The following is a 53,966-nucleotide window of genomic DNA, read 5'->3' on the forward strand; positions in this document are numbered from 1 at the left end:
TTAGCGAGGACATCAGTGAAGCTCACCCGTCCTGGCCGTTTTTTTATATGTGCCTGGTTTATATCAAAGCTATATGCTCCTATTACAAAAGAATTCTCAACGATTTCATCCAACGTTAGTGTGAGCTGTTCTGTCATGGCCATCACCTGCCGACGCTAGTGTAATAGATATTTCTTTTTCAAAAATCGCGCTAATCATTGCATTTACCCATAAGCTGCTACTAATTTTCTTTTTTAGAAATTTGATGATAAACAATAATTCATCTGTAGATAATGAAATAAATTCACCCATTTTTTCCTGGTTAAATGCTCCACCACGCTTTTCAATATCAAGCGATATACCTTTTGCTTTCACAAGCTTTTCAGCTTCATTTAGGTTAAAGCGGCGTAATTCACTACGACCGAATTGTTCTAATAAAGCTTTCATCATATCCTGCAGAATAAGCGGATTTACAATTTTCATTTTCTTTTCTGTAGTACCCTTACAGCTTTCACAAAGCGTTTTTTCACTGCCTTCGATATACATCTTGTGCATGGCAGTACCTTTTATTTCTTCACCGCAAATATCACACCATTCACCAACATCGAACAACCAATGACTCATAATCACAGCTCCATTTCTGTATGTTTTTTAATCTATTAAATTTTTAAATTCCTAGCACACAATAGTTTGGCCGCCCGTGTACCAGAATCGTATATTTCATAATTTTTCCTTATATGTTATACTTGCAAATGAAATTGTCCCTTGATGGCCCGTTCACTAGACGGGTCTTTTTTTATGGTTTTAAAATCTTTCTAATTACCTCTTCCTTAATACCTATTTCACGCATACGGAGTACAACTTTATGAACTTCTGTCCATTCGCGCTCTTGCTTTTCAAAATACATATTAGAAAGCTCCTGCTCCGCTTCTTTTGCTTGTTTTTCTTGCTGTTGGAATAACGCTATTAATTCCAGGTACACTTTCTCTTCACCGTTTCGGTTTGCTTGCTCCAACTGTTTGCGAAGCAGCTGCATGTTCATCTTGCATTCCCTTATAATTTTCGAAAGTTCTTTTGCTTTGGATAAATGCTCCGGAAGAACTTGATCGGCTAAACCCATGTGTTTCACCTTCACTTTATGCGCAGCTGCATCGATAAATCGAAACGATGCAGCTACATGTATATAGATTGCTAGTTTTTACGCGATAATAAATACTTTCTTACTCTCAATTTCTGTAGCTAATTTCTCAATTAAGTACTTTTTAATATTTTCAATTGCTTGCAGCTTCCATGCGCCGCCATCTGCTTCAAACAATCCGCAAGTTGGCCCGGATTTCATACGGAAGACAAAATCACTTTCCGGTTGATCTACTTCAACAAAAGTACGGAATGGTTTTAATGCAACAGGATTTGGAACTAATACATCCCCGACAGTCGCAACGCCTGTTCTTGCCACAACACTTTGAGAAACACCATTATCACCAACTTGATTTACTGATTCTTCTTTAATGTTCCCGACAACTTTAAGCATTACGTCACGATCGTCATTTTTTACAAATGCAGATTGAAGGCTAATATTAAAACTCTCTGCATCATGGAATCGTTCAAAGCTAAAGTGTGGAAGTAATGCCTCTGCTTGTACAAAAGTACTGCGGTTATAGTCATAATTAATTTGTGTAAAGCAGGATACGCTTGTAGGACTTTTTACATGAATCATTAGCTGATGATCGCCATCAAATTCGGATTTAATGTAATCTACTAATCCAGAAAGACTGTTAATTGTAAGACTTCTTACAGTAGGCTGCTCTACTACATGCAATGGCTGTGTTGAAAATTGCTGTCCGTTTAATTCCTCGATACGTGTATTTCCTAATCCAACAATGTACTGAATTGCCTCTTTAATCATTTTTCATTTCCCCTTTTCTTTTAGTTAGCATTTTGTTTACGGAAGTCGACAACACCACTATTTGTAGGCGCTTCTGCTTCCTCTACTGGTACTTTCTCTCCTATGTCATTTGCAACATCACCATCTGTATCGATGTAATATTGCCCTTTTACTCCAGAAGAAAGTTCTTGCCCAATAACCTTCCCATTCTCATCGCGTCCCATAATGAAAGTAGACTCAACCTCTTTTGCTGGCGCTAGTTTCGATGATGTTTTTACTGTACAATCCCATATTTCACGTTTTTTATTCCCTTTGAATGTAAGAGTTAATGTAATTGAGCGAGCTTTTGTAGGATCAGTATTAGGATCTGCCATGTTCTTTAGAACACTTTCAAACTCAGCATCCATTTTTTCTGCAACTGCTCCTTCTGCTAAACTGTTTAAATCGATTGGCATATATAAAACCTCCTCTATGTATTTATGAAACTTTATCGACCTGGTATTTAATGGCCATCTCTTTAACGACAGCAAGATAAATCTCAATAAGTCGTTTATCTTCTGCGATTACATCAAGCTTTGATACTTTATTGATTTGTGTTTTTGTTGCTCCAGCCACAGCCATATTCTTTTGTTTGTTAGAAAGACGGACACCTAAATTTGCTCCGGCGCGTCTTTCTAATAGTTCGTAGCTTTCATTTCGAATAATGCTGTACATATCATATCCGCCTTGTTTTACGGCGATTTTGTTAATGATTTTGTGTACATCTCGTCGCCAGTCCACTGTATTTAATGCGATAATCTGACTCATGTTATCTACACGAGTATTTGTTTCCACTACTTGAGTTTCTAACATCATCATTCTTTGTTCGGCTGCTACAAGTTGATTGATTGCACCTTGTAAGATTTGCAGCTCTGTTCTTGGTGTTTGCTGACGAAATCGTTTTTCTACTTCGATAAAGTATTTGCGGATTGCCCGACCCATTTCATTGTTCTGTACCATTGCAATTTCTTTTGCTGTATCTAATGTGAGCCAGTATTCATGTTTTGTTACATTTTGACGTTTTCCAGTTTTGGAAACCGTTAAGAAATAATCTTCATTGTTGATGAATCCATACTTTTCAATTCGTTCTTGCATCCATGCTGCAAATACTTTGCCGACTAACATTTGTTCGTGAAGTTCTCTTGCATTAACAAACTTTTCGCCAGTTTGATTTTCATAAACTGAAAGCATTTCATTAGCTACTACTTGAAGTTGTTTCACTTCATGACACCTCCTTTTATTATTCCTTTACTAAAAGTCGCCTTAATTAAGTAGCCCTACAGGCGACTTAATGGGTAAAAAAAATTAGCCTTTTTTAATAATTCTTTCAATCGGAACTCCGTATAGTTCTGAGAGCTTTTGAATCTTTTGTATAGATAGGCCTCTTTCTCCATTTTCAACATTAGCATAGGATCGTTTATACCTTAAACCTATATAATTAGCTACGAACGCTAATGAATGACCATTTTCTTCACGAAGTAATTTAATCTCTTCTGTATTAATTGCAGACATTTATTTCACCATCCTTGTTTCTGATTTTATTATACATAAAAGTAGCCTTATGGGCAACTTTTAATTTTTATATTTATAAATTAAACATTTTGCGTTGCCTAAAAGGCTACTAATTGATAAATTTAAGTTATAAGTTTCTTGAAGTTAACCGAAAGGATGATATAAAATGAATGTTTTAGGAGAAAGGGTATTTGAATTAAGAAAGAAAAAAAGACTCACTCAAGAGCAGCTAGGAAAAGAGATCGGAATAGGCAAACAAATAATCTCCAAATACGAAAAAGGTACAAAAACACCGTCATTAGAGACGATAGAAAAATTAGCAGATTTCTTTAGCGTTTCAATAGATTACTTATTAGGTAAAACTGATAACCCTATAGGAAATACAAATAATATTAAAGAACTATTCGATAGTGATAATTTACACTGGGACGGAAAAGAATTATCACAATATGAACTAGAAACTTTAAAGGCATTGTTAGACGTAGCTGTGCAACGAATGATTGAGAAACAGGACTAAGAAACTAGCCCTGTTTTTTTATGTACTAATTCATTCATATAGTTAAGTTCCTCCTCTGTAATTAATCCATTTTTATGTAAATCATGTAAAATTAATTTCACATTTGTACTTTGGTTATCACTTTTTAATAATACTGCAATTGTTTTCTTCAATTGTTGTTGTAAATATGCATTATTCATTTTAAATCCCCCACAGCTATAAAATTGTAAATTTTTGTAATAAATTTCCCTTTTGTGTTTTTTCTCAAAAAGGAAAAAACCCTTAAACGCACGAAATGACACCGCCTATAAAGACGATGCCATTTCGTATAAATAAACTATATATATTCAATTAATTTCACGGTATATATTACCATCCTCCACCAGGATCTAGATCCATACACACCACAATATTCGCTTGCGCTTCTTGTTTTGGTTCTTCCTTAACGCAATCATAACCAAAGAATGCTAATCCCATAATAGCAAGCATAGGTAAAATAGCTAATAATTTTTTCATCGAATTCACCTCGCTCAACGACAATTCCAACTTAATTATACCATTTTTTTAAATTAATCCCAAATATATTTTAGGTAATTGTGCATAAAATATGTTCCCAGATGCTTCGCACATCTCAAGAGATTTCTTAATAAGTTCTTTATCATTTCGTGCAAGTCCTAAATAAAAGGTTTGAATATCAGTTAATTCAGCATTCCTTTTTTGTAACTTTAATAAAAGTCTTTCAGCATCAGCACACTTCCCTTGTTTTATTTTCAAGAATGCTGCCTCAGCAGGATGTAACTTTCCTAGAGTATCTAAATCTCTCCAGTGATATATTTTTAAAAATGCAAGTGTACATTGTACAAGCCACTTCTTTTCTTTTAATCCTTGGTACTTAGGATCTCCTAATACTTCTAAAGTTTTTTCTAAATATTTTTTAGCGAGCTCATACTTCCCTTCTTCAAAAATATAAGATTCCCCAATTTTTAAATATGCATTTACCTTTAATAACGAAAATGCCTCATCTTCCTTTAAATTATCTAATATTTCAAGGCAAACTGATCTTGTATTATTTATTAAACATCTTTGCAAAGATATAACCGCAATAGCTTCTTTTAATCTCATTTTTAAACTATTTTTAATTTGTTTATTTTTTACTTCTAATATCTTTTCTTCAATAGCTGCAAGTCTTTGATGTAATACCCGATAATCACCAGATTGATACATAGCTTGACATAATAGTATTTCTGTTAAAATTTCCATCTCTAAAGTTTTTACTTTTTTACTCTTTGTGATGATTTGATTATAGTAAGTTTTTGGAGTTAGTTTTGTAGTATAACGTTTACGAATAACATCATATACAAATGCATACTCTCTATTTTCTGATCGTGAAGATTTTTTTTCTTTATCAATGAAAACTTTCAATACATCAAATTCACCTACTAGAGTTAAATACTCCATAGATTCTCTCATTTTTTGATGTTTCGCATATCCTATATACTTAACAATAGCCTCTTCAATTGACTTCTTACCTTTATTTAGTAAAATAAGTATTTTCATCAAACATGATAAACTAATTTGTCTATCACCTTTAAAAATTTTTGTAACAACACTAGGATCTACATCTAAACAATTCGCTAATTCTGTTTTTTTAATACCTTTTGCATCCAGTTCATTCCGAAGGTTTACCAATAAATTTTGCATTTTGTCCCCCTTGCTGGAGCCAAAAAGACACGTTAACCCTAGTGAACTATTACAAATAAAGGAAAACGCGCCACTATTTTTTCTAGGTTGTGTTATAATGTATGTATAAGATCCGCGACAATGTTTCCCTAGGTGCTTAGGGAGGTAGTGTGAAAGTGCTGCTAACACTATTCACACCGTGGGTCTTTTTGCGTCCGATTTTTTGATTATTTCAATAATAGCACAAATCCCCCGAATTTCTGCAAGAGAATTGTCAGATAATTATTAAGGAAGGTATTTTTCTACATAAAACGCAGTAAATATGCGGTTTTAAGACAATATGTAATTTTGCATATTGAAGACCTCACATCTATATTTTACCACATTAAACACAAATAGAACACTTGTTCTTAAAATTAATTCGCGAAAAAAGAATCCTTATGGGCCAATAATACATTAAAGGTAGATATCAACAGACATAAATATCTTGATTTCACTCACCTCTTTTTTCAGATCCAGGACTGGCTACTTGAAAAAATAAACATGTAGAACCTACCGTTGTGGATAAATGAACTTATCCACAGAAAAAGACCGCCATTTATTGACGGTCTTTTCTTTTACTCTTCTTTTTTCCACAATCTTCTGCTATGATAGGTTTGTAGATATATAAATTGCAAATGTAAATATTTCAAAACTTTATATAAAAAAATAAAAACCCCGATAGAATTTTCAAAGGTTTAGTGGTTTGGTCGCCTCACAACTTTTGAAAATTAGAACACGAGGTTTGTTATAACATATTTAAAAAAGCTATTTATTTCTGTCTCTATAATAGCATAAAAAAATATGAATAACAATCCTCTAATTTCCTATACTCTTTTTTCAAGAGCGGGGTGGAAAATGGAGGATTTTTTATTATGTCAATTGTTAGAAGAAAGAAAACATCAGAATACTCACCACTACATAATGGTTTATTACAAGACAAAAAATTAAGTTACAGCGCTAGAGGTTTAGCTAGTTATCTTCTATCTCTTCCTGAAAATTGGACTATTGTGAAAGAGCAATTGTACAACCACTCAGAAAAAGATGGTCGTAAAGTAGTAGATAGATGTTTTCAAGAACTACTTCAATATGGATACATGATTGCGGGATACGGATACGGTATGAAAAAGGGTTCCCGATCTAAGCGTCCAGTAAAACAGTACGAATATATAATTTCAGATATTCCTTTCACACCAGAAGAAATAGATGAATTTTACTTAGAATTATGCCAAAAATGGAAGAGTGTAGATATAAATCCTTGCAACTACAGTAATTTAAGTAATGTCCAAAAAGTACAGTACAAAAAGAACAGTACAAAAAGTACACCTACAAAGAAAGATTTTAAAAAGAAAGATTTACAAAAAGATCTTGAAGAAGAAGAAATTATAACTAACCCTGTTACTGAATCTATAATTCTTGATTTAATGAATCAAAAGATTAAAGAACGAGAGATTACAAACACAAAAACTATTAAAGCTATACATGATGTTGCAAGCAAATGTAAAGCAATTGGAACAACGGATCTAACTGCAGCTGAGAATTATGTCATCAAAGTTGTGGAAGAAAAAATGTCCAAATTGGGCCAAAAACAGAAAGTAAGACAAGGTAAAGCGAAAGCTCCAGATTCTAAACCTGTACGTAGTGAAATGGTTCCAGAGTGGGTACGCAAACAAAAAGAAAAAGAAGCAGCTGCACTTCATGGTGATGAAAATCCTATTCCAGAAGAAAAAACCGAATTACGTAGATGGAATGATCTATCAGATTCTTTTAAAGATGCTATCTTTCCTTCAATTTTAAAAGCAATCAATGAGGGAAAAACAGATGGGGAAATATCATTTGTATATGATATTGTTGTTCAAGATATCACCGTGTTACGTAAAACAGAAGAAGATCGCAAAGCTTTAGAAGAAGTATTACAAAAATACAAAAGAAATTAAGGATTCAGGAGGAATAATAGATGCGAAAACTATTAACTGTACAAACAGATGAACAGAAATGGTTTGCAGAATTTCGAAAAACTGATGAATTTGCAGCAGCATTAGCATTTGTATGGCGAAATGGCCATGAAAGTTCTGGTAGCTTTATTTTGTCTGATGATTCTTATGAGTATATTAATGAATTTTGCATTTTAATTAACGGTGTAGTTCGCTCTAATAAAAATAATAATTTACATATAGGAGATTGGTATTGCACATTAGGTATGAAGCATCCATTTGTTATAGAAATGGTTAAAATGGGATGGAAATCGGGTTCTCGCTATGATCGTGAATATCCACAAGGAGAATTTAATGATGAGGTTTTTATAAAAACTTACATTTGGTTAAGACATGATTTAAATAGAAAAAAATCTAAACGTAGACGTGGAATCTACTTTTCACCACGTTTAAGGATTTATGGATCCGGTCATGTATTGCAACGTATTAATCAGCATTTACATAAAGAATTGGGTATAAGCACAAAAACTATACAATTAGAAAGTAAAAAGAAAAATATAAAAACAATTAATTACCAATCGGTAGAAGAAGTTCCACGGATCTTGGAATATATAGGCGCTACAGAGTCATTGGAAAGATTCTATTCTTTTGATTTAGGTTATCAAGATTAAAGAAAAAATACAGGAGAATACTTTGGAAATGTGCTTTTCCGTGCAACTGGTGCAAAAAAAGCTAGAATACAAAAATAGTTATATGCTATACAAGGAGGCAGATATATTGATTTTTTTATTTCGAGTTGACATAAAAGATAATGGAATGGACTTTATCTTGAACGAAAAAATAGCGGAAGATGTAAGTCCTTATTATGATGAAATGCTTAGACCATTGGCTGCTTCTTTGTGTCAAACTTTAAACTTTTATCGAACTTTTAGCAAACATTCTACCATTTTATCTTGTCAAATTTTAGATAAAAATGAACTGGAAATTATGTTGAGTAAAGGATTGGGACAATATATAGATGTATACACTAAAAATCAAATTATTTTTGAAAATGGAAAGTTAATAGCAGATATCTTAATGGAAGTTATGAGTCGCCACACCATTAGTAACTAAATTTTGTTTTAAACCATAGCATGTGGCAGGAAAAGACCTTGACCGCTTCCATGCATGGCCAGATGCTCTCGTCCCCCTCTAAAAGAAAGGAGAGTTACTGTGTTTATCCTGGTTTGACCGAAAAATAAAGATATGGTATATTTTCTGTAGATTTAATATTGTATATTGAATATGTATTCTGTATACAATAAGTATGTCACTTAACTTATTTGCATAAAATAAAAGAAGAGATGCGCTCACATCTCTTCTAGTAACTGCTGCCGTAAGGTGGTAGGCTACTAAATTTTATTTTCTTCTTTTAGAGCCACCCAGCTTCCTACGGCGATGGGTGGCTCTTTTACGTTTTTTGCTAAAATCATTAGCTAACTTATTTCCATAAGCTGTAACGAGGATTGTCAAAAATACTTTCAACAAATCCTGTAGCAAAGACAGTAAATATTCCATCATATTGGGTCCACCTCCTTTCTCCCTTATATCAAGAGAAAGGAAAGCAACCAGCCACCCTACATACATATACAGTTGTTTTTATTCTATCACAATGTTCCTAGCCTACCAATATAAAACTGTATATACAATGTGTACTCTATCTCTAATTAAGGTTTCTTAAGGCTTTTCTGTGTGTCCGCAATATAAAATTTCACGCACTGTAAATTAGTTATAAAAATAATTTATGTTTTTTAGGGAAGATTAGCATGTTTTGACGAAGACAAGGAAACGCCGCCCTCCTGCTAGAAAGTAGTTACAGGAGGTGATAACGGTGCATGTCGTCCACACAGAGGCGCGGCAAGAGAGGACATATTCCACTGCTGAAATTGCAAAGAAGTTAAATATAGCCCCAGAAACAATACGAAAATACAATACCCTCTTTTATGCGCACAATATTCGTTTTACTAAGGTAAAAGGTAAAATCAGATATTCGGATAAAGATCTACAACTTATGAAACAGTTACAAGAGTTACATTCCTTATCTGGCAAGGCTTTGACTGAATGCGTTGCAGAAGTTGTAAAACAAACAACACATGATATATCTGTGATACAACTACCATCAACACAGCCATCTCAACCAACGGTAGAGTTGCAACAGCTGCAACAACATATAGAACGTATAAGCGCAAAGCAGCAACAGTTCCAGGAGGAAATACAGGAGCTCAAAACGTATATTGATGAGAAATTAGAAAAAAGAGATAGTGAGTTAATGAATCTTATACGCGAAATACAAGACCAGAAACGTATAATACTAGAAACGAAGAATAAAAAGAAGTGGTGGCAGTTTTGGAGGAAGTAGCCTAGCTGCTCCCTTCTTTTTTTGTTTTATTGGTAGAAAAATAGATAATCTTAAAATCAAGTCACATTCAAGTGTCACTTGTCGAGCGATTTTTATTGATAAACTATTATTTTATGGTAGAATGGAATTACAAGTATGGTTTGAATCATACTTGTTAAAAGGAGGACAATAAAACATGATAATTTCACGCTTAAATCAAGATTTCGGGAACAGTGTTAATAATGTTCTTGCTGATCGTTACTACTTTGAGTTCCCAACAGTTGTTGTAGAACTAACAAAAGAAAGAGCAGAGAAGGTTTTTGTAGATGCTATTGAGAATCCACATGCTTTATTAAAAAACCTGTTAATTTCTACAACGATCAATGATGAGGAAAAATATTATCTTGTTGGGGAAGCAGCTGCAAAACATCCGTTAGCCAATATGCATGTGGATAGTATGCACAACAAAATCACAAGTCACATCCCTTATGTTTCGTTTTTAGGCGCTGTTGCTTATTATCACGCTTTAAAAACGAACCAAAAGGATGAAGAAAGTACTGAAAATATTGTGATGGAAATTGTATCTGATATCACTGATAATGAAGTGGAAATTGAGTACATGAGTATGATGCTTCCGATTTGGGTATTACAAAAAGAAGCGAAATTTAGTATTGCTCAGCGCTTAATGGAAGAAAGATTCACAAGAACAGAACATACTGTTTCTATACATACACCAGGAATGAAACGAGAATTAAAAATTAAAGTAAATCAAGCTGATTGTCGCATTGAATCAGAAGTTGCTCGTTATGCTATTAAATATAGATTAGTTAAAAAAGATGATGCTATCGTGTTGGAAAAACGAAAAATAGCGGAAAGGTTCGAAAATTCTATAGTGAATTTAATTGATATTGGTGGAGGCTCTACTGATGTGGTTACATTAGGACCAGGTTTGACAGCGCCACGAAGTAGAGATGCATTTAAAGTAATAGACATTGAACCATTCCTAGGGTATTTAGAACAATTTAGAAAAGAAAAGTTATTAGATGTATTTGATAGCCTTCGCTTATTGGAAAGTTTCATTGTTGCAAATTACAAAAATGATGAATACAAGCTTGTAAATGCTAACACAGGAGCAACAAAAGATTTCACTGCTCTAATAAAAGAAATGTTAAATGATTATGCTGAACTGTTTGTTAATCAATTAATTCGTGAATTAAGTAAGAGTACAGAGTTGATGAATAATGTTTATTTTGGTGGAGAAGCAGATATATTAGAACCGTATATTAAAAGTAATTTATTAAACCACATGTCAAAAGAAATTGCAGAATCAAATCATTTCTTCTTAAGTGATATCATCAAAAATGAAGAAAATGAGTTAGATGCTCCTACATCACGCACAATAAACCTAAATGCATTAGAATTATTGAGCATTGAAAAAACGAAAACAGTAAAATCTTAAGGTGTGCTTGCAATGGAAGATAAACGAAAACGAATGACACTATCTCCTAGGAATATGCCAGACCATATCTATAAAGTTTTGAATGAGAAATCTCAAAAAAGAGTTCTTACTGAATATGTTGTAGAGTTGATGGAATATAAGAATCGTGAGAATGAGCTGCTTCAACTTTTATTAAAAAAAATTGATAAGTTAGAGGCTAAGTTAGAACAAAGTTCTGTTGTTAAAAAAGAACAATTTCCGCCAACAGAAGAAACACAATCGACCCCTCCAATTATGAAAGAAGGATCTAGGGAAACATTAGACACACTTCGTGGCGGAATGGATACGAACGATTTAGAAGACGAAATGGATTTTTAATCTATACCATAAAATTTAAAACTAAAAAGAGCAAGCTCTCTCCGGCTTGGCGGCACGAAAGAGCTTGCTCTTACAAAACTATCATAATAATGAAAGGGTGATTTCGATGGCGAATACACTAATCAAAATTACGACAGGTGAGACTATTTTAACACAACGTACAGGTAAAAAGAAATTGTTCGAAACATTCTGTGAAAACCTGAAAAATAAATATAAAAAGGTAAATGAGTTCTTTGGGATTGAGGAACACGCCTCCGATCGTCTCTGGTACTATGGAACTCTTTCTCTTATGGTTCTGCTCCCTGCTTTAACGTATTTAATAGCAGGTGTATTATACGGATTTTAAATATAAAAGCTTGCTCTTATGAGTGAGCTTTTTTAATAGGCAGAAGAAAAACTACCCCAATTCCCTCCCTATAAATTTGTCATATATATATCGTACTACTGATCTAACATCTATACAAAGTGAGAAAATTTAATTTTATTAAATTATTTTTTTCCACAACTGTTATAAAACTCATAATAAGTTGAAATAAATTGATTGCGAATTTTACTTAAATGGTCATTTACTTCCTGCTGTATTTTACTTCCTGTTCGACTTTCAAAACTTTTATCTAAGGCTGTAGATTTATCTGCTAAACCTTTACATACATCATGAAATAAATCTTGATTTTTTCGAATCATGTATTGCTGCTCATGTACCATTTCACTTACTTTAAATGACACTTCTGTTTTTAAAAGCATTCGTTCCATATCTGTTTCTAGTCGTTTTTTAGCAGCTTGTAATTCATCAACAACATGACTTGCAACATCTTTAGCTGCATTTTCAATTTCTTTTTCAATTTTTTTAATTTCTCCAATAAAATCAACCATATTATCGACTCCCTAGCCAATTGAAATTTTCTTCTGCTAACTGACCATCTTTAGCTCGGAATGATTTTGCTGCATGGGCAATTCTTTCTCCAAAGTTATCCAAATTCTTTTGTTCTTTTTGTAAGAGATGGATTAATTCTTCGGCTAAATCAACATCATAAAAATACTCTTGTCCATTTCTTCTTACTTTAGCAATCTCCGCAATGGCTTCATCTACATCATGTTCACTCAACAAATGATATCTTCCACCAGAACCTGTCTCACGCTTTAATTGTCTTTTCAATTCAGCGATGGCTTCTTCTTCTTTTCTTTGAAATTCTTCTATGTTTTTTGCAATGCGTAGTAGTGTATGACTAATTGTTTGAAGTCCCTCTGCTTCTTTAATAATTTCGTCCGGTTCTAATTGTAAGCGAGCACTTCCATTGGCATGAAACATGCCTTTAAATGTTTCTGTTGGATGTTCTCCCATAAGAAACAAAGCAAGCAAATTATCTGTTTTCCCATTACTTTTGACAGTATATTGCCTTCCAACTAATGTTGCTCCAAATTGCAAAAAGTTTCCCACTGCATCTTTTATGTGTGTATAATCAACAATTTTATTATCCATTTCTCCAGAATCTACACGTTTTTTCGCTTTTGAACTTAACAATCGATATATATTAGGTGCGGCATATGTAGTTGCATAAAAATTTCGCTCTGCAGCCACATAGTGAGCTTCTGCAGCACCCTTACTATGCCCTGTAGCGTGAACATAAGTTGGATGATATTTTCCATTAACCATATCAACAAACTCTAAGGAACTATCAAATGATGTAGGAATATTACTCTCAACTTCCTGTTTTGCAATGTTAAGTTCAGTGTTTTTTTTCAATCCAAATGTAATTTGATTAACATCTGTTTCAATATCACCATCACCCTTGCCAAATTCCGTTCCACGAAATGCAAAGATAATAGTTTTATATTCCCTTTTATTCTCTTCAAACTTTTCTTGCTCTTTATATTCTTTTTCTGGCACAACAGCAATGGCTTGTAATCCATTTTTTACTCTTTGACAATCTGCATCTACAGATTCTATCACTTTCCAAACCTTACCATCAATACCTTCTATTTCTTCTCCTTTGTGTAAATAATTATCTTTATAAACTTTACTTGATAATCTAAAATAGTCTTCATCTGTCGCAATGGTATTCTTTTGAAATTCACTCATATGTCTCAACTCATTTCATGGTATATTTTAACTATGATTATAATATAAGGAGATTTTCAATGAATAGGAAAATAATTGTTATATTATCCATTATTTTCATTATATCAGGAGGTTATTTTACAATGAAATACTTAAAACACAAAGAAAAAGAAGAACAGTTTTGGAAGATACAAGAAGCACGAGTAGAAAAGTATATTCACTATAATGTCAAAGATGTGAAATCTATTACGTTTACTAAACGTGATGTAAATCCAATGGGGATTCCTTCTGTAGAAGGATATATAAATAATAATAAAGAACTATGGTTTGATGCTAGCATTAGTACCACGAAAGATTTTGAAGATGATTTTGGACGTTCTGGAGAACTTGGTGAACTTATAAAAAAACCAACAAAATCTGTATCTGAAATTGAAAAAGAAGAAAAGGAAAAGAAACAGGAGTAGTCGATGAAGACTGCTCTTATTTTCTACACTACATTAAAAAAACGATTAATTGGCTTGTAAGGTAAAAGGAGTTTCAATGAAAAAAGTAGCGATATTGATTATATCTGCTGTGGTAATCATAGCAGGAGGGTATTTTATAATGGAATACTTAAAACAAAAAGAAAAAGAAGAACAGTTTTGGAAGACACAAGAAGCTCGAGTAGAAAAATATATTCGTTATAATATTAAAGATGTACAATCTATTACATTTACAAAACATGAAGTAAATCCGATGGGTGTTCCTTATGTAAAAGGCTATATAAATAAAAATGAAAAATTAAATTTCCTCGCTGGTGTTAGTACTACAGAAAACTTTGAAGATAAATTTTCATGTTCTGAAGAACTAGATGAATTGAGGAAACATCCAGTAAAATCTGTATCAGAAATTGAAAAAGAAGAAAAAGAGAAAAAATAAGAGTAGTCAGGAAGACTGCTCTTGTTTTCTACACTACATTAAATAAATAACAAGAGGACATTGGCTGCTAATTGCTAATGTCCTTTTGTTTAATTTAATGATGAAGAGGGTGATAGAAGCTATGTGTATAACTTTTCCCTAATTCCCCCTTTTCGGGGGGATGGGCAAAGTTATACAAATCCATTTTAGTCTCGTGCCATTCATCTTTCTCCCTAAATACAGCATCTCCACTTTGTACCTTGATTCATTAAAATGGATACAAATCAACTTTGGATAATTCTCCTAGTTTATGTAGTGGTTATGTTTTTGTTTACGAATGGATAAAGTCCATTCGATAATTAAATTAAGGATAAAAAAGATCAGAATTATAGAGCACCAAAACATTAAACCACTAGGATCTAAAAACTCGCCGAAAATTCTGAATAAAACTTTACTTATAAGAATGGATAATATTAATAACATACTGTTTATCGCAGATTTAAAAATAAACATTCTAATCACCCTTTCTTAGTAATAGTGAGATTGGTATTTTCTAACCTAATAATTGTATCAGCATATTTGTGTATGTCTGAATCATGAGATGCACAAATAACTGTTTTACCTGATTGTTGTATACTTTTTAACAATTTAAAGATACTTTCTTTATTTTTATCATCTAAATTTCCAGTAGGTTCATCTGCTAAAATTACCTTAAATGGTTTTAGTAAAACTCTAGCTATAGCAATTCTTTGTTGTTCCCCACCACTTAATTGATTAATTTTTAAATTTAATATGGTTCTATCAAGTCCTACCCTATTTAATGCTTGATTTAATTGTTCATCTATGTTTTTATTGTTTTTTTTATTTTCAAATACAAGCATAAGATTATTCTCTACACTTTCATTATCTACCAGAGCATAGTTTTGAAAAACATAACCAAAGTAATTCTTACGTAACTCTTGAACCTCTTTTTTGCTTTTAAATCTTTTACCATCTATTTCAATTAAACCATTACTGACCTTTTCTAAATGGCCAATTATATTTATTAGTGTAGTTTTTCCGCTACCACTCAATCCATTTATTACTACAAATTCACCTTCATCAATTTTTAAATTGATGTTTTTGAGGATTGTTTTTTGATAAAAATTCTTTTCAATATCAATCAAATCTATCAATTATCGTCCCTCCTTTAGTAAATGTGATATATTTTTCTTTAACAAATAATTATCCATTATTTTTAAAATTATCCATTCACTTATAATAAGTATAGATCCAAAGAATACAATTAAAATATCTTTGTAAATAATATAGAAAACGATGATATTGAATATCAGTATTAAATTATTAAATAGCAGAACAGGTTTATTAATTTCATAAAAACCTTTCCCTAATAAATACATTACTTGAATTTTTTGTTTGTTTATCTTATGGAATAGGAAAGCAGTATTACTTAATAAAGTAAAGGACAATAAAGCAAGTGTTAGTAGTATTGTTAATGTAGTTTTCACTTCATTTTCAAGATAAACAATTTTAGTATTAGCGGTACTAAATACTGAAGTAACAAAAGCAACATGACCCTTTGTTTTGCTTTCGTTTAATAACGGTTCAATATTTTTATACGGTTTGTTTGAGCTGTCTTTAAAGTAGATACTCTTAGTAGCATATGCCTTAATAAAAGACGTATCAATAGAGTCATTAAAGAGAATAGCGATAGGATCAGTAATTTTATAATTTTCTGTCGGAGATCCGAACCTGACGGAATAGGTAAAATATTTCTGGTTATTTTTAACATAAATTATATTGACTTTCAAATCATCTTTCGATATTTTTTCTAATTCTTGATTTGCATCTTTATTATATATATCTTTAACCTTAACCTTTTGAAAATAAAAACCCTTAACTAATTCCTCTTTTATGATGGCTTCCTTGTCTTTAAGTTTTTCTGGTACTAAAACATTCAATGTATTACTATCCTTTTCAATATTATCTAATGGATTTTCAGATAAAACACCGTAGATTGGATTTACCTTTAAATAATTTGTATCTATTACTACACTTTTACCGTAAATACCGAATAAATCTTGCTCGTTTTTAATATTTGTTTGATAGAAATACTTTGGTTCACCTTTAAAATCTACTACAGTAAAGTTTTCAGCATTTATCATGAAAGCTTGTTTTTCTATAGTTAACTTATGATATAGTTCCAGAAAGTGATCATTTATCTTTCTATCTAATTGCAAGTCATCCGAGGGCAAGTTTGTTAAGGATAGAGAATATATATTTTTTGTATTTTTCCAGAATTTTAATTGTTCTAATTCAACGTTTAACGTTTTAATATTTGTTAATGATTTTCCTACAAAAAAGAAAACTAAAATAGTTATTACTATTTTACTTGTATTATTAACAATATTTAGATTTCTGGTGTTCTCTTTTCCTTTTAATATATTATTAAGTTGCATATTGAATAGCCTTATATAAAACAAACTTATTATCAATAAGAAGATTAGCAATAATATAATTATTGTTAACACCAGTGATGTAGTAAAGAATTGGAGTACATGAAACAATGCCCCTTTACCATATTGATACACTAGTATCAAAAAAAAGCTAATAAAACTTGTACATGAAATAGATAGTAATATTTTTTTTGCGAAATAACTTACTATGCTTTTCTCGTTCCATCCTAGTAATTTCATAATACCTATTTTTTTAACATGTAATTCTAAATAATAAACAATTGAAAGTAATAATAAAACAAAAGCGATGCCGACTGCGATAAGTTGTTTCGTATCAGTTAAAGAAAATGTAGAATCCAATTTATCCATGACACGTACTTTTCCATAATTAGATAAAAATTTAATAGTTTCCTCTTCAAAGTCTTTTGTATTACTGGAAATATACATTATATTACTTATACCGCTATTCTCTATACTGTTAAAGGAGTATAATGAAATATTTAATATGGAGTCTGGTATATTAAGTGTTCCAATTCGATCTTTATCACTCATATATAATTTTTGATTTGAGATAAATTCCTTACTATCCATTTTTGGTAAACGGCCATTTTTTAATAGATTTTTGTCAAATGTATTAAAGTTTGATCGATAGATATTTACACTCCTATCGTCTAAATAGGTATATTGTTCAATGGATACTTTATGATTAGATGAAAATGAGTATAAACTATTAATAAATTCTGTATAATCTATATCTTGCTTATAATCTATGTATAGCGAGGTTTTATTATCATATAATAGTTTGTTGATTTCATTTTGTAACTGAATAGAATTAATTAAGGAAAAGGTTAAGCAGAAAAATAAAAAAGATATAATAAACAAAAATTTTTTCACTTTCAAGCTCCTTTTCTAAAAAATACGATTCGTTAAAATAACGAATCGTATTTTTTATTACTATTTTGTATTCCATTTTGCTATATTTCCAGATAACGCTGGTTTACAAGATGCGATTGCTTCATATCCTGCATCTACCCAACCACTACTATCACTTGTCCAACCACTCTTCACATAAGTGCTATGTGTTAATTTGTCATGCTCGTATTTTGAGTAATTAGTGTACATTCCATCTATATAATGTGTCCATTTACCACCACCAACATAATCTACCACTCCATATATTGGGTGTAGGTCATAATTAAATTCTCCATGTTGTGAATTTCCAGTTGAAGCAAAAGCACTTACTCCACCTACCGATAACATTAACACCAATGAAAATATAGAAGCAACTTTTTTCATTTTTTCCTCCTTGTTATTAAAGGTATTTTAGTACTTGCATGCTTATGAAACTATAAAATGCAAGTTTTAGTTATGTTTTTTTAGTAGTAGATAGTATAAGCTGGAAAAATATTGTGATGTATACGAAAAAGAAAGTATCTTATAGAAGTTTTGTTTTAACAGCTAGTTTAACTTTAATATGTTTGACTTTAGGTGAATGCTGTAAATTATTTAGACAAAGCTACACATTTGAGAAATATTAGTAATATTATTTATAAATTTTATGGAGGGTATATAAGAAAATGTGATGATTATATTGTTAGGCCTTCTTTCTTTCACTCCTTTCACTTAATTTTAATCATCATTTTTTCTTAATAAAAATGTGTAAATCCGCCTAAATTAAACAAATAATACCAAATATTCTCAAAAAATGTAATATTTTTTGAGAAATCCGAATATCAGAATTCACCATGTTGCTCAAGAAATTTAAGGCCTCCTTTTCAGGGATTTGGGCAAAAACACCCAATCTAAAAAGATAAAAAAACGGAATATTCTATTTATTTTTGAAAAAATATTAATTCTTTTATTTTATTTATCCAAATTATGTTAATATTTAATCAATAATATGTGGATGGGGAGGATATTATGAACGTATCAATAAAAGGGAATGAGCGGGTTACAAAGTTGCTAAATGATTGGTATCAAGCTATGTTGCAACAACAAATATTAAAAGCAACTAATTTAAAACAAGAAATTGAGGAACAAATTAATATTTTAAAAACAGAGGAAAATGAAAAATATCAAGATCAAAATTTATTATTATATTATTCCTTACTAGATTTTAGATACAAGGTATTGACTGACGGTTTAAGCATTACCAAAAACAGCTTTGACATAATAGAAACACATAACGCACCCTCTGACGATTTTCTTTCTTACTACTACAATTTTTTCAAAGCAATACATGCTACTTTAATAACAAATTATAATGAAGCTAGTGAATATTATGAGAAAGCAGAAAAATTATTAAAATACGTACCTGATGAAATAGAACGTGCTGAGTTTTACTATCGTATTTCAACATTTTATAACTACACATATCAACCACTTAAAGTTATTAACTACTCAAATAAAGCGTTAGATATTTTCAATCAACATATAGGCTACGAAACTAACATAGCACTATGTAAAAACCTATTGGGTGGCGTCTGTATTCACCTTAAACAATACGAACAAGCGGAAGAATACTTCACATCAGCTATTGATATATTACGAACGCAAGGCGAAGAAACATTGATTTTACGTGTTCGTAACAACATTGGTTGGTTATACGCAAGCCAAAATCTTTCTACATTAGCTATTCGTCATCTTTCCGAGATTGTTGAGAAACTTCCTAATCACTACAAAGCTATTTTACTGTTAGGTCGTGAGTATTTCAAATTAGGGGAGACAGAAAAAGCGGCTGAACTCGCTAGACAAGGTTCAATTATTTGTAACACCCTAGATGATAAAGTATACAAGCATCACTTTGCTATCCTATGCGAGATGAACCATAACTCTTCGACCGAAAAAATTGAGGAAGTAATTCTTGAAGGAATTGCATATTTTGATAAAGAACAATTATATGAATATACACAAGAATACGCAGAAAAGTTAGCACTTCGCTTTTATGAAGAAGATAATCACCTAAAGGCAAGTAAGTACTTCCATCTATACCACCAAGCTAAGCAAAAAACTTTTGAAAAGGGAGCGTTAAAGTGATGAAGAAACTTGGATTAATTGCGTTAGGGTTAAGTTGTGTCGGAATTTTATCTTTTGGAGTAAGTAATGATTCATCGCAATTATATGCTTATGGGGATTATCCAGCACCACAAAAAACGAATTCAGCTTATAGTCACGCCGATTTACCTATCTCTGCACATGGAGATACACCTGCACCTGCTGATAATAGAGGAGACGGCGGTATTATAAATAATGAAGCGCATGGAGATCACGGTGGTTCTCCTTCTTACGGTCATGCTGATCTTCCTACACCGCAAGCGTAACACTTTAATAGAGTTAAAGAACAAGCCGCCCATCTAAAAATGAGCGGCTTTCTTCATTATCTAAGCCAATGAATATAATCAGCAAAATACACCCAACCGTCATTGATTTGGCTACCATCTTCTTTCCATACACATAACCAATCGCCGTGACGGAAATTGACATATAGGCTCATGGGCTCATTAATTTTAGCTTTTACCGCATCCCCTGTTGATGCTCCATAACGAACATTTATATTAGAAGCGTTAACCCAAATTTGTCCGGCGCTTTTACCGTCTCTATTGATACTAACTGTGTCGTCACGTAACCAGTCATCTTTAGCTACTTCAAACCAAAAATGCTGACCGTCCCAATGCCAATTGTAGTAAGTATGTCCGTCACCTTTAACAACTTGCCGTTTAATCTGTGCGTTTGTGTTTGGTTCACTACGAATGTTAGCAACGTCCGCCGTTGTTGTAAGGTATCCTAAAACTTCCTCTTGTGGAGGAGCAAGTTGAGAATCACTTCCTATAAACCATTCTAGTGACTTATCGCCAATAAGTTTATTTACATCACAGTTTCCGATACCTTCTACATAACCGCCTGTTGCATTATCTGCATATTGCCAAATATCACAAGGATATGCAGGTTTTTTGCCGTAGCGTGGAATCCAAAGGAAATCAGCTTGTACGTTTTGTAGTCCGTATGATCCGTACATATGATGAGATACATAAAATCCTACTTTCCACCCTGCTGCTTTTAACGTGTCTATGAACGCTTGTGACGCTTTTGCTAGGTTAGTAGCACCACAACTATCTAAAGTGTCGTCCTCAACATCTAGGACTAAAAATTTAGCGTTAGGACTAACGCGAGTCATAAAGTCTCTTGCTTCTATAATTGCATCTTCTACAGATACAAAGCATCCGTAAGCATATGCCGCATGTGGGATTCCTCTTTCTTCTAAGTCCTTAACATGATCGTTGTATAAATAATCCGCTTTATTTGAACCATATTGCACACGGCAGATTGCTAAATCAATATTTTGTGCAGCTATGTCCCAATTGATATTATCATTGTATTTTGAAATGTCTACGATATTTTTAGTCATTATTCACTATCTCCTTTTAATTTAGTAAAAATAAAAAAGAGCAATGTCTTTTGACAGTGCTCTTAGCTTCATGTAGCGTTTTTATTGTTCTTTCGTATCATTTGTGTCAGCAAACCATTTACCAGCAGTAGGATTAGAAATAACCCCTGCTGCAACTAAGATTACTAGAATGATATCTACATATTCTTGATATCGTCCTGCATTAAAGTGAGGAATAGTATCCATAAGAACCATTCCTGCCAGCGCAAACAAAGCAACCCATAACCCACGGTTTTTAATTTTTTCTTTCATAGTTATCTTCCTCTTTCTTTGTTCTTTTTTCTGAACGTCTTATTTTTGCTTCAATTTCAGAAGAAACACTTTCTAATAACCAGGTAGGAATCCATTTATCCCAACCGATACGCGCACAATTTGCTGTAAAACTATTAAAAATGTGATAGATTAAGCCACCCGTGACCATGAAAAAGAAAAAGTCCGGCAGTTTAAAGCCCATATCAAACCAATGTGCTAAAGAAGGCAATAAAAAAAGCACGACAGTTCGTGCGATACCTTCAATGCCATATTGTGAGGAATATGTTCCATCTAATTTTGAAGCTCTGCTTCCGGTTATCCAATCCAATGCAATAACCATGCATAAGATAGTGATCCAAACTAAATTAGTTTTTCCATAACATAATTCTATGATGGTCCCAATACCTCCACCGATGAACGCTGCAACCTTGAATTGTGTGCTGCAGATAATATCTGTAATGTCTACTGCGTTCGCTAAATCGCTAATTCGTTCCAAGTCCTCACCTCCTTTCAAGTGAAAATAAAAAAGAGCAGCAATTATTGCTTCCCTGCTTATTTTGGTTGAAATAAGCTTGCACAATTTGGGCACAGTTCTTTTGCGACGCCATTTGGCAACTTTACTAACTGTAACTCTGTCTTGGTTCCGCAGAAGTTACATGGCCGATCGATTGAACTGATAAACATACATTCATTATTTGCAAGGATTTCTACACGTCTACCTACTTGTACACCGATAGCCTCGACGTATTGTTTTGGAATGGTAATAATAACACTACCATCTCCCTTACCAGAGTCTTGTACTTCGGATAAGCTACCTAAATATTGACTTCCTATTTGTTCTGGCATTCTATCACTACTCCTTTTTTATCCATTCGCAAACTTCCACCATTGGTTATTACCGCGGCCATAAAAGCCCCATCCTTGTTCACCAGTCCCCCACCACATCACGCCATTATCCACCATGTAGGGATTACCACCCGAAAATTTTATGCAATTTGTTGTAACAATCTTTGTTTCAAGACCTCTGTTACGAAGTGCATATAATGAATTTTCTGGATTGTACACAATAGGCTTATCATAAGGGACAAGCTGCACGCCATCGGCCCATGCCCAGGCTTGTAAAGATTCAATAATACAGCGTAAAAATACAGTTCCTTCCGGTAGATCTGTATTTGTTGTAACAGAATATCTTTTCCACTTCTTCACCATCGTAACGGGGATATCTACATCTCTTTGTCCTACATGAGATATATATTTAAAACTTTTGTCGTACGCTAGTATCCGCAGTCGTATTTTCGCAGCACCATCCCAATCTACGTCACCATGACACAATGCTGCCGACATGGTATATCGCTTTTTAAGCGAATTATCGAAGTTTAAATATGTGTATTGGCTCCACTGAGCTTTTGTATTAACTTCTACAAACATGTCTCCATACGCTGCGAAATTTATCCCCTCAATGCCTGGTGTATATCCAACCCATTGTACAGTTGGGTCTCCCTCACAGTACCAAACTCCTGGCCTTGCTCCATACTGTGTATCTATTTCATGGCGGGGTCCCGTATACTTATATAATTTTCCTCGAAGATTTTGACGAGGATCGAACTGTAACATTTCAAATGAATGGTCATAGATCATATTGGTATCAGATCGTACAATTTCCTCATTCCCTGTTTCTGGATCAATAAGGCGGAAGTTACCTTGATCTAGTAAACAACCATTTTCATCTAAAGTCATATGAGCGTTTTTAATTTTATTTTTATCTGGATTAATATCACCATTTAAAGATGTTGTTGGTAATGGAACCTTACCATTTTGTACATCATTTTTCGCATTTTGAGTAGCAGCAGTTGCTTTAGTACTAGCATCAAGAGCAGCTGCATCTTGTGTCTCTTTAGCTTTTTGGGTGATATCTTCTTGAATATCTGCCGGTGATACGGAGTATTCATACACCTTGTTTCCAGGTACAACTTGCAATTCATAAATACGAATCCATGCATAACCGTTTGAACCGTTCAGTTCCCTAGCTGTAACACCACCAATGAGTAGATGTACGTTATTATCATCGCGATCAGCTTTAAAGGTAAAGTTGATTTTATAGTAGTAGGTTGTTGCTCCTACATAAATCGGCTCAGTTTTAGTAAAGTCTGTTATTTTAATCTCTTGCAATCGCCTGTTACCGCCTGTAACACTATACATTAAGTGGGTATAACTTAGCTTATCGCCCAGTTCACTAGTTGCTATTTGCATAGATAGTGTGTATTCTTGTCCGGCTTTAACAGAGAAAGTATGACCATCGCCTTGCAATCCAATGGCTGTCCCCTGAGGAACCGTTAAATTTGTTTTGCCGTCAGCTGATTTTGTTTCAATGTATAAACATTGTTTTGCCGTTCCTATTGGTCCGTAAACACCAACACGGCCAATATTCCCCCAAGACTTCCAACCATTTGCATTTTTATTTTGTGTACCCGTAATTAAGTTATTGGCACCAAATGTTAACCCATCGATTTTTGTATTTGTGGCATTATTTGCGGCAGTTTCAGCTTCTTTTGCTTTTTGTTCAGCATATTTTTTCGCGTCTGATACTTTTTGTTCTGCTTGATCTAAAACAGCTTTTTCACTTGCTGTAACGACTCCATCTGCGTATGCAGCTGCTTCTTTTTGAGCAAGTTCCGTTTGTGCTTTCGCATAAGCAGTAGCCGCTTCTTGTGCCTCTTTCGCTTTCTGTTGTGCTTCTGCTTTTGCGATTTCAATAGCATTCTGCTTTGCTACATCTGTATAGGAATTTGCAGAAGAAAGAGCATTATCAGCAAGATCTTTCGCTTTTGTTTCTAATTCATTTTTTGTTTTCAGCAGTTGCTCATACTGTGATTTTTCCGCCTCATCAAATTTTCCATCCAGAGTAGCAGTGGTTACAAAGTTCATGATTTTCATGTTAATTTCTTTGATCTGTTTCATCAGTAAATCTAAATCGAATTTTTCTTCATTTTTGTTTGCGTTACGGTCAATAACATCTTCTCTTTTATTACTAAACTCGTATTCATTTGATTTATTAGAATATGGATGCTCTCGTATTTTAATAATACGAAGATCAAAATCTAATTTCATTTTGTAATGACGTACTAGAGCGCGGTCGCCGATTCCAGGAACACGTTCTTTTTCATTTGGTAATTCTTCATGCGCTACCATAATAGTAATTATAGGAGTATCTTGTACGGCTGCTATTCCCCGTTCACGAGCTGTTTCTACATGTTTAATCTTGTCATCTTCTATCTCGGGCGCTTCCCAATCTTGAATCTCTCTAGGCATGTGATACTTAAGAGGTGATTCATAATAATACATGAATTGATCTCCGCCGCCTTCTTCTTCGGTTGGCTTATGTCCTAAAACACGCACAGAGAAATTACAATCTGTGACATCTACTTTTTTATTAAGCGCTTTGATGTTATACCCGAAGCGAAATTGATAATCTGTTTCCGTGCCGACCTTATCAAAAATGTATACTGTGTACTTACTAAAATAGCATTCTACATCAAAGCGTTTTAAAAGATGCTGCAGCATGGATAAACGATCGTCTTTTCCGAAATTCTCAAACTGTAGTTTCATATTTTTTGTAGAGCAGTTAATAAAAGTGAATCCACTTCCATCCAGTGAAATTTTAAGTACATCATTTAAATTGTAAAGGCCAGTATATTCATCATGAACACGCTTCTTCTTTAAAAGCGATGAAATGTGGATAGCAACACCATCTTTGATGTTGCTGCTATCTTCTTCATGTAAGTATGTTAAGTAATACTCATTGTTATAAATGATAAAGTTATACTCTTTTAACATTGGAAAAGCGAATTTGTTTCGCTCTGTATCGAAAATACGAAAATCTATTACAGAAGGTTCGTTTAATGCATGGTTTACTTCGAAACTGCCAATATCAACAATTTTAAATTGCTCGCCTGTATGAATATCTTCAACTCTTGGTCTTTGTATTTTCTTCATGTTCATCACCAACCGACTTTTAAGTTACGATCAATCTCACAATTGTGATTAGTACCAATTTGTACAACACCGGTCGGACCAACCACATTATCAACAACTTTAGTATCTTGAACATTTTCTATACGCATTGTTCTTGAATGTGCGTTCTGTACAACTGCTCTAAATGTTGTGAAGCTGTACTCGCCAATGTGAACATCCGCTCTGGAATCCCAGTTATTACGATTATTTTCTTTGAAATACCCACCGTTTAAAGTGAAATCTAGTGTTCCATAGCACCACAGACCATCTTCCCAGCACCGTGTGATATCTGGAGCAACAACCGTAATTCGCTGCCCCCAATCGGTTATAATACCTGCCCCGAAATCATCAATCTTCGGTCTTTCAATGTTTACTGCTTGGAATTGTGGAGCAGTATCCCCACGTTTGGACTGAATCCAAATCGCACGAGAAGTTTTTGATTTCCCTCGTATTGCTCGGACACCATAAATTTCAATACCGTATATGGAATCGTTCGCAATAATGCAATGTATACCGTGGCCCACATCTTCCATGTCTATGGCATTTGTTCGTAAACGTTCGATATTTGTAAATAGACCGACATGTTCTACACAGTTTTTAATATCACAGTCGTAATTGAGTTTGCTGTGTTTTACTCCATCAACAACTTTATTCTCACCGCAGCCACGTTTGATATTATTTGCTTTAATAAACACAGTGCCATTGATGCAAGGTGTTTTATCGAAAGGTTTTGCAACAGGGTTGTTAAAGTCTGTATCTGCAGTAGCTATGGTTAACGCGACAACATAGTTTGGATCAGTAGCAGAAGAAAATCCTTCTGCTTGAATTCTAATATCATAATCTTTTACACCATTAAGCAGCACACCATTTTTATCTTTAACATTAATAATCTTTGTATCTATTGTTAAATCAGTCATATGCGAAAAACCAAATGCATAAGCACTAGCATTTTGCATATCAAAAATACCGCCTTTTACGGTGATATTACGAGATTTATCATATCCACCTGTAGTTGGATTGTTGTTTTTGTTAGTAAACATAAACATGCCGGGCAATCCGGCCCATATAAATTTCGCACGTGGATGGACACTTATTGTGCATCCATTCGGAATATAAAGAGTTGATGAAATTTTATATGTACCTTTCCCATATGGAATGTCTAACTTCTTATTTTCTGCTGCATCTAATGCTCTTTGCATTGCTTCTGTTTGGTCTGTACCATCGCCAGTTGCTCCAAAGTAGGCACTAGATACAATTGGGTTAGCAGCAATAATAGCGGCTTCTAAAGAAGAATACTTACCTTTAGCAACCGTTACTTCATTGCGAATATCATCGTATGCACCTTCAAAAGCTAGTGCTTTCCATGCTCCTGGGGCGTTCGTTCCATTCTTTTTAGACATCCACACTTTTTGGTTATCAAAATCGTATAGGATACCTATAGAAGAATTGTTTTTTGCAAACAATAACGGGAATAAAATACCATTCCCACACTTTGCAGGTGCATTAAGAATAGGATTGGTAGTTGTTCCACCCATAAACTGATAAATTTTAAACTCTTTGCTAAAATAGTCGAATAAATCCGTTGGTTTATCAGCGGTTGCAGTCTCATTTAAACGTTCAAATATTCCTGCATCCGTTGTAATCTTGGTTTTTTGGAATAAATCTGTACCATCTAATTTATTTTTTAATTCTTGAAGCAGATCACGCAAGTTTGCTTTTCCTAGTCGCGCTGCCACAACTTCATCAAAATTTGATGGTTTAGCAGCAAGGAAATCACGGATCATTTGTTCTACTACATCCTGTACAGATTTATCACCTTTTTTAATTGCATCGATTAAATTAGCATTATCAGCGTAATATCGACTTTGGAATGCGGTGAATAACCTCAATACATCCCGATAAAGACCTTCTAGTTCTATATCATTGCTATATAAATTGTCGATTTCTTCATTCAAATTCATACGCTCATTTGCACTAATGTCAGAATGTACATAGTTTTTTCTAAGAGATACCATTTTTTCACCTCACTCTATGCATAATAAAAACGAGTGATGATCTTACACCACTCGTACTCTAGAGCATCTATTTCTATTCGATTCTTTCCTGTAGCTAACCAAATTTCACCTTCATCTGCAAATCGTACAAGACTTATTCCGTTCTGATCTGTAATGTGAATTCCATCTAAAACAAATACGCCTGGTTCATCCCTACCAGCATTGTAATAGATAAGCTGATCGCCAGTTGTGACATTTTTAATTTTAATTCGGCTTAAGTTTGCTTTGATGAGCCACTTAATTTCATGTTGTGCAGGATTGATGTCTATAGTTCCTATATTGAGTACATCAAATTTTCTTTCGTCGTACACATAGGACATGTCCTCATCCCACTTTATGCCCATGCCCCACTGCAATAATCCCTTGTCCCATTCTTTTGTATTATCAGTTGTAAAAAGGCTCTCAGCGTAGCCGGTAGGCACGTTAAAATTGACGATACATTCAAACTTAACCTGCCCAGCCTTTCGATTTTCTTGCATATCTTCGTACTGAACTGGCCAACGAATGCCAGGCATATCAGAATACACTAGATAGTAATCTTGTAATCGAGCGAAAAACCCCCTCAATTCCAGTAGTTTTTCTTGTACACCTTGTGTATCTTTACATTCAATCCAAATACGAAGTGAAACAGGAAACTCAGTATACGTACTTGATGTTGTACGTATACCGTAGCTCCCCGGTATTTTTTCTTTCTGCCGTTCCACCTTTGGAGCAGAAGGAGTAAATCCTAGTGTTTTAACTCTTAACTGCTCTTTAAGAGAGATGCTGTTCCCATCTGGAAATAAAAATCTAGTGTCTAACCCTTTATCCATCATAGTTCATCATTTCCCCTGTACTTTCTTAATTTTTTCGTTGCGGATTCGGTATTTTTCCACTATTTCAAAGATTGATTTTCCGTCAAGATATACGTTAACTGGCTGTGTAAGGTCAATATTTACTGGTTGCCCATCGATAGATTGTTGCGCTTGCTGTGCAGTCGGATCTGCTCCAGTAAATTGTGATAAATATCGCGGATCTATATTAGGGGAAAACTGTTGTACATTAAAACTATTCATGGCGCTTTGTAATGATCCAGAAATAGCATCTGACATTTTCCCTAACATGGCAGAAGAATCTACATTTCCAACGCTATTTAATTGATTTATGATTTTATCGAAAAATATTTTCATTCGAGCCGCTAAACGATTAAATACAGCATCGGCAAATGGATCCATTGCATTACCAACTAGAGGTAATGCAGCCTCTTTTCCGGCTTCCCCTAATCCAATGACAGTAGCCTTATTGAAAATACCACCTTTTCTATGCCATTCAATACTTGGGACAGATGGGGGCATCAAACTAAAGTCACCAACAATTTTCGGTTGTGGAAGTCTAGGTAGTTCGGGGAGTTCAATCTTTGGTAACTTTAAATTAAAGTCGAACAAACTTTTGATTTTATCAATCCATCCACTAATAGTGTCTCGAACACTACCAAAAGTATCCTCAATACCATTGCCAAATTCCCGTATTATTTTAACAGCTGCGCTAAATAAGTTAATATTTTCAAAGATTCCTAGGACAGCCTTACCGATTGTATCAGCCGTAATTTCTGCATTTTTTTGTTCGCCAGCCAAACCGTTAATGAATCGTTGTAACAATTCTTTACCGACAGCTAATGCAATAATACCTGCGCCTTCTAAAATGGCGATAAATGCATCTACAATGACCTCGCCTAACTTATCAATGATTTCCGGTTTCTTCTCTTCATAACCTTTTTTCATTTCATCCATTGATTGAGTAGCAGCGCCTTTTATTTCCGGCTTTGTAGCCAAACCACTAAACCAATTTTTAATTTCAGTCCACCATGTTTCTAAAGAAGACTGCCAATTTGATGCAGTTTCAGAAAACCAATTAGAAATACTAGACCACCATGTCCCTAGTTGTTCCTTTATTCTCGATGGAGCATTAGAAAACCAGTCTGTGATGGAAGACCACCATTTTTCGAGGTTTTCTGCCCATCTCGATGTAGTTTCATCAAACCAGGAAGAAATTGAACTCCACCAATTTTCTAGTTGTTCCTTCATGCGGTCTGGTAAAGTAGTCCACCATGTTACTATTGAGCTCCACCATTTTTCAAGCTGCTCTCCCCAACGAGATGTCGTCTCATCAAACCATGAAACGAGTCCATTCCACCATTTTTCGAGGTTGTCTCCCCACAGAGAAACAGTTTCATCAAACCAGGAGGAAATGGCTGTTCCCCATTCACTCAGTTGAGATTTAAGTTTGTCTGGAATAGAAGAAAACCACTCAGACATAGAATTCCATAGTTGCTCATAGAATTTAATGTTTTCATCGTTCTGTTCTTTGAACCATTGAGTTATAGCTTCTTTCCAGCTGACTAGCTTGGCTGATATTTTACTGGGAATAGAATCAAACCAATTCCCCATTTCAACCCACCAAGTCTCAAGATCTTTCTTGATGTCACTAGCTTTATCAGAAAACCAATTAGAAATATCTGTTTTCCATGTATCTAGTTTATTTCTCGCTTTGCCTGGCAGCTCATTAAAGAACGTCTCTATATTGTTGCCCCATTCGTTCAGCTTCGCTTTTGTATTACCAGGTAAGTCCTCAAAAAACTTAATAGTATCGTTGTACCACTGTTGTATTTTTTGAACTGCTTTTTCGATTGGATCAGTCATGCTATCTGGTAAGAGAGCCCATAAATTTTTAAACAGCAGTTTTAAAAGTGATCCTAAAAGTTCGGTGTTTAATTTTACGGCCTGTGAAAACGCTGAGAACATGGTTTTTACACCTTCAACAACACCGTTCCAATCTCCGGAAAGTAACGCAGTTAAAAATTGTGCGAATCCTCCAATAAACTGAAAAAGTACTCCTAACAAATCTCCTACGATTCTAGAAAAATCTTTAAAGAACGAGAGGAAATTAGGGAGTATTTCATTTTTAAGAAATGTTATAAATTCTTTAAAAGCTTTTTTGACATTTTCAATTGCTTTTAAGAATGATTGTATTTCTTGATCGGATAGACCCAAAGATTCAAGTAATTTAACAGTTTGTGTTGTATCACCTTTAAACGCAGCAAATAACGCATCGACATATTTTTTTGCCGTTTCTGCTCCTTGCTGCAATTTCTCATACAAACCAAATACATTTTTCTTAATATCATTGATACTATTGATAATATCTTTTGTGGCTTCTGGAGAAAAACCTAACCGTTCTAGTATAGATGTTGCTTTACCATCATTACCGCTCCAAATAGCAGAAATGGCAGATGAAAACTCCTTCACCTTATCAATCACATAAGTCAGCGCTTTTAAAACAGCAGTGATTCCATCAATGACTAATGAAATTTCGGTAGTCCAAATTTTCATTAAAAATTTAATGACTGGAATTAGACCTTGGACAAGTAAATTTATAACTTTACCTATTGCGTCCCCTAGTCCTTTCCAGAAACTTTCTGTACTACTAGTACCCTCGTTACCTACAAGAGCATTAATGAACGTAAGGAACGCCTGTAAAAGTTCTTGAAACTTAGAAGTCAAAGGGTCTATTGCATCTAAAACCGTGGATTTTATCTGCTCCCAGCCGTTTACAATGGAATTACGGAATAACTCAGAGTGTTTCCATAATTTCATTATTGTTCCACCTAGAATAACAAGTGCAGCTGATACTAGGGATGCCATACCAGCTATTCTAAGGAATCCTAGTACAAGAGGACTGATTGTAGTCCACAGTAAAGTAAAAGCAGCTCTCATTCCCTGGGCTCGTCCAATACCAATGGCCATTGGTGCTAAAATTACCGTAAAAGCAGTGAATAAGTAAGCAAACATCCCAATAAGCTTAACGATATCCGGATTTAATTCATTGAGCTTATTAATAAATTCACCAACTTTTGTACCTGCATCCACTACAACAGCTGCAAGCTCACCCCAAATTTCAACAAATGGTGCAAGTGCCTCAGCCCAGGTAGACTTGAATTTCTCCCATGCAATTCCAAGCGGCTTTAAGCTATCTTCCAACTCTTTGATCTTTTGTTTTGTTTCCTCACGTAATCTACCTAATTCATCTAATGCAGCTTCTCTTGCTAACTTATGTTTTTCTTTCCATAATTCAACGTAATGAGCAAGTTCCGGCTCTGACATGTCACGTAAAGCTTTTATCTCACCGGCTGCTTCTGGCCCCATTTTATAGAGTTCTTCTTTCATCTCGACAGGTATTCGGCCAGATAGATTTTTCATATTATCTACCCACCGTTTATAAATACCAACTTGTTCATCAAGATTTTTCGTTAAAAACTCCGATTTAACAGGCTCTATTTTCATTTCTTTAAATATATTTGAAGCATTATAAATTGCATCAGTCCGCTTTTGTAATTCGTCTTCATATATCTTTGTAATATCCGCTTGTTGTTTACGAATTTCTGCGGGATCTGGCCCAATAGAAGCTTTCGCCATAACAGCTGTAAATCCAGCCAATGCAACACCAGCAACCATTGCTACTTGTTGCATACGCATTAAACCCGTATTAATTAGACGTATACGATCCATTAAATCTTTCATGCTTGCGTTTGGCCCAAGTTGTCGCAAAGCAATATTTGCAGCTGTACCACTTCTGGCCATGCGTTCGAGTCTATCGCCAACCTGCAAAAATGCCCTATCAATACGTTGTATACGACTTGTATCACCAAGAGCATCCATCATCTTTTGAGATTGTGTTTTCATTGCATTCATATGTTCAACAGAACGCATAAAACTTTCGCGATACGCTTCCATTGCAATAGTTGCCCTGTTCGCTGCATCTTGCGTATGAACACCTAGCTGATTAATCATGCTGTTATATGCATGTCCGCCTTGTGCAGCTGCTCTCATCGCTCTATCAACTTGCGCCATTTGATGTTCTAATACACGCATACCAGATTCATATGAAGAAAAATCGCCAGCATCACGTAATTCCTCTAAACGCCTACGTGTATTAGCAACTTCTGATTGGAATCGTCTTAATTGTGCTTGCGCTTGTTCTGTACTAATACGAGCAGTTCCATTGTGATTTAGACCCATCACAGCTAATTGTGTTTCTCTTACATGAGCTGTTAATTCTTGAATAGATCTTGCTGCACTTTTCCCACTGCTATTCGCTGACATCATTCTGTCCAGGCTCACACGATTTCTCACTGCTGCATTTGCTAGTTCATCAAATGAACGAACGCCTTCTCGTGCAGTTTCTCTTAAACCGATACGCGTTGCATTTAAAGCTGCATCAAATCCACGTAAATGATCTGGAAGATTACGTATTGGTCTTCCAATATTTTGTGAGGAACGTTGCACTTCTCGCTCAATTGCGCCAATAGGATTAAAGTTTCGCATCCGTTGTTCTACTCTACGACCTGCTCGTTCTATATAATCGAAAAAATTACTGTATGTCCGTCTTGCCTGCCTATCATCTGCAGTTATATCAATTGTAGAACGCCCTGCATTTCCCATTCATCTTCCTCCTTTCCTCAAAAATAAAAAGAAGCCTAAACATTTTCTTGTTCAGGCTTCTTAATCCACCATTGATCTTTTCTATATTGGTCCTGGTCGTTATTTGTTGGTGTATTTGTTTTTCTTTCTTCTTGCTGCTTTATGGCTTCTTCTAAAGTAGGAGGAAGAATATCGTTTGTATTTCGCCCTGCATTAAAAATAGAGTCAAATAATAACATGTACCCCTGCATTTGTTGCTGTACAGTATGCACATGTTTATCGTACTTATCTTTTAATGCTTGTTTATTCTTTCTTATAAGCCATTCTGGAGTATGATCCAATACATACTCTTCTGTATATCCGTAATACGCTGAAACAAATTCTATTGTTGAGATAATTCCTTGGATAAATTTGTTCCAGGCATGTTCAATGGAATGTCCTCCATCGGCATTGCTGGGAAGAATTTGTCCATTAGATTTTTGAAGTCCGGTAGCTCTTTCTTGAACAGCTTCTTGTACAACTCCCGGACTTGAGTAAAAGTTTTTCCAAGGTTCGTTTTATCAGCATACTCAATTAAAATGTCTAACATTTCATTTAAATCTAATTGCAGCGCTTCTTGATCTGAGATATCAAGAGTGATAGAAAAAATACGAATTAATTGTTCTTCCTTTAAAGATTCTAAGATTACTACATAACGTTCAAATCCCTCTAAATTAGGATCAATAAGAGTTTCGCGGATATTATCATACATACGAATCCCATCAATACCAATGAACTTTACAATCATTATCAGTTTTTTAAGTGAAAGTTTAGGAATCGGTAAGATTTGCCCGTTAGACAATGTAATTTCCCCTATGTTTTCACCGAAATCAATTGCATTTAAAATATTCTTCATTTATATTTCCTCCCTATTAAATAACTGGTTCCTTAACGTACAGGGAACCGATTAAAATGTGTCAAAATCGTGTCTAAGCGTACAATTTTCTTTTTTTGATAAGGTGACCACTATTATGAAATTACTTGTTCTACCTCGTAATAAATGTTTTCTTTCACATTTACGCCGCCCTGTGCGTAGGCATTTAATGCGAATGGCAATGTACGTTTCGCTTTGCTGTACACTTGCTCTTTTGATTCACCACTTACTTTTGTTTTATAGAAAACGGCCATTACTAATGTTCCGTCTTTCTTCTGACTAATTAAAAGTAAAGAAATAAATGGAACCTCAGTCGGTGTACCATAAGCAATAGACTTTGTTCCCAATTCTTTTACAGGGATAACATCAGTAGCAGCTGCATATGCATTAGTAACACCTTTTTCGAGTGTAACTATGTTTCCTTGGACAGCTGCAATACGGATTGTTTCAGTACCAATTTTCACATATGCGTTTGGCTTAAAATCTGCACCTGGAGCAGCATCAAATGAAAGAATAGTTCCCCCAACTGCTAAGGCGCCTTTTATTTTCACTGCTGTACCTAATGTTGGTGGTGTCTCAATAATTGGACTACCAACCAATGCTAGTTGGCGATTTTCCATATTGTTTTCTGCCAATTGAGTAGAAAGTGTATTAACCCAGTTAGTAATAGATGATTCTACATCACCTTGCACTTGATCCACTTGCGTTCCTTCTTCTTCATAACTACGTGCAAGAGTGATGCCCTCCATAGTAGAACCTAAGTCTTTCCAAGGCCCAAGTAAATCATATGTTGATAAATCCATAGCATCACTGATTTTCTTAGGAAGTTCTACACCATATGGTGCCCAAGCTAAACGGCCTGCTCCACCGATAATGTCATTTGCATTTACTTTAAATAAATCTTTACTCATTATTCAGTCACCTCACTAAAATTCCAAGTCGAAACAGACAGCAGCTGCTCCGCTTCTTCTTGTGTAATCATATTTTCGTCTGTACCAATTTCTAAGATTTGTCCAGGATAAATGTCTAGATTATCTCTTAATCGGTATAAAATGGCCCCGTTTCTCTCAACGGGACCATTACATATAATCTTTTTCTTTTGTTTTGTTTTTGTGGCCATGTAATCCCCTCCTATGCTTCTAAATGTTCTAATCGCATATAGCACCACGCTTGCGGTTTATTTGCTTCTGTATCAAATGAAGGAGTTGGAGTTCCTTCTTTTTCACACCACTGCACTTTTAATCCTGTAATAGATGATGTATGTCGTTCCAAGATATTAATTGCATTGATTAATACTTGCATGGCTTCAATATCATCTTTTTCAGAACGTGAAGTGACTTGTAATCTAGTAAATCCTCTACCGCCAGCCGACTTCACACAAATGCATGGATATTTCACATTAATAGGGAAACTATTCCCGTAGCAAGTGACACCAAATATTTTAAAGAAGCGTACAACATGAGGGATTGGATCAATATAATCAATCAAACTGTATCACTCCTATTCTAAAATTAATCGAACTTGCGTTTCAGCTACTTGCTGCATACGAGGCTCTGCACGATCTAACGCACGAGCCATGATGTTATACCTTGCTTCCAAAGGAGCAGCATAAGTCACATCGGATCCAGTTTCTAGCTTTGTACTTGTTGTAGATTCTGTTAATTCATGAACTACATCCGCTTCCGTAGCAACACGCTCACCCTTACCACTTTTATTTGTATAAGGAATGGTAGTCAAATAACCAATAGAATTAATGTAAAGAGAAGTATCAATATGATCGTCCTCTTGTGTTATTACTTTTGCTTCATCAGCCCAAACCCTTCCAGCTGCTTCCACTGCATTTTTTCGTGCTTCTTTCAGCTTTCCTGGTATTTGCTGTGCGAATTGGCGTGCTTGTGGATCCAAACATACTTTAATGTTAATTGCCATTTAATCACGCTCCTTTTGCAGCTCTACCTCATAGTGATGAAGTCGTTTTCTTGTATATTTCGGCCCTAATTCTTTAACTTCGTATACACCAGATAAAATAGAGGTGTCGTTCACATCTCTTATATCCTTTATTTTGATTGTTTCGCTTATTTCTTGCGGAGCAGCTATATAAAGAATAGGTTGAATAATAACATCAATAGCATTATCGTTCTTTTGGATTTTCTTCTTCATTTCATCAAATCGGCAAGGAATATCTTTTATTTCTTCTTCACCATAAATATCACGACCATATTCATCCTGGCCAATAACAGCATTTTGTTTTATGAAAGTGCATCGATGAATAAGTAGTCTTTTAAATGCTCTGCTGCTCATGATTAAATACTCCTCATACGCAATTGAGTTGTTCCACTGCGTTTTTTATCCTTAATCCATTTACTGAGTAATCTTGAGACATTCGGCTTTACATAACCAGTTGTTTGCTCCGAATAGTTTCCGATCCGCTGCGATTGCACTTGCTCATGTGCTGCTTCATCAGAATTTGTAAGAGCATAGTATTGAGCCAATTTCAAACATGCAATTTCTACAACTTCCGGAATGGTTGGATACTTCTCTTTATCATCAAAGTCTACCGATGTATCCTCAAAAATATCATTCTGCGCTTCTACAATATCCATTTGAAGAAGCTTAGGATCTCTTTCCTTTACTTCATCAAACATCGTGTAATCAATAAGTTGAGCAGGGGTAATAAGTGGCATAACTATTACTCCTGTACTTGGTTTTGTAGCTCAAGAATCAATGCAATACGCTCTTGTTCATTTTTTGTTTCTTGAATGAAGTCACCTTTTGTAAGAGAACGAATGATTGATTCTTGTTCATTTTTCTTTAATGCTTTGAGGTCCTGCTCCGTGTATTTTTCACCATCAGATTTTAAAAGGGAGGCATGTGTATTATCATCTGCCTCCCATAATTCGAACTGCTTATTTTGTTTTAAGTAATCGTATACTTCTTCATTTACTTTTTGCTCTACACCATCAACAAACCTATGATCTAGCACATCATAGGTTTTACCTTTAACTAATTTTGCATAATACATAAGAACCCTCCTTATTCTTTAACTTTAATAACTTTCGCTACTGCATCTTCTTCTTCAAATTTCGTATCGATTTTTGCTGTTAAAACAATAATAAATTTACGTTCACGAATATCTTTATCTACTTCAATGCTAATATTACGGCTCATTCCTACTAGGATATTCTTTGGATGTGTCAATATAATATCTGAAACAGTGTTTGTAGTATCTGTATATGGTTGCAGCATAGAAATACCTTGAACACCAACACCATAAGCATTAGCTAATCCACCTTCTAAAGCTGCATCCCCTAAATTCGTTTGTCTATTGGCTACTTGGTCTTTCCACTCAAGCTCTAAACCAGTCGATGTATAATATCTCCATTCACGTGGATTTCTTAAATATTTTGCAGGAACGGCTTTGTAAGCTCTTTTGAAAACATCTTTTGAGAAAGCACCAGATGCAAAATCAACAACATGTGATGTAGATTGTTTGCGTAGTCCATCTAAAAGTGCTAGATATGGATCAGTTGAAGACTTATCACCGTTAATAATTAACTCTTCAATATCAAGTGCAGCACGTTCAGCGATCATTTGCATAATTGAATCTTGAAGTTTATCTTTTTCGATGTTATTTTCCAGTGTATCGTAAGTAATATTTACTTCTGCAATAACTTCTTTTGCGTTTAATTTAACGGTACTTGTTGTTGGTACAGCACGATCTTTATCTGCTAGTGCAACACCTTCTGCACCTGGTCGTAAAATACGAGAACCAAATCCGATTTTTTCTACTTTACGAGAATCAGAGGACATTGGAACAAAACGAGAATCTTTAATAATAGTAGGTGCATTTTGTACCATTCTTAAAAATTGATTTGACTGCTCTGTATTCATTAATCCCCCAGCAGAGAGTGAAGCAAGCGTTACTGCTGCTTTTTCGATGATAGATTTATTTGATAACATTGTCATAATTTATTTCCTCCTCCTAGTGACTTATAAAAGGCCTTCCCAGACAGATTTTTGTACTGGTTGTGGCTCTTCATGTTTCTCTTCCTGTTTACTGATACCACGAGCGGACTCAACTTTATCTAAACGCTCTGATAATTGTCCTAAAGCAGATTTAACAACTTCTTCTACTTGTTTTACAATTTCATTTCCTTCTTCCCCACCAGTACCTGGATCTTCTCCTTTTTCCAATTTCTCCAAACGTTCATTAATAGGTGCAGTAGCAGCTTTAACTGCTTCTTCTACTGTTTTTGTAATATCTTCTAGTTTCAATTCAGTTTCCTCCTCATCGCTTACGCGGTCTTTAATATTTTGTAATGCTGTGAATGCAGCTTCAATATCTTCCATGTTTACACCACTTATTTTCTTACCAGCTTTTTCAATTTCTGCTGCAAGAGATATATTTGGTTTAATTTCTAATGCTTTCGCAATAGCAACATCTCCGCCTTCACGGATTTCTTGGATAATTTCCGAAAAATCTTGTATTGCAACTAACAGACGATCAAAATCAACTGCTTCTGACGTATAATTATCCCATTTAGAACCATAATAAGCGTTTTCTAAGCTATCCCAAGCAGCCCATACATTACGATATTGCTGATTCTTTGCATAATTATCGCGCACTTCACCTTTCATGATTGAAGCGCCATTAAAAAAAGCCCCCATATGTTTCATAAAGGACTTAAACATTCCATCTTCTGTTTTCGAAATTTCTTCTTTTTCTTCTACCTCAGCAAGCCCGGCCATGCTATAACCAGTAATTTCACCTTTTTGGATTTGCTCCCAAATTTCATCAGTAGCTTTGGTAACGATAACCCATGATCCCTTTTGAACTGTTTGGCCATTTACTTCAAAGTCAGCAGGTGCGATGTAACTTTCAACTACTTCACCTGCTCCCGCTTCAAAATCATGCTGTGTATCAATATTACGGGCATCTGCAATAAACTTATGAGCAGCTTTTTCAATCTCTTCTGCAGTCATAAAATCATTATGAGCATCAGCTACACCTGGTTCATATACAACGCCATATACAAGCTTCTGCGGATCATCTGACTTAACAAGCAGCTTCACTTCTTTCTGAAATGTAGGCTTTTCGGCAGCTTTTGTTAAAAAGAACTTACGTTTGTTTGCTGCTTTATCAACATAAGAAACATGTGTGATTTCTGCATTTTTCAATTCTCGTACTGTCAACTTAATTCACCTCCTCCCAATGAACAAATAAACATGCCTATTACAACGTTTTTACTTTTAGGCATTATTAATTCTCCTTTCAGCGAGATATTGTTCTCTTATAGCTTCTTTATCTTCTTTACTTAAACGCAATGTCTTACCATCAACAACTGGGAAAATGACACAATTACAGTTAATACGTTCCGCAGCAGACAACTTAGGTTCACGTGGGTACATGCATGTTTCGGTAGAATCTGCAATCTCAAATTCTTCATCAACTGTTGCTTCCACGCTGTCCATTTTCACATGATTTGCACGCGGATCACCTTCCTGCCTGTCAGTATGCACCCACATCTTCCCTGTTACAGCAGGACTTTGACTATAACTTTCTTGTTGTGCCATGCTTAGCGCCGTTAAAACCTCATTTTGTGCAATACTAGACGCCCTGCTTCGATTGAATACAGATAGATCTTTAATAAGAGTAGCAAGTGCAGAAAGTGTTAAATTCGATGTTATAGCACTTGCAATCGTACTTATAATTCCATTTCTAGTTGTAAGAAATAGAAAAGCCGCTAATTGTAGCGACCAATTACTTACTTCTGTTTGAATTGTTCCCGATAGTTCTTCAAATAAAATGTCTGGATCAACTGCCTCCATGATAATTGCACATAATACTGCTATTATGACCATGAATGTTTCTTCGGTAAGAGTGGACATGTCTGCTTCAAAAATATCATTTATAAATAATTCCTCTTCGAAATAAGTAAGCAGTGCATCTGTTACGACTTCATCGGCTTCTCCATATTGATTAATAGCATCATAGTAGTATTTCATTTGTTTTCTAAGCAATTTGGCTATTTTCTTTTCATATTCATTCATAAAGGTCTGTAAGTTGTCTGCCCCTGGCATATCTTCAGGAAGTTCCTGCGCTATATCATCTTCAGCTGCTTTTACAATACGATTTATAGAAAGGAGCAGCTTTTTTAATTTGTTCATTTCGCATGCAACTCCTCTAAATAATCCTGTAAGTTTTTAAGAACGTTGATGATATCTTTATCATAAGATTTCGCCACAGGAGTAGCTGCTCCATCTATAACTGCAGGTGAATTTATAACCGGTGACTTATTTGCAGCAACGAGTAATTGGAATGGCTTATCATCAGCTCCCTCATATGTTAAAGGTTCCAGATCCTTCCCAAGAATTTCAGCTGCTAAATCCCTTAAATCATTTGGAACTATACCGCCACCATTTAATAATGGAATAATCGCTTTCGCTTTTTCAATTGGATCACTTGTATTTGGTCCTTTTAGCGTGATAGATACATAATGCAGTTGCAACGATTGGCAAAACATTGTTGTCAATTTGCCAGATAGTGCATTCCTTTGAGGGACGAATACCTGTTCTTCTGTTACTTGCTTTGCAGTTTGTGCCGTTGCCTTATTATAATCCTGTGACTCACCTGTATATAGAGGTGGTAAGCGAAAAGCAGAACGTAGCTTATCTCTTGTTTTCGTATCATACTCCAAGAACAATGCATCTTGTTGCAGCATTTCTGCTAAAGATTTAATTTGCACTTTAACAGGAGTTATATCTTCTTCCCCCTTAAAGTTCTTGGATTCTATCCCTTCTGCTTCAAGCAATAAGAATTTATGAGCATTATCAACACCCTCGACACTCTTCATATACTCTTGAATCTCATTGAATGAGGAATCTGTTAATTGACCATTTTCTACAATTACTGCAGCAGGAACATGTCGCCCTTGTTTAAAATAATAATAGTTTAATTCTTCTGCTTTTCTAGCACCATACAAAGAAATAATATTACCCAAATATCTAGGTTTCCCGTAAGCTTCTGGACCAATCTTGAAGTGAATAACCTCTGTTGCAATATCCTCTTCTCCAATAGAAGTAGCATCTACCACAAATTCACCAGTATTTTTATTTAAAATACGTGGATCTCCATATTCTTTAAAGAATACCTTTTTATTCCCTCGTATTTGCACAAACCTTCTAAAACGCTTTGGAACAGTAATACTTTTCGGTACATTATTTTCCATTACAACAAAATCTACATTTACAGGAGAAGTATATTTAGTAACTCGAACATCTGTACAATCCATATATTCAATGCTGCAGGGCTCTCCTCTTCCATTACGCAATACTTCTAAGTAACCACTTCCCGTTTTCTCTCTATCAGCTAAAGCCCAGGATAATATTGTTTCTGGGATTTCATCGAAGTTAAGGTATTTTAAAAAGAAACGTAATCTTTCCCATTCTACATCTGCCTTACTTTTTGTTATTTCATCCGCAGCTCTATAATCGAATGCATACTGTGGAGTTAAACCAAATTGCACAATATTAGTAATATATGCTTCTATACATTGCTGTAAGATAGTAGAATACTCTGCAATCTGCTTTAATTCTCGTATGCTATATGGCGGTTGTATAATATCATCACTCTCATACATTCCCTGAAAAGGATCTTCATATATTTGTTGAGTAGTAGCAGATGCACCTTCTGTTTTCACTACTTTTACGCGTACTGTATTAGACAATGTTTATACCTCCCTTCTCTTTCTGCTTCGATTTGGACGTACAGAACGATCACGTTTTCTTGGATAGAATGGAGCGAATGCCATTACAACTGCTTCAGCCCTATCCGGTGACTTTAGTCCACGGTCTTTCATAGCTTTTTTTGGTTCAATTTTTATACGGCCATCACTAGTAATTTGATACTTCCGTACAGATAATTGTGCAATTAAATCTTCATCATCTGGCAATGAAACTTCTTCCAAGCAGTTATCTTTGAAATGACCATACATAACACTTACAATACACGCATATTCAGCATTCCCGCCTGCTGCAAAGTTAATAGGTATTACATCAATGGGATAATCATTCTCTGCAACAACTTCTTTCAAACGGTCTGTAACGCCTCCACCAACACCCGTATCATCAATACGTATTGGTATGCGCTTTTCATGACGTTCACACCAGGAGAAGTACTGTTTCGCTTCTTTTATGAGCAAACCAGTGACATACATTGTATCTCTTTGGTGATGGACTTGTAGCGGCAGCAACTTCCATCCACGCCTTGTCGCTATAATTGTTTCATCTGAACCAAAACGAGCAACGTCGCAGCCAATTTCTACAACCGCTGTATCCGGAATAATTTCTTTTACTGTCGCTTCTTCCGTTTCATCACCTATAATTTCAACTTTGTATACTTCTCTCATGCGTGCTGCTTCTGCACTTTCTAATGAAATAAATGCATCTGCTTCGCCTCGTGGAAACTCACCTTCAACACGAACACGATATACGTCTGATCCTTCACCATATTTCTTTTTGAGCATTTCAATATTTTCTTTGCTTGTTCGTGGTGAATCCATACTTGAAACCTTATGCGACTTATACATAGCACGGTCTTTATTATGAGAATCAAAAAAGACCCCACTAGTTTTAGTAGGGTTCCCACACATAAATAATTTATTTTCTGCACCAGATAAGGTACCTAGTATAGCTTCCATGATGTCGTCAGCAATACCAGATGCTTCATCACAAATAAACAACATATAATCTTCGTGGAAACCTTGCATATTCTCTGGGCGGGTTGCTGTTTTAGCAGTCGCAAACCAACGATCTTCGAAGCCTTTCATGTATATCTTCGTTTTGGTCCACTTTAATAACTCGCTAACTTTAGAAGTATTAAGCCATTTGGCTATCTCTGCCCAAAGTACATCGTACAGCTGCTGCTTTGTAGGTGCAGTACAAATAACCTTTGGATATGGCCGACAACAAAGGAACCAAATAACAACCCATGATTCCATTGCCGTTTTCCCTACACCTTGCCCAGAACGAACAGAAACACGAGGATGATTTGCTATATCATACAAAACATTCCGCTGCCATTCATCGGGTTCTGCTTCTAGAATATCCTCTACAAATGCAACTGGATCATCTACATATATTTCAAGTAACTGTGTCATCATTTCTTGAATGACTTCTTCATCTGCTGCTACATTATACGGAATCGTCATCCTTACACCTCATTAACACTTTTCTAGGCATACAAGTTTCATAAGAATCAATTATTCCTTCCGCTTCAAGACGATCGATTATGCGTGCAGCTGTTACATATCCTACTTGAAATTTCATTTGTATTTCATAAAGAGATACTATTTGTGAGTTCATCACAAAATGTTTTATCTCTTCATAATAACGATTTGCTAAAAAATTAGATGAACCCTCCAAAAGTAATCCCTCTCTTTCAAAAATAATAATTGCGTGTAATTTATATTACACGCTATAATGTAAGTAATACGAAACGCAACAATGCAGGTTCATGGGATATAGGCCTGCATTTATCTAATAAAAAATATTGCGTGTAATTAAAAGGAGTGTGTTTCATGCATATCTTAAATGAATTTATCGATCACGAAATTGATAGAGGAAAGAGTCCTCAAACAACTCGTAGTTATAAATACAAATTAACTCAGTTTGAAAAATGGTTAGATACTGCCGGAGCAGATTTGTATTCCTTCTCTCGTTCCGATGTTCAGCAATACATAGATAGTCTCACAGCAAAAAAGAAAAGTGCTGCAACGATCAATGCACACTATGCAGCTCTAAGAGCCTTTGCTAGATTCACCAAGAAAGAAGAATGTATAAACGATATTCGTATTGTCAAAGCACCTAACTTATATCGCGAAGCACCAATTGCCCTGGAACGAAAAGAAGTACTGCGTATAATGCGTGAGGTAGATCGCAGCCATAATAAACGTGACATGGCCATAATCCTTACTCTCATATATACAGGGATACGTGTTTCGGAACTTACTGCATTAGATAGAGATGATATAGAAATATCCGATCGAAAAGGAATCCTTACTGTTCGGCAAGGTAAAGGGAACAAAGAACGAAAAATACCACTTCATAAAGAAGCGCGTCGTGCAATTGAACTTTACCTAAAATCAAGAGAAAGTACAGCAGATCCTTTATTCCTTAGTAACCGACAAAAACGCATAAGCGTTCGCTCTGTCCAAAAAATTTGTAATGACTATGGTGTGAATGTTCATAAGTTTCGCCATACATTTGTGACAGACTTAGTAGACAATGGATATGATGATAAAACAATTCAAACAATGACAGGACATGAAAGCCCGGCCATGATTACCAGATATCGAAGTGTTCGTGAAGAAGATAAAATAAATGCAATTGAGTCTTTATATATGGATAAAGATTAAATAGCGATTAGGATTCGTTCCTTTTCGCTTTTCTTTTTGCAAAAACCTCTTCCAAACTGCCCACCCATGTTTTTGACTGGTTGTTTTTGTTGTTGTCTGCACCTTTTTCTTTTTCCCACTTCTCTTCTAAGATAGCAAGCTTTCTTTCCTCTATTTCTTGCTTACGAGGAATTGTATTTGTTAATTGATGAAGCAGCTCTACTGCTTTTTGTTTTTTACTTTGTATCCTAGTCAGCGCTTCTTCATGAGCCAGTACAGCTGAAATCCTATCTACTTCTAATTCTTCTATGCTCTGCTCTATCATTTCATGCTCGACTTTTGTCATACTTTTATATCCGCCTTGCAGCGGGTCTTCAACTTGTATGACTTTTTTAACTGGCGTGCGTGCCTTTACAATCCGCCTCTGTACGGGCGTTAACCCCTCACGTAATGCTCTAATGCGTTTCATAATGAACATTTCACGATACGTATATAATTGAATGGCATCCATACACTCTTTGACAGGATCTATTTCATCGATTTGCAGTAATTCTCGTTCCTCTTCATCTAGAGCATCTTGCCATAAACTTCGGTATTCACCTGTTTTAACAGCATTCCCATTTCGCAGCGGAGCAGCACCGCCCTTATTTCCTACCGCATTTTTATTTCCGGTAGGGGCAGCGCCACCTTTATTTCCTACTGCGTTTTTATTACCAGGTTGCCCACCTTTTTGTTTAGGAGCGTTCCCTTTACTAATAAGAGCGCTCTTTTTATCATTAGGAGCGCTCCCTTTTAGTTCATCTTCCCATTTATCCTGCGCTTTCCATTTTCGAACTGTATTCGCAGGAACTCCAATTTGTTTTGCAATATCAACTAATTTATTTTCTTTTCCGGACTTTTCATTATCCAACCATATTTTTTTGGCCTCATCCCGTCGAGGATCTCTTTTTCTAGCCACCTCTCATATCACCACCTCCTACACATACCTTCGAGTTTGAGTTTGTTTCATTACAAATCCGTGGATTCATCTACTTCCTTAGCATTTCTCACACAATATAATAGGATTAACACGCATCCGATGGGTAATGTTAACCAAATCATACATTCACCTCTTATCTTATAACTCTTCTTCACGCAGTTTCTTTTCTAATTGCAGCAGCTGCTCCAGATCATTAACCGAACTGAATTTTATATTCCCTTCACGCAAATCTTTATACCACTGTGCAATAGCTGCTTTTACTACTTTTTGATAAGTACTGCGGTCTTTTTGTTCTTCCTCATATGCTTGTAATTCTTCAATTAAAAGTTGATTTTCTGCATTTGTTATATCTAAAAGTTGAGTTTTCATTGAAACAATCCCCGTTTCTCATTATTATAGAAACGATAGAGATAGTGACAGCAAAATAACGTGGCCACGTCAAAGCACTATCTCTGTTGCAAGGGATTGTTCTCTTGCTTATGAAAAAGAGGAGTATTAGGATGCCCGTCCTTTTACTCCTCTTTTATTGCTTTTTTACCTGTTAACTCTTCCCAACGTCTTATAATTACATCACAATACCTTGGATCATACTCCATAATGTAACAAGAACGGTGTAGTTGTTCCGCTGCAATTAACGTACTTCCACTCCCGCCAAACGGTTCAAATATGATATTCCCTTTATGTGATGAATTTTGTATCGCTTTTGCTGGTATACCGACAGGTTTCATTGTAGGGTGTTCTCCATTACGTTGCGGTTTATCAAATTCCCATACAGTAGTTTGTTTCCTATCGCTATTCCACGTATGTGCAGCTCCTGGCTTCCAACCATATAATATAGGCTCATGCTGCCAATGGTAATCTTGCCTTCCCATAACAAACGTATTCTTAGCCCAAATAATGCACTGTTTCAATAACCAACCAGAGTCTTTTAATGCTTTACGAAAATTCACACCTTCCGAATCAGCATGACAAACATAAATAGCTGCTCCTGGTCTAGTTACTTGAAGCATATTTGTATACGCATCATATAGGAATTGATAAAACGATTCATCATCCATCTGATCATTCGCAATGGTAAGAGCGTCCTCTGTTTTCCCTTCATAATTCACATTATAAGGAGGGTCTGTAAATACCATATCAGCAACTTTACCGTTCATAAGTATTGATATGTTTTCTGTATTAGTACTATCGCCACACATAAGACGATGAGAACCTAATAACCATACATCACCTTTTTGACAAATAGGCTCTTCGGTTGCTTCTTCTAGTGCTTTCTCAACATCGAAATTATCGTCTTCTGCTTCTTCGTGTGAAATTTCCAGGTCTTCTATGTTCAAGTCTTCAAATAGATCCTCTATCTCTTGAAAAGTAAATCCTGTTAATTCTACGTCGATTTCTTCTGTTGATAATTCTTGCAGCAACTCTCCTAGAGCATCATAATCCCATTCGCCACTAATTTTATTAAGTGCGATATTTAACGCTTTTTCCTGATTTATATCTAGCTTAACAACAGAAACTTCTACTTCTTGTATCCCTTGTACTAACAGGACTTTAAATCGTTGATGGCCTCCTACAAGATTTTTTGTATTTTCGTTCCATACAAGCGGCTCTACATAACCAAATTCCGCAATAGAACGTTTTAATTTCTCATATTCAGCATCACCAGGTTTAAGATCAACACGCGGATTATACGGTGCTGGATTTATATCTGTTACACTTATTTTTCTAATTTCCACGGGTTTCACTCCTTAAATAATCACTTCTTCTTTTTCTTAGTTCGTGCGGAACGTTTCCGTTGCTTTTCTATTTTCTGCTGCTCCTGTCTCACCAAAAAGGAGCATATTAGATATATAGAAGTAGCACCGCATATGGTAGTTATCAACTTTAGCATGCTATATTTCTCCTTTTATTGCTTCTGAGCTACATACCAAACATTACGATTGAGATGCAGCTTACAAACAATAAAAATACCGTCACTCATAATAAGTGACGGCCATAATGATATAAAAAAAACATATATGGGTATTTTTTACCACCCTCCCAAAAAGAGGGGATAAGAATATATGCTTGTCCTTCTTTAAATGTCAAAAAAAGCACCCGTATTGGATGCTTTTGTATACTAATCTAAATCTCTAGTTGCAATAAAGCGACGAACTTCGCCACGTCTGTTATAGACCTCATTAGAGATCGTTTCAATAGCTGTTATAGGTAGTGTATAAGTATTTATCCCGTTGATACTAAAACGCCTAAAATCATTTCTAGATAACGATTCAGAAACACCATCATCATCCCAGTAGTTAATTTCAACAATATCTTTTCTGACCAAATTCACAAGACTCTGTGCGATAGGAGAATGGCGTAAATCGCCTTCGCCTCCACGTCCAGGAGCTTTCAATATAATTTCATGCATGCTACTTCCGTCATCTGCCCAACCATCTTTCCAACGACGATTTATTTCCTCGTCTTCGAATATTTGAGCGTCTTCTGAAATATATCTTCCAGTCTCAAACAGTCTTACTCGTAACATTGTGATTCGGTAATTGTTGAAGATATTTGCGAAATCTTCATCATCTACTAATCTAGTTGTGTCTAAATAATTAAAGGTTGCATTACATACATCTGCAAACGCTTGGCTCAACATTAATGACAGCCTCACCATATTTTGATCTTTCGATAGATTGTTAGGTGGATAATCTCGATGTTGAACTAAAAGGCGTTTTTCCTGAAGATCTAATGAAACATAAGTATTTAAGTATGGAGCAACATCAGGAATAAATGAATTTTTATCATCATCTACTGAGCTGATATTAGCAGAATACTCTTCACTCAAACAAAAAGTAATTAAATCATTTGAATAACCTACATCCGATGTAATGCAAAATTCAAATCCGTGTTCGCCAGGTTGCTTAGCTGTATTTCTAAGATGTTCATATAATTGTTGACCATGTACCGTTAAATCATCTGGGTAAATTACTTGATACACTCTAAAATCCACTAGACATACCCCCGCTATATAAAATAAACACAGGTATATTATACCAAGTAATAAGGTATTTTGTCATTTTTCTAACAAAATAGACAAATCTGTAATATCAATCCAAGTTTCATAACCATCTTCAAATTCTACTCTCACTTCAATACCATGTTTTCCTTCTTTTATATCTCGAACTATACCAGATTTTCCGTATAAATCTAAATTGAACCTCGAAATAATTTCTACTTTATCATTAACACGAATATTATTCATTTTGATTCACCTCATAATGTATTGATTACATGTTTTCCTTAACTCCCTTTTTTTATACAAACCATAAAAAATACCGTCACTCATAATAAGTGACGGCCATGAAACTAGGAGGACATATGCACAATATGGAAGGTAGGAATCCTTTAATTGTATAAAGGTGTTTCCGCACCTCTTTGACCTGGTACTTCGGAAAGGGGTAATGGAGAGGACCAAGTACCAGATCAAAGAGAAGCAGAAGCTTCCCTGCGTTTTTGTCGCTTAAATAATCTAATTTTCGTTATTCGTGAGTAACTACTATCAAATTGCTCTAAACGATAAACAAATTGTGTATTGTAAAAAAAGATAGCCCTCACGATTCATCTATATACGCAACATGGGGACTTGATTCGGAAACAAGCGTTCATATATAGGTGGCATTATGACGACAAATTTCGACATTTTTTTCAAATACATACCTGAATATCAATCAAACAGACAAAAAATACTTTCATTTATACGTTTTGCTATTTTTTCTTCTGCTCGATTCAAATGTTGCTGAACAGTAGTTCTTTTCACTTTTAAATAATTAGCAATTTTTTCCTGTGTCAATCCATACCCTCTAGACATTACATATATTTCCTTTTCTCTTGGTCTCAGAACAGATAAAGCATCTTCAAGCGCCATACGGTCTCCTTCCGAAATAACACTTTCTTTTTCTTGCTTATCCCATGAATATTCGGTTTCTGTACTACGCAAATACCGTTGCATAATAAGTGGGTCACACGCTTTTTCTCTTTGATATGCTGCTCTGCGCTCAATGCCTCTTTTGTTACCTGGTTGTTTAGCTTTACGCATCCATTCTAATGCATATTCCATATCACTAATCATACCTTCTACTATCTTTTTATCTTCAACAGCTGCTGCTTTTGTTTTCTCCAGCTGTTTGAGGGTTTCTTTATATTCTTTTATTAATTCTTTCATATCCTTTTCATCTTTAATTGATTTCTTCATGTGCACTTCTCCCTTTTATGCAAATAAAAAAGGACGTTGACTATATAGAAGACAGGCATAAATATTCCTAGCTTCTAATAATCAACGTCCTCCAGTTTTTCTGGCCGGACTATTTAATTTTTAATGTTGATTTCGTACTAACACGATCTATTACACCATTTACCCAATATGCGGTTTGTTCTCCAAATCCGTCAGCTGGTGGATCGATGCGAGTAATCTTTCCATTTCTCACTATATAAATAGCATTCTCTTTTATATCAATTTGAATGTTTTTAGCTGTCCCTATTTCCATGTTATTTTTCCTTTCTATTAACAATTAGATACGTGAAATTTTATTACCCTTGCCTTTATATCCGCGTGCCGACATCTGTTTTGACAATGTCCAAACGTTGCAACCGAATAATTCCGCAATTTTTTTATATGTTACTCCATTCTCATTCATCGCTGCAGCTTTCTTACAAATCTGGTCCCAATCAGCCTTTGTTTTTGCATAACACTTTGATTTTTCTTCAACTGTTTTGCCACCTAGGTATGTACCAAGACGATTTAGCTCTTGGCCATGTACACATTCAATTGCACATGTTGAAAGGTCACGATTCTTTACATTCTTCTCACAACCTCTGCAATAAGTGTCCATAATATTATTGATTCTTATACGTACCGCTCTTTTATCTACTTTCGTCACACTATCACGCCCCTGGTGATTGAATATCGGACTTGATAAGTATACGGTCTATTACTTCTATATAATCGATTGGCGCGCGATATGTAGTTTTAACGGGATATGCTCTTTCATCAAATACTTTACGAGGTATGGATTTTCTCCCTCCGTTCTGTGCTGCAGTAACATATTCTTTAATAACTGAAAATGGTACAAAGAATATTTCGTGAGATTTACTAAATTCAATTAGGAAGAAACAAATCGCTCCCATACTTTCAACCAGGTCTAAGTGTTTAAATTGATGATCTTTAATATTGTCCAATGGAAATCTTGTTGTTTCTTCTGTTGATTTTGCTTCAAAATGAACTGCTCTCCCTTGATACACTCCATCGTAATCTACTGTCGATTTCTTTTCCCAAACACTCTGTAGAATGATTCTCCCTGTTTTATCAGTTCTTAAAACTTTTACTGGTGTAGGACGTTTGATGATACTAGCAATCTTTAAATTTTTGTATACTTCATTAGAATTTGTTATAGCTATTTCAAAGGCATTACCTCTATTGTTGTATCCCATATCTCTCATTCTTCCTTTCTCTCACTTATTTCAATTGTGCATTTCAAAAATATGGCCAAACGATCTAACATCTTTTTCTGTTATGCCGATGGAATGTAATTCCCCATTCATTTTGAACCAAAGTAGAATTTCTCCATTTTCGTTCACATCAAATTCGTATTCATAATTATCAACATGCATACCAATTCCCCCTTTTCATACAAAATTCAAATTTGGTACTATTTAAATTTCCGTGCAGCACCTTGCACTACTGCGCCACGCGTTAAAAAGTTTCTAACAAGATATAAAGCTTCATCTTCATCTTTTGCATTGATTTCTACATTCATAATTCCACTCATAGGCGGGATCTCATAATAAACGATAAATGGGTACATTATTCATCTACTCCATTCGAATTAATATCCTGTATCCTGGCGAATGAAATTCTCTTCGTTTTTCTTTTCATACGCTTTGACAATATCGTCAAATGTAAATCCGTACAGATAGCAAATACGAAATAAATTACCGAACATTCTCTGTAAATGAAATACTGTTCTAGACATATCACCATAAGTGCACCATGCGGATTTCGCTCTAATTGCATCATCGATATACCATTCAAATAACAAATTCACATTGCTTGTGTTCTTACGTGTCATATTTTGTTTCTTGAACTTTTCTACTAACTCACGACGATTAGTATGTTTGTTTAATTCAATTACTATATTCATTAAAAAATGCAGTCCATCTACTAACTCTTCTAATAAAGCCCCTTTATTTGGAATATTATATTTCGTACTCCAAAATTTAAAACTACGTGTTTCGTTCCAGGCCTCGTTTATTTCTATAATTAGTGAACGAAATAACATATCTAGTTTATCGGTCTTTTTATACGCAATACGTTTATCTAATGCTTCTTGCATTGTAAATAGATGACCCAAATCGAATTTTAAATATAAATGATCCTTCGTAATCACTTGCAATGTAGTCATGGCTCTTCCTCCTTATTTCAACTAGTTAACAGTTGCGTATGTACCTTTTCTAAAATCCTTAATGATATTCCCATTCTGATCGTAATAGGCTATTTCCCAACATGGATTAACATTAAATCTCTTAGGGGTACCATCGAACACGACATATAAATTTTCCTTATAACTACCAACGATATAACCCATCTTGCCAACTACTTGTACACGCATTCCTAAATGCGCAAACAAAATTTTTCTTCGTTTGCACATTTTACGAAACGCTTTTTCATCCCCGAACATGCTTCTAATATCAGCAATTCCTTTGTACTTGCAGTTAATAAACTTCTTAAATCCTTCAAATGGCATTTCAATAAAATCACTTTTAAGCTGCTGATAATACTTATATTTTGCATCTTCTTCATTAACAGCATTGATAATGCTTTCACGCTTCCAGTTTTCAAATTTCATCGATAATTGGTATTTGAAGGTTCCGTTCATAAGTCACATTCCTCCTGGTCAATATCAAGACGTTGCTCTGCAAAATAACGTGGCATCAAATCAGCAGCTTTAATTGTCATTAATAGATATCCATCCTCTTCATTTCCAAAAAGAACAGTTACTTCACCTTGCTTATCTGTTCCTGTTTCTACATGGACCCGCTTTCCTTCTTTAGTAATTCCAATATCGTAAGGACGAAACTCATCGATCTCTCTATTAAACTTCCTAAATACACGATTTCTTTTTTTAATATCTATTTCTTTTTCTTCTTCATATCCAAACTCAATAGCAGCTGCTAATTTAACAATGTTGTTATACGCTAGTTCATAAGTTTCATTTCTTTGTAAGATAATTGCCATCCAACGCGCTTTATCCTCACCACTAATTTCTTTAGCTTTGTCCAAGATCTCTACAACCGCTTTTGATAATTGAATTTTATCCATGTTAATTTATCCCCCTTATTTATTTTTGAATTTTATCCATAACTCTCAACCAGACGGCAAGCGCAAGACAGAATATTATGAATAATATTTTCATAATTTCTTTATCCGCACATGTCTTCTGCTGCAAATACAAGTTCCAATTCTTCCGCTTCTATTTCAAACGTTTCATCTGAGTTATTAACTGCTACTATAACTATTTTGGTTTCCGGATTTTGTCCTAATACCATCAATGCAAGAGAATCATTATTCACAAAATCTCCGATATGAAATTCATTATTTCTTCTTCCTTTAGCAGCGAAGACACGGCGGCGTTCTTCCCTTTCTATTTCTTCCTCTGTTGCTCTGCGGCACTTATCTGCATAAAACCATCCTCTATCACCAGCATTAATTACACTGTCATTTCCCCAAGTTCCAAAGATTTTAACGCGTTGTTTTTCAAGATCTGCATAGACATGCTCAACCTTAGCAAACGTTGTATAATCCTCCATTTCACATACTACCCATTCCCCCATCTCAAATGGAGATACAACAATAACTGGTACTGGAACCGGCATTACAACTACTTTCATCTTTCTTTCCCCTCTCAATATGGTTATTTCAAGTAATCTATGACTTTGCTTGGTCTAAACTCGTTATCTAAGTAAATTCGCATTACAATTGCTTCATTGGAATCCCTAGCAGCCTTGCAAAGTTCCTCTGCTGCCTCCCAAGTGAATCCCTTATATGTCGCTCTGTTATAGCGCCATATCGCTGTTACATAGTCTATAAATTTATCAAACCGTGAATCCACTGATACGGAGCGAGGCAGCTCGTCTGCGCCCCTGGCATCGCTTGTAACTTTAGCGAGGACATCAGTGAAGCTCACCCGTCCTGGCCGTTTTTTTATATGTGCCTGGTTTATATCAAAGCTATATGCTCCTATTACAAAAGAATT

At 34.9% G+C, this 53,966-nt stretch carries 68 protein-coding genes; 13 read left to right on the plus strand and 55 right to left on the minus strand.

Annotated elements, in window-relative coordinates:
* Positions 1-105: 105 nt before the first annotated feature.
* From ACIGHG_RS23325 to ACIGHG_RS23350, 6 genes are all read right to left on the minus strand, one after another.
* Complete coding sequence (locus ACIGHG_RS23325; protein WP_396550757.1) at positions 106-603, minus strand: hypothetical protein; 498 nt, start codon at positions 601-603, stop codon at positions 106-108.
* A 172-nt stretch (positions 604-775) separates the two neighbouring features.
* Entirely contained in the window at positions 776-1,099 is a 324-nt protein-coding gene (locus ACIGHG_RS23330) for a hypothetical protein (RefSeq protein WP_396550759.1), read from the minus strand.
* A 78-nt stretch (positions 1,100-1,177) separates the two neighbouring features.
* Positions 1,178-1,885, minus strand: a complete 708-nt coding sequence (locus tag ACIGHG_RS23335) for a hypothetical protein (RefSeq protein ID WP_396550761.1) — start codon at positions 1,883-1,885, stop codon at positions 1,178-1,180.
* Positions 1,886-1,905: 20 nt separating this feature from the next.
* Complete coding sequence (locus ACIGHG_RS23340) at positions 1,906-2,319, minus strand: replication terminator protein (RefSeq protein ID WP_396550763.1); 414 nt, start codon at positions 2,317-2,319, stop codon at positions 1,906-1,908.
* A 22-nt stretch (positions 2,320-2,341) separates the two neighbouring features.
* Positions 2,342-3,124 carry an antA/AntB antirepressor family protein gene (locus tag ACIGHG_RS23345; protein ID WP_396550765.1) on the minus strand — a complete coding sequence of 261 codons (783 nt, stop codon included), beginning with the start codon at positions 3,122-3,124 and terminating at the stop codon, positions 2,342-2,344.
* 84 nt (positions 3,125-3,208) lie between these two features.
* The gene (locus ACIGHG_RS23350; RefSeq protein ID WP_396550767.1) at positions 3,209-3,415 is read right to left on the minus strand and encodes a helix-turn-helix transcriptional regulator; all 207 of its coding nucleotides are present in this window, start codon (positions 3,413-3,415) and stop codon (positions 3,209-3,211) included.
* A gap of 166 nt (positions 3,416-3,581) precedes the next feature.
* Here ACIGHG_RS23350 and ACIGHG_RS23355 point away from each other — a divergent pair, with 166 nt between their 5' ends.
* Positions 3,582-3,932 carry a helix-turn-helix domain-containing protein gene (locus ACIGHG_RS23355; RefSeq protein WP_396550769.1) on the plus strand — a complete coding sequence of 117 codons (351 nt, stop codon included), beginning with the start codon at positions 3,582-3,584 and terminating at the stop codon, positions 3,930-3,932.
* Here the strand turns inward: ACIGHG_RS23355 and ACIGHG_RS23360 are convergent.
* The 3 genes from ACIGHG_RS23360 to ACIGHG_RS23370 all read right to left on the minus strand — a co-directional run bounded on the left by ACIGHG_RS23360 (position 3,929) and on the right by ACIGHG_RS23370 (position 5,612).
* Positions 3,929-4,111 carry a hypothetical protein gene (locus tag ACIGHG_RS23360; protein WP_396550771.1) on the minus strand — a complete coding sequence of 61 codons (183 nt, stop codon included), beginning with the start codon at positions 4,109-4,111 and terminating at the stop codon, positions 3,929-3,931. The two genes, ACIGHG_RS23355 and ACIGHG_RS23360, sit on opposite strands and share 4 nt — an antisense overlap.
* A 169-nt stretch (positions 4,112-4,280) precedes the next feature.
* Entirely contained in the window at positions 4,281-4,427 is a 147-nt protein-coding gene (locus tag ACIGHG_RS23365) for a complement C1q protein (RefSeq protein WP_396550773.1), read from the minus strand.
* A 48-nt stretch (positions 4,428-4,475) separates the two neighbouring features.
* Positions 4,476-5,612 carry an AimR family lysis-lysogeny pheromone receptor gene (locus ACIGHG_RS23370; protein ID WP_396550775.1) on the minus strand — a complete coding sequence of 379 codons (1,137 nt, stop codon included), beginning with the start codon at positions 5,610-5,612 and terminating at the stop codon, positions 4,476-4,478.
* An 869-nt stretch (positions 5,613-6,481) separates the two neighbouring features.
* On the opposite strand from ACIGHG_RS23370, the gene ACIGHG_RS23375 reads away from it, so the two are divergent.
* From ACIGHG_RS23375 to ACIGHG_RS23385, 3 genes are all read left to right on the plus strand, one after another.
* Positions 6,482-7,567 carry a hypothetical protein gene (locus ACIGHG_RS23375; RefSeq protein ID WP_396550777.1) on the plus strand — a complete coding sequence of 362 codons (1,086 nt, stop codon included), beginning with the start codon at positions 6,482-6,484 and terminating at the stop codon, positions 7,565-7,567.
* Between the two features lie 20 nt (positions 7,568-7,587).
* Entirely contained in the window at positions 7,588-8,235 is a 648-nt protein-coding gene (locus tag ACIGHG_RS23380; protein ID WP_396550779.1) for a hypothetical protein, read from the plus strand.
* Positions 8,236-8,341: 106 nt separating this feature from the next.
* Positions 8,342-8,677 carry a hypothetical protein gene (locus ACIGHG_RS23385; protein ID WP_396550876.1) on the plus strand — a complete coding sequence of 112 codons (336 nt, stop codon included), beginning with the start codon at positions 8,342-8,344 and terminating at the stop codon, positions 8,675-8,677.
* A gap of 285 nt (positions 8,678-8,962) precedes the next feature.
* Here ACIGHG_RS23385 and ACIGHG_RS23390 read toward each other — a convergent pair whose 3' ends face one another.
* Positions 8,963-9,124, minus strand: coding sequence for a hypothetical protein (locus ACIGHG_RS23390; RefSeq protein WP_396550781.1), 162 nt, complete (start codon positions 9,122-9,124; stop codon positions 8,963-8,965).
* 310 nt (positions 9,125-9,434) lie between these two features.
* Between ACIGHG_RS23390 and ACIGHG_RS23395 the strand changes: the two genes are divergently transcribed.
* From ACIGHG_RS23395 to ACIGHG_RS23410, 4 genes are all read left to right on the plus strand, one after another.
* A complete protein-coding gene (locus ACIGHG_RS23395) occupies positions 9,435-9,962 on the plus strand; it encodes a DUF3967 domain-containing protein (RefSeq protein WP_396550783.1) in 528 nt (175 codons plus the stop codon).
* Between the two features lie 175 nt (positions 9,963-10,137).
* On the plus strand, positions 10,138-11,400 hold the full coding sequence (locus ACIGHG_RS23400; RefSeq protein WP_396550785.1) for an Alp7A family actin-like protein: 1,263 nt from the start codon (positions 10,138-10,140) through the stop codon (positions 11,398-11,400).
* Positions 11,401-11,412: 12 nt separating this feature from the next.
* Positions 11,413-11,757 (plus strand): hypothetical protein, encoded by a 345-nt coding sequence (locus tag ACIGHG_RS23405; protein ID WP_396550787.1) that lies wholly within the window; start codon positions 11,413-11,415, stop codon positions 11,755-11,757.
* A 106-nt stretch (positions 11,758-11,863) separates the two neighbouring features.
* Positions 11,864-12,103, plus strand: coding sequence for a hypothetical protein (locus tag ACIGHG_RS23410; RefSeq protein WP_396550789.1), 240 nt, complete (start codon positions 11,864-11,866; stop codon positions 12,101-12,103).
* A gap of 143 nt (positions 12,104-12,246) precedes the next feature.
* Here the strand turns inward: ACIGHG_RS23410 and ACIGHG_RS23415 are convergent, their stop codons facing one another.
* Positions 12,247-12,630, minus strand: coding sequence for a hypothetical protein (locus ACIGHG_RS23415; protein WP_396550790.1), 384 nt, complete (start codon positions 12,628-12,630; stop codon positions 12,247-12,249).
* 1 nt (position 12,631) lies between these two features.
* Positions 12,632-13,837: a hypothetical protein gene (locus ACIGHG_RS23420; RefSeq protein ID WP_396550792.1), complete on the minus strand. Its 1,206-nt coding sequence runs from the start codon at positions 13,835-13,837 to the stop codon at positions 12,632-12,634.
* A gap of 59 nt (positions 13,838-13,896) precedes the next feature.
* Here ACIGHG_RS23420 and ACIGHG_RS23425 point away from each other — a divergent pair, with 59 nt between their 5' ends.
* Positions 13,897-14,280 carry a DUF1433 domain-containing protein gene (locus ACIGHG_RS23425; protein ID WP_396550794.1) on the plus strand — a complete coding sequence of 128 codons (384 nt, stop codon included), beginning with the start codon at positions 13,897-13,899 and terminating at the stop codon, positions 14,278-14,280.
* Positions 14,281-14,356: 76 nt separating this feature from the next.
* Complete coding sequence (locus ACIGHG_RS23430) at positions 14,357-14,734, plus strand: DUF1433 domain-containing protein (RefSeq protein WP_396550796.1); 378 nt, start codon at positions 14,357-14,359, stop codon at positions 14,732-14,734.
* 282 nt (positions 14,735-15,016) lie between these two features.
* Here ACIGHG_RS23430 and ACIGHG_RS23435 read toward each other — a convergent pair whose 3' ends face one another.
* The 4 genes from ACIGHG_RS23435 to ACIGHG_RS23450 are packed head-to-tail and all read right to left on the minus strand — an operon-like array spanning position 15,017 to position 18,465.
* Positions 15,017-15,226, minus strand: a complete 210-nt coding sequence (locus tag ACIGHG_RS23435; RefSeq protein WP_396550798.1) for a bacteriocin-like WGxF protein — start codon at positions 15,224-15,226, stop codon at positions 15,017-15,019.
* Positions 15,227-15,231: 5 nt separating this feature from the next.
* On the minus strand, positions 15,232-15,888 hold the full coding sequence (locus ACIGHG_RS23440) for an ABC transporter ATP-binding protein (protein WP_396550800.1): 657 nt from the start codon (positions 15,886-15,888) through the stop codon (positions 15,232-15,234).
* The gene (locus tag ACIGHG_RS23445; RefSeq protein ID WP_396550802.1) at positions 15,889-18,063 is read right to left on the minus strand and encodes a hypothetical protein; all 2,175 of its coding nucleotides are present in this window, start codon (positions 18,061-18,063) and stop codon (positions 15,889-15,891) included.
* A gap of 60 nt (positions 18,064-18,123) precedes the next feature.
* Positions 18,124-18,465: a lactococcin 972 family bacteriocin gene (locus tag ACIGHG_RS23450; protein WP_396550804.1), complete on the minus strand. Its 342-nt coding sequence runs from the start codon at positions 18,463-18,465 to the stop codon at positions 18,124-18,126.
* Positions 18,466-19,089: 624 nt separating this feature from the next.
* On the opposite strand from ACIGHG_RS23450, the gene ACIGHG_RS23455 reads away from it, so the two are divergent.
* Positions 19,090-20,205, plus strand: a complete 1,116-nt coding sequence (locus tag ACIGHG_RS23455; RefSeq protein ID WP_396550806.1) for a response regulator aspartate phosphatase — start codon at positions 19,090-19,092, stop codon at positions 20,203-20,205.
* A complete protein-coding gene (locus ACIGHG_RS23460) occupies positions 20,205-20,489 on the plus strand; it encodes a Phr family secreted Rap phosphatase inhibitor (RefSeq protein ID WP_396550878.1) in 285 nt (94 codons plus the stop codon). The genes ACIGHG_RS23455 and ACIGHG_RS23460 overlap by 1 nt, the downstream gene beginning before the upstream one ends.
* A gap of 56 nt (positions 20,490-20,545) precedes the next feature.
* On the opposite strand, the gene ACIGHG_RS23465 is transcribed toward ACIGHG_RS23460, so the two are convergent.
* The 23 genes from ACIGHG_RS23465 to ACIGHG_RS23575 form a co-directional block, all read right to left on the minus strand.
* Positions 20,546-21,574, minus strand: coding sequence for a GH25 family lysozyme (locus tag ACIGHG_RS23465; protein ID WP_396550808.1), 1,029 nt, complete (start codon positions 21,572-21,574; stop codon positions 20,546-20,548).
* 81 nt (positions 21,575-21,655) lie between these two features.
* Entirely contained in the window at positions 21,656-21,865 is a 210-nt protein-coding gene (locus tag ACIGHG_RS23470) for a phage holin family protein (RefSeq protein WP_396550810.1), read from the minus strand.
* Positions 21,849-22,361 carry a phage holin family protein gene (locus ACIGHG_RS23475; RefSeq protein WP_396550812.1) on the minus strand — a complete coding sequence of 171 codons (513 nt, stop codon included), beginning with the start codon at positions 22,359-22,361 and terminating at the stop codon, positions 21,849-21,851. Before ACIGHG_RS23475 ends, ACIGHG_RS23470 begins: the two co-directional genes overlap by 17 nt.
* Positions 22,362-22,417: 56 nt before the next feature.
* Complete coding sequence (locus ACIGHG_RS23480) at positions 22,418-22,711, minus strand: AbrB/MazE/SpoVT family DNA-binding domain-containing protein (RefSeq protein WP_396550814.1); 294 nt, start codon at positions 22,709-22,711, stop codon at positions 22,418-22,420.
* 18 nt (positions 22,712-22,729) lie between these two features.
* Positions 22,730-25,858 (minus strand): phage tail protein, encoded by a 3,129-nt coding sequence (locus tag ACIGHG_RS23485; RefSeq protein WP_396550816.1) that lies wholly within the window; start codon positions 25,856-25,858, stop codon positions 22,730-22,732.
* Between the two features lie 5 nt (positions 25,859-25,863).
* The gene (locus ACIGHG_RS23490) at positions 25,864-27,891 is read right to left on the minus strand and encodes a hypothetical protein (protein ID WP_396550818.1); all 2,028 of its coding nucleotides are present in this window, start codon (positions 27,889-27,891) and stop codon (positions 25,864-25,866) included.
* Positions 27,892-27,905: 14 nt separating this feature from the next.
* Positions 27,906-28,745: a phage tail domain-containing protein gene (locus ACIGHG_RS23495; RefSeq protein WP_396550820.1), complete on the minus strand. Its 840-nt coding sequence runs from the start codon at positions 28,743-28,745 to the stop codon at positions 27,906-27,908.
* Positions 28,746-28,751: 6 nt separating this feature from the next.
* Positions 28,752-33,407, minus strand: a complete 4,656-nt coding sequence (locus tag ACIGHG_RS23500) for a hypothetical protein (RefSeq protein ID WP_396550822.1) — start codon at positions 33,405-33,407, stop codon at positions 28,752-28,754.
* A gap of 35 nt (positions 33,408-33,442) precedes the next feature.
* Positions 33,443-33,727, minus strand: coding sequence for a hypothetical protein (locus ACIGHG_RS23505; protein WP_396550824.1), 285 nt, complete (start codon positions 33,725-33,727; stop codon positions 33,443-33,445).
* Between the two features lie 41 nt (positions 33,728-33,768).
* The gene (locus tag ACIGHG_RS23510; RefSeq protein WP_396550826.1) at positions 33,769-34,281 is read right to left on the minus strand and encodes a hypothetical protein; all 513 of its coding nucleotides are present in this window, start codon (positions 34,279-34,281) and stop codon (positions 33,769-33,771) included.
* A gap of 113 nt (positions 34,282-34,394) precedes the next feature.
* Entirely contained in the window at positions 34,395-35,210 is an 816-nt protein-coding gene (locus tag ACIGHG_RS23515) for a hypothetical protein (RefSeq protein ID WP_396550828.1), read from the minus strand.
* Positions 35,210-35,419, minus strand: coding sequence for a hypothetical protein (locus tag ACIGHG_RS23520; protein ID WP_396550830.1), 210 nt, complete (start codon positions 35,417-35,419; stop codon positions 35,210-35,212). The genes ACIGHG_RS23515 and ACIGHG_RS23520 overlap by 1 nt, the downstream gene beginning before the upstream one ends.
* 11 nt (positions 35,420-35,430) lie before the next feature.
* Positions 35,431-35,787 (minus strand): hypothetical protein, encoded by a 357-nt coding sequence (locus ACIGHG_RS23525; protein ID WP_396550832.1) that lies wholly within the window; start codon positions 35,785-35,787, stop codon positions 35,431-35,433.
* A gap of 12 nt (positions 35,788-35,799) precedes the next feature.
* On the minus strand, positions 35,800-36,228 hold the full coding sequence (locus tag ACIGHG_RS23530) for a hypothetical protein (RefSeq protein WP_396550833.1): 429 nt from the start codon (positions 36,226-36,228) through the stop codon (positions 35,800-35,802).
* Positions 36,229-36,600 carry a putative minor capsid protein gene (locus tag ACIGHG_RS23535; RefSeq protein ID WP_396550835.1) on the minus strand — a complete coding sequence of 124 codons (372 nt, stop codon included), beginning with the start codon at positions 36,598-36,600 and terminating at the stop codon, positions 36,229-36,231.
* Positions 36,601-36,602: 2 nt separating this feature from the next.
* Complete coding sequence (gene yqbG / locus ACIGHG_RS23540; protein WP_396550837.1) at positions 36,603-36,983, minus strand: protein YqbG; 381 nt, start codon at positions 36,981-36,983, stop codon at positions 36,603-36,605.
* A gap of 5 nt (positions 36,984-36,988) precedes the next feature.
* Complete coding sequence (locus tag ACIGHG_RS23545; RefSeq protein ID WP_396550839.1) at positions 36,989-37,321, minus strand: YqbF domain-containing protein; 333 nt, start codon at positions 37,319-37,321, stop codon at positions 36,989-36,991.
* Between the two features lie 11 nt (positions 37,322-37,332).
* A complete protein-coding gene (locus tag ACIGHG_RS23550) occupies positions 37,333-38,259 on the minus strand; it encodes a phage major capsid family protein (RefSeq protein ID WP_396550880.1) in 927 nt (308 codons plus the stop codon).
* A gap of 30 nt (positions 38,260-38,289) precedes the next feature.
* Positions 38,290-39,492 carry an XkdF-like putative serine protease domain-containing protein gene (locus tag ACIGHG_RS23555; RefSeq protein ID WP_396550841.1) on the minus strand — a complete coding sequence of 401 codons (1,203 nt, stop codon included), beginning with the start codon at positions 39,490-39,492 and terminating at the stop codon, positions 38,290-38,292.
* Positions 39,493-39,549: 57 nt separating this feature from the next.
* Complete coding sequence (locus ACIGHG_RS23560) at positions 39,550-40,467, minus strand: phage minor head protein (protein ID WP_396550843.1); 918 nt, start codon at positions 40,465-40,467, stop codon at positions 39,550-39,552.
* Positions 40,464-42,026 (minus strand): phage portal protein, encoded by a 1,563-nt coding sequence (locus tag ACIGHG_RS23565; RefSeq protein WP_396550845.1) that lies wholly within the window; start codon positions 42,024-42,026, stop codon positions 40,464-40,466. Before ACIGHG_RS23565 ends, ACIGHG_RS23560 begins: the two co-directional genes overlap by 4 nt.
* A 3-nt stretch (positions 42,027-42,029) precedes the next feature.
* Positions 42,030-43,508 (minus strand): DEAD/DEAH box helicase family protein, encoded by a 1,479-nt coding sequence (locus ACIGHG_RS23570; RefSeq protein WP_396550846.1) that lies wholly within the window; start codon positions 43,506-43,508, stop codon positions 42,030-42,032.
* Positions 43,492-43,722 (minus strand): DNA translocase FtsK, encoded by a 231-nt coding sequence (locus ACIGHG_RS23575; RefSeq protein WP_396550848.1) that lies wholly within the window; start codon positions 43,720-43,722, stop codon positions 43,492-43,494. Before ACIGHG_RS23575 ends, ACIGHG_RS23570 begins: the two co-directional genes overlap by 17 nt.
* Positions 43,723-43,877: 155 nt before the next feature.
* On the opposite strand from ACIGHG_RS23575, the gene ACIGHG_RS23580 reads away from it, so the two are divergent.
* Positions 43,878-44,714 (plus strand): tyrosine-type recombinase/integrase, encoded by an 837-nt coding sequence (locus tag ACIGHG_RS23580; protein ID WP_396550849.1) that lies wholly within the window; start codon positions 43,878-43,880, stop codon positions 44,712-44,714.
* Between the two features lie 7 nt (positions 44,715-44,721).
* Here the strand turns inward: ACIGHG_RS23580 and ACIGHG_RS23585 are convergent, their stop codons facing one another.
* From ACIGHG_RS23585 to ACIGHG_RS23660, 16 genes are all read right to left on the minus strand, one after another.
* Entirely contained in the window at positions 44,722-45,651 is a 930-nt protein-coding gene (locus tag ACIGHG_RS23585) for a phage terminase small subunit-related protein (protein ID WP_396550851.1), read from the minus strand.
* Between the two features lie 159 nt (positions 45,652-45,810).
* Positions 45,811-46,041: a hypothetical protein gene (locus ACIGHG_RS23590; protein WP_396550853.1), complete on the minus strand. Its 231-nt coding sequence runs from the start codon at positions 46,039-46,041 to the stop codon at positions 45,811-45,813.
* Positions 46,042-46,184: 143 nt separating this feature from the next.
* The gene (locus tag ACIGHG_RS23595; RefSeq protein ID WP_396550855.1) at positions 46,185-47,408 is read right to left on the minus strand and encodes a site-specific DNA-methyltransferase; all 1,224 of its coding nucleotides are present in this window, start codon (positions 47,406-47,408) and stop codon (positions 46,185-46,187) included.
* Positions 47,409-47,791: 383 nt separating this feature from the next.
* Complete coding sequence (locus ACIGHG_RS23600; RefSeq protein ID WP_396550856.1) at positions 47,792-48,667, minus strand: hypothetical protein; 876 nt, start codon at positions 48,665-48,667, stop codon at positions 47,792-47,794.
* 63 nt (positions 48,668-48,730) lie between these two features.
* Positions 48,731-48,919, minus strand: a complete 189-nt coding sequence (locus ACIGHG_RS23605) for an ATPase (RefSeq protein WP_396550858.1) — start codon at positions 48,917-48,919, stop codon at positions 48,731-48,733.
* A gap of 462 nt (positions 48,920-49,381) precedes the next feature.
* Positions 49,382-49,879 carry a sigma-70 family RNA polymerase sigma factor gene (locus ACIGHG_RS23610; RefSeq protein ID WP_396550882.1) on the minus strand — a complete coding sequence of 166 codons (498 nt, stop codon included), beginning with the start codon at positions 49,877-49,879 and terminating at the stop codon, positions 49,382-49,384.
* 139 nt (positions 49,880-50,018) lie between these two features.
* A complete protein-coding gene (locus tag ACIGHG_RS23615) occupies positions 50,019-50,201 on the minus strand; it encodes a DUF3954 domain-containing protein (RefSeq protein ID WP_396550860.1) in 183 nt (60 codons plus the stop codon).
* A gap of 24 nt (positions 50,202-50,225) precedes the next feature.
* Positions 50,226-50,594, minus strand: a complete 369-nt coding sequence (locus ACIGHG_RS23620; RefSeq protein ID WP_396550862.1) for a hypothetical protein — start codon at positions 50,592-50,594, stop codon at positions 50,226-50,228.
* Between the two features lie 4 nt (positions 50,595-50,598).
* Positions 50,599-51,144 (minus strand): Holliday junction resolvase RecU, encoded by a 546-nt coding sequence (locus tag ACIGHG_RS23625; protein ID WP_396550864.1) that lies wholly within the window; start codon positions 51,142-51,144, stop codon positions 50,599-50,601.
* Positions 51,145-51,174: 30 nt separating this feature from the next.
* Positions 51,175-51,324 carry a hypothetical protein gene (locus tag ACIGHG_RS23630; protein ID WP_396550866.1) on the minus strand — a complete coding sequence of 50 codons (150 nt, stop codon included), beginning with the start codon at positions 51,322-51,324 and terminating at the stop codon, positions 51,175-51,177.
* 38 nt (positions 51,325-51,362) lie between these two features.
* A complete protein-coding gene (locus tag ACIGHG_RS23635) occupies positions 51,363-51,518 on the minus strand; it encodes a hypothetical protein (RefSeq protein ID WP_396550868.1) in 156 nt (51 codons plus the stop codon).
* A 21-nt stretch (positions 51,519-51,539) separates the two neighbouring features.
* Positions 51,540-52,115: a dUTP diphosphatase gene (locus tag ACIGHG_RS23640; protein WP_396550869.1), complete on the minus strand. Its 576-nt coding sequence runs from the start codon at positions 52,113-52,115 to the stop codon at positions 51,540-51,542.
* Positions 52,116-52,136: 21 nt separating this feature from the next.
* On the minus strand, positions 52,137-52,589 hold the full coding sequence (locus ACIGHG_RS23645; RefSeq protein WP_396550871.1) for a hypothetical protein: 453 nt from the start codon (positions 52,587-52,589) through the stop codon (positions 52,137-52,139).
* Complete coding sequence (locus tag ACIGHG_RS23650; RefSeq protein ID WP_396550872.1) at positions 52,586-53,032, minus strand: hypothetical protein; 447 nt, start codon at positions 53,030-53,032, stop codon at positions 52,586-52,588. The genes ACIGHG_RS23645 and ACIGHG_RS23650 overlap by 4 nt, the downstream gene beginning before the upstream one ends.
* Positions 53,033-53,133: 101 nt before the next feature.
* Positions 53,134-53,601: a hypothetical protein gene (locus ACIGHG_RS23655; protein WP_396550874.1), complete on the minus strand. Its 468-nt coding sequence runs from the start codon at positions 53,599-53,601 to the stop codon at positions 53,134-53,136.
* Positions 53,602-53,624: 23 nt separating this feature from the next.
* Positions 53,625-53,954 carry a cell division protein SepF gene (locus ACIGHG_RS23660; protein WP_396550883.1) on the minus strand — a complete coding sequence of 110 codons (330 nt, stop codon included), beginning with the start codon at positions 53,952-53,954 and terminating at the stop codon, positions 53,625-53,627.
* Positions 53,955-53,966 lie beyond the last annotated feature (12 nt).

The organism is Bacillus sp. NPDC077411 (assembly GCF_044543425.1).
GTDB classification, from domain to species: domain Bacteria; phylum Bacillota; class Bacilli; order Bacillales; family Bacillaceae_G; genus Bacillus_A; species Bacillus_A bruguierae.

Coding starts and splice junctions, on each gene's coding strand:
- ACIGHG_RS23590 (WP_396550853.1), bottom strand. CDS start 46,041: ATGAAAACTCAACTTTTAGATATAACAAATGCAGAAAATCAACTTTTA.
- ACIGHG_RS23650 (WP_396550872.1), bottom strand. CDS start 53,032: ATGGATAAAATTCAATTATCAAAAGCGGTTGTAGAGATCTTGGACAAA.
- ACIGHG_RS23560 (WP_396550843.1), bottom strand. CDS start 40,467: ATGAACAAATTAAAAAAGCTGCTCCTTTCTATAAATCGTATTGTAAAA.
- ACIGHG_RS23420 (WP_396550792.1), bottom strand. CDS start 13,837: ATGAGTGAATTTCAAAAGAATACCATTGCGACAGATGAAGACTATTTT.
- ACIGHG_RS23370 (WP_396550775.1), bottom strand. CDS start 5,612: ATGCAAAATTTATTGGTAAACCTTCGGAATGAACTGGATGCAAAAGGT.
- ACIGHG_RS23460 (WP_396550878.1), top strand. CDS start 20,205: ATGAAGAAACTTGGATTAATTGCGTTAGGGTTAAGTTGTGTCGGAATT.
- ACIGHG_RS23330 (WP_396550759.1), bottom strand. CDS start 1,099: ATGGGTTTAGCCGATCAAGTTCTTCCGGAGCATTTATCCAAAGCAAAA.
- ACIGHG_RS23545 (WP_396550839.1), bottom strand. CDS start 37,321: ATGTATTATGCAAAATTAGTTAAAGGTAAAACCTATGATGTGCTAGAT.
- ACIGHG_RS23610 (WP_396550882.1), bottom strand. CDS start 49,879: ATGAAAGAATTAATAAAAGAATATAAAGAAACCCTCAAACAGCTGGAG.
- ACIGHG_RS23470 (WP_396550810.1), bottom strand. CDS start 21,865: ATGAAAGAAAAAATTAAAAACCGTGGGTTATGGGTTGCTTTGTTTGCG.
- ACIGHG_RS23340 (WP_396550763.1), bottom strand. CDS start 2,319: ATGCCAATCGATTTAAACAGTTTAGCAGAAGGAGCAGTTGCAGAAAAA.
- ACIGHG_RS23530 (WP_396550833.1), bottom strand. CDS start 36,228: ATGGCAATTAACATTAAAGTATGTTTGGATCCACAAGCACGCCAATTC.
- ACIGHG_RS23480 (WP_396550814.1), bottom strand. CDS start 22,711: ATGCCAGAACAAATAGGAAGTCAATATTTAGGTAGCTTATCCGAAGTA.
- ACIGHG_RS23430 (WP_396550796.1), top strand. CDS start 14,357: ATGAAAAAAGTAGCGATATTGATTATATCTGCTGTGGTAATCATAGCA.
- ACIGHG_RS23415 (WP_396550790.1), bottom strand. CDS start 12,630: ATGGTTGATTTTATTGGAGAAATTAAAAAAATTGAAAAAGAAATTGAA.
- ACIGHG_RS23425 (WP_396550794.1), top strand. CDS start 13,897: ATGAATAGGAAAATAATTGTTATATTATCCATTATTTTCATTATATCA.
- ACIGHG_RS23605 (WP_396550858.1), bottom strand. CDS start 48,919: ATGAATAATATTCGTGTTAATGATAAAGTAGAAATTATTTCGAGGTTC.
- ACIGHG_RS23410 (WP_396550789.1), top strand. CDS start 11,864: ATGGCGAATACACTAATCAAAATTACGACAGGTGAGACTATTTTAACA.
- ACIGHG_RS23615 (WP_396550860.1), bottom strand. CDS start 50,201: ATGGAAATAGGGACAGCTAAAAACATTCAAATTGATATAAAAGAGAAT.
- ACIGHG_RS23365 (WP_396550773.1), bottom strand. CDS start 4,427: ATGAAAAAATTATTAGCTATTTTACCTATGCTTGCTATTATGGGATTA.
- ACIGHG_RS23490 (WP_396550818.1), bottom strand. CDS start 27,891: ATGGTATCTCTTAGAAAAAACTATGTACATTCTGACATTAGTGCAAAT.
- ACIGHG_RS23455 (WP_396550806.1), top strand. CDS start 19,090: ATGAACGTATCAATAAAAGGGAATGAGCGGGTTACAAAGTTGCTAAAT.
- ACIGHG_RS23570 (WP_396550846.1), bottom strand. CDS start 43,508: ATGACGATTCCGTATAATGTAGCAGCAGATGAAGAAGTCATTCAAGAA.
- ACIGHG_RS23335 (WP_396550761.1), bottom strand. CDS start 1,885: ATGATTAAAGAGGCAATTCAGTACATTGTTGGATTAGGAAATACACGT.
- ACIGHG_RS23485 (WP_396550816.1), bottom strand. CDS start 25,858: ATGAAGAAAATACAAAGACCAAGAGTTGAAGATATTCATACAGGCGAG.
- ACIGHG_RS23325 (WP_396550757.1), bottom strand. CDS start 603: ATGAGTCATTGGTTGTTCGATGTTGGTGAATGGTGTGATATTTGCGGT.
- ACIGHG_RS23435 (WP_396550798.1), bottom strand. CDS start 15,226: ATGTTTATTTTTAAATCTGCGATAAACAGTATGTTATTAATATTATCC.
- ACIGHG_RS23635 (WP_396550868.1), bottom strand. CDS start 51,518: ATGTACCCATTTATCGTTTATTATGAGATCCCGCCTATGAGTGGAATT.
- ACIGHG_RS23510 (WP_396550826.1), bottom strand. CDS start 34,281: ATGAAGAATATTTTAAATGCAATTGATTTCGGTGAAAACATAGGGGAA.
- ACIGHG_RS23630 (WP_396550866.1), bottom strand. CDS start 51,324: ATGCATGTTGATAATTATGAATACGAATTTGATGTGAACGAAAATGGA.
- ACIGHG_RS23645 (WP_396550871.1), bottom strand. CDS start 52,589: ATGAACGGAACCTTCAAATACCAATTATCGATGAAATTTGAAAACTGG.
- ACIGHG_RS23495 (WP_396550820.1), bottom strand. CDS start 28,745: ATGATGGATAAAGGGTTAGACACTAGATTTTTATTTCCAGATGGGAAC.
- ACIGHG_RS23520 (WP_396550830.1), bottom strand. CDS start 35,419: ATGGCCACAAAAACAAAACAAAAGAAAAAGATTATATGTAATGGTCCC.
- ACIGHG_RS23465 (WP_396550808.1), bottom strand. CDS start 21,574: ATGACTAAAAATATCGTAGACATTTCAAAATACAATGATAATATCAAT.
- ACIGHG_RS23400 (WP_396550785.1), top strand. CDS start 10,138: ATGATAATTTCACGCTTAAATCAAGATTTCGGGAACAGTGTTAATAAT.
- ACIGHG_RS23450 (WP_396550804.1), bottom strand. CDS start 18,465: ATGAAAAAAGTTGCTTCTATATTTTCATTGGTGTTAATGTTATCGGTA.
- ACIGHG_RS23535 (WP_396550835.1), bottom strand. CDS start 36,600: ATGAGCAGCAGAGCATTTAAAAGACTACTTATTCATCGATGCACTTTC.
- ACIGHG_RS23655 (WP_396550874.1), bottom strand. CDS start 53,601: ATGAAAGTAGTTGTAATGCCGGTTCCAGTACCAGTTATTGTTGTATCT.
- ACIGHG_RS23360 (WP_396550771.1), bottom strand. CDS start 4,111: ATGAATAATGCATATTTACAACAACAATTGAAGAAAACAATTGCAGTA.
- ACIGHG_RS23350 (WP_396550767.1), bottom strand. CDS start 3,415: ATGTCTGCAATTAATACAGAAGAGATTAAATTACTTCGTGAAGAAAAT.
- ACIGHG_RS23380 (WP_396550779.1), top strand. CDS start 7,588: ATGCGAAAACTATTAACTGTACAAACAGATGAACAGAAATGGTTTGCA.
- ACIGHG_RS23580 (WP_396550849.1), top strand. CDS start 43,878: ATGCATATCTTAAATGAATTTATCGATCACGAAATTGATAGAGGAAAG.
- ACIGHG_RS23515 (WP_396550828.1), bottom strand. CDS start 35,210: ATGAGTAAAGATTTATTTAAAGTAAATGCAAATGACATTATCGGTGGA.
- yqbG (WP_396550837.1), bottom strand. CDS start 36,983: ATGCCACTTATTACCCCTGCTCAACTTATTGATTACACGATGTTTGAT.
- ACIGHG_RS23390 (WP_396550781.1), bottom strand. CDS start 9,124: ATGATGGAATATTTACTGTCTTTGCTACAGGATTTGTTGAAAGTATTT.
- ACIGHG_RS23640 (WP_396550869.1), bottom strand. CDS start 52,115: ATGACTACATTGCAAGTGATTACGAAGGATCATTTATATTTAAAATTC.
- ACIGHG_RS23500 (WP_396550822.1), bottom strand. CDS start 33,407: ATGGGAAATGCAGGGCGTTCTACAATTGATATAACTGCAGATGATAGG.
- ACIGHG_RS23625 (WP_396550864.1), bottom strand. CDS start 51,144: ATGGGATACAACAATAGAGGTAATGCCTTTGAAATAGCTATAACAAAT.
- ACIGHG_RS23355 (WP_396550769.1), top strand. CDS start 3,582: ATGAATGTTTTAGGAGAAAGGGTATTTGAATTAAGAAAGAAAAAAAGA.
- ACIGHG_RS23405 (WP_396550787.1), top strand. CDS start 11,413: ATGGAAGATAAACGAAAACGAATGACACTATCTCCTAGGAATATGCCA.
- ACIGHG_RS23550 (WP_396550880.1), bottom strand. CDS start 38,259: ATGTTATCAAATAAATCTATCATCGAAAAAGCAGCAGTAACGCTTGCT.